At 72.3% G+C, this 55,369-nt stretch carries 51 protein-coding genes (2 of these 51 running past the window's edge); 25 read left to right on the forward strand and 26 right to left on the reverse strand.

Features of this window, described 5'->3' with window-relative positions; all coding sequences use genetic code 11:
* Positions 1-92, reverse strand: partial view of an MMPL family transporter gene (locus ACFYS8_RS32110; protein WP_387647818.1) — the start only. It extends 2,086 nt beyond the left edge of the window; 92 of the gene's 2,178 nt are visible here — the first part of the coding sequence; its start codon is at positions 90-92; its stop codon lies off the left edge, out of view.
* Positions 93-198: 106 nt separating this feature from the next.
* On the opposite strand from ACFYS8_RS32110, the gene ACFYS8_RS32115 reads away from it, so the two are divergent.
* From ACFYS8_RS32115 to ACFYS8_RS32125, 3 genes are all read left to right on the forward strand, one after another.
* Entirely contained in the window at positions 199-783 is a 585-nt protein-coding gene (locus ACFYS8_RS32115) for a TetR/AcrR family transcriptional regulator (protein ID WP_387647822.1), read from the forward strand.
* A gap of 72 nt (positions 784-855) precedes the next feature.
* Positions 856-1,269 carry a TetR family transcriptional regulator C-terminal domain-containing protein gene (locus tag ACFYS8_RS32120; RefSeq protein ID WP_387647824.1) on the forward strand — a complete coding sequence of 138 codons (414 nt, stop codon included), beginning with the start codon at positions 856-858 and terminating at the stop codon, positions 1,267-1,269.
* 250 nt (positions 1,270-1,519) lie between these two features.
* Positions 1,520-3,079, forward strand: a complete 1,560-nt coding sequence (locus ACFYS8_RS32125) for an RICIN domain-containing protein (RefSeq protein ID WP_387647826.1) — start codon at positions 1,520-1,522, stop codon at positions 3,077-3,079.
* A gap of 76 nt (positions 3,080-3,155) precedes the next feature.
* Here the strand turns inward: ACFYS8_RS32125 and efeU are convergent, their stop codons facing one another.
* The 4 genes from efeU to ACFYS8_RS32145 all read right to left on the reverse strand — a co-directional run bounded on the left by efeU (position 3,156) and on the right by ACFYS8_RS32145 (position 7,215).
* Positions 3,156-4,004, reverse strand: a complete 849-nt coding sequence (efeU, locus tag ACFYS8_RS32130; RefSeq protein ID WP_387647829.1) for an iron uptake transporter permease EfeU — start codon at positions 4,002-4,004, stop codon at positions 3,156-3,158.
* A gap of 44 nt (positions 4,005-4,048) precedes the next feature.
* On the reverse strand, positions 4,049-5,341 hold the full coding sequence (gene efeB / locus ACFYS8_RS32135; RefSeq protein ID WP_387647832.1) for an iron uptake transporter deferrochelatase/peroxidase subunit: 1,293 nt from the start codon (positions 5,339-5,341) through the stop codon (positions 4,049-4,051).
* A 130-nt stretch (positions 5,342-5,471) separates the two neighbouring features.
* A complete protein-coding gene (gene efeO / locus ACFYS8_RS32140; RefSeq protein ID WP_387648236.1) occupies positions 5,472-6,623 on the reverse strand; it encodes an iron uptake system protein EfeO in 1,152 nt (383 codons plus the stop codon).
* Positions 6,624-6,891: 268 nt separating this feature from the next.
* Entirely contained in the window at positions 6,892-7,215 is a 324-nt protein-coding gene (locus ACFYS8_RS32145; RefSeq protein WP_387647835.1) for an ArsR/SmtB family transcription factor, read from the reverse strand.
* A gap of 190 nt (positions 7,216-7,405) precedes the next feature.
* Between ACFYS8_RS32145 and ACFYS8_RS32150 the strand changes: the two genes are divergently transcribed.
* The gene (locus tag ACFYS8_RS32150; RefSeq protein WP_387647838.1) at positions 7,406-8,587 is read left to right on the forward strand and encodes an MFS transporter; all 1,182 of its coding nucleotides are present in this window, start codon (positions 7,406-7,408) and stop codon (positions 8,585-8,587) included.
* A 286-nt stretch (positions 8,588-8,873) separates the two neighbouring features.
* Here ACFYS8_RS32150 and ACFYS8_RS32155 read toward each other — a convergent pair whose 3' ends face one another.
* On the reverse strand, positions 8,874-15,206 hold the full coding sequence (locus ACFYS8_RS32155) for an LPXTG cell wall anchor domain-containing protein (protein ID WP_387647840.1): 6,333 nt from the start codon (positions 15,204-15,206) through the stop codon (positions 8,874-8,876).
* A 482-nt stretch (positions 15,207-15,688) separates the two neighbouring features.
* Positions 15,689-16,840, reverse strand: a complete 1,152-nt coding sequence (locus tag ACFYS8_RS32160) for an acyl-CoA dehydrogenase family protein (protein ID WP_387647843.1) — start codon at positions 16,838-16,840, stop codon at positions 15,689-15,691.
* A gap of 99 nt (positions 16,841-16,939) precedes the next feature.
* Here ACFYS8_RS32160 and ACFYS8_RS32165 point away from each other — a divergent pair, with 99 nt between their 5' ends.
* The 5 genes from ACFYS8_RS32165 (at position 16,940) to ACFYS8_RS32185 (ending at position 20,972) form a co-directional block, all read left to right on the forward strand.
* Positions 16,940-17,656, forward strand: a complete 717-nt coding sequence (locus tag ACFYS8_RS32165) for a TetR family transcriptional regulator (RefSeq protein ID WP_387647846.1) — start codon at positions 16,940-16,942, stop codon at positions 17,654-17,656.
* 196 nt (positions 17,657-17,852) lie between these two features.
* The gene (locus ACFYS8_RS32170) at positions 17,853-18,308 is read left to right on the forward strand and encodes a Zn-ribbon domain-containing OB-fold protein (RefSeq protein WP_387647849.1); all 456 of its coding nucleotides are present in this window, start codon (positions 17,853-17,855) and stop codon (positions 18,306-18,308) included.
* Between the two features lie 206 nt (positions 18,309-18,514).
* Complete coding sequence (locus ACFYS8_RS32175; protein ID WP_387647851.1) at positions 18,515-19,942, forward strand: hypothetical protein; 1,428 nt, start codon at positions 18,515-18,517, stop codon at positions 19,940-19,942.
* Positions 19,943-20,037: 95 nt separating this feature from the next.
* On the forward strand, positions 20,038-20,424 hold the full coding sequence (locus tag ACFYS8_RS32180; RefSeq protein WP_387647854.1) for a tetratricopeptide repeat protein: 387 nt from the start codon (positions 20,038-20,040) through the stop codon (positions 20,422-20,424).
* Between the two features lie 122 nt (positions 20,425-20,546).
* Positions 20,547-20,972, forward strand: coding sequence for an SRPBCC family protein (locus ACFYS8_RS32185; protein WP_387647857.1), 426 nt, complete (start codon positions 20,547-20,549; stop codon positions 20,970-20,972).
* Here the strand turns inward: ACFYS8_RS32185 and ACFYS8_RS32190 are convergent.
* The 3 genes from ACFYS8_RS32190 to ACFYS8_RS32200 all read right to left on the reverse strand — a co-directional run bounded on the left by ACFYS8_RS32190 (position 20,950) and on the right by ACFYS8_RS32200 (position 25,605).
* Complete coding sequence (locus ACFYS8_RS32190; protein ID WP_387647859.1) at positions 20,950-23,019, reverse strand: SpoIIE family protein phosphatase; 2,070 nt, start codon at positions 23,017-23,019, stop codon at positions 20,950-20,952. The two genes, ACFYS8_RS32185 and ACFYS8_RS32190, sit on opposite strands and share 23 nt — an antisense overlap.
* A gap of 232 nt (positions 23,020-23,251) precedes the next feature.
* On the reverse strand, positions 23,252-23,644 hold the full coding sequence (locus ACFYS8_RS32195; protein ID WP_387647861.1) for a (2Fe-2S) ferredoxin domain-containing protein: 393 nt from the start codon (positions 23,642-23,644) through the stop codon (positions 23,252-23,254).
* Complete coding sequence (locus tag ACFYS8_RS32200; RefSeq protein ID WP_387647863.1) at positions 23,641-25,605, reverse strand: heavy metal translocating P-type ATPase; 1,965 nt, start codon at positions 25,603-25,605, stop codon at positions 23,641-23,643. The genes ACFYS8_RS32195 and ACFYS8_RS32200 overlap by 4 nt, the downstream gene beginning before the upstream one ends.
* A gap of 91 nt (positions 25,606-25,696) precedes the next feature.
* Here ACFYS8_RS32200 and ACFYS8_RS32205 point away from each other — a divergent pair, with 91 nt between their 5' ends.
* Together ACFYS8_RS32205 and ACFYS8_RS32210 are read left to right on the forward strand one after the other, a co-directional pair.
* Entirely contained in the window at positions 25,697-26,065 is a 369-nt protein-coding gene (locus ACFYS8_RS32205; RefSeq protein WP_387647866.1) for an ArsR/SmtB family transcription factor, read from the forward strand.
* 119 nt (positions 26,066-26,184) lie between these two features.
* Positions 26,185-26,544 carry a 5-carboxymethyl-2-hydroxymuconate Delta-isomerase gene (locus tag ACFYS8_RS32210; RefSeq protein ID WP_387647868.1) on the forward strand — a complete coding sequence of 120 codons (360 nt, stop codon included), beginning with the start codon at positions 26,185-26,187 and terminating at the stop codon, positions 26,542-26,544.
* A 3-nt stretch (positions 26,545-26,547) separates the two neighbouring features.
* On the opposite strand, the gene ACFYS8_RS32215 is transcribed toward ACFYS8_RS32210, so the two are convergent.
* Positions 26,548-27,396, reverse strand: coding sequence for an alpha/beta fold hydrolase (locus tag ACFYS8_RS32215; RefSeq protein WP_387647871.1), 849 nt, complete (start codon positions 27,394-27,396; stop codon positions 26,548-26,550).
* 113 nt (positions 27,397-27,509) lie between these two features.
* Between ACFYS8_RS32215 and ACFYS8_RS32220 the strand changes: the two genes are divergently transcribed.
* Positions 27,510-27,959, forward strand: coding sequence for a MarR family winged helix-turn-helix transcriptional regulator (locus ACFYS8_RS32220; protein WP_387647873.1), 450 nt, complete (start codon positions 27,510-27,512; stop codon positions 27,957-27,959).
* A 56-nt stretch (positions 27,960-28,015) separates the two neighbouring features.
* Here ACFYS8_RS32220 and ACFYS8_RS32225 read toward each other — a convergent pair whose 3' ends face one another.
* Complete coding sequence (locus ACFYS8_RS32225) at positions 28,016-28,399, reverse strand: hypothetical protein (protein WP_387647874.1); 384 nt, start codon at positions 28,397-28,399, stop codon at positions 28,016-28,018.
* Between the two features lie 229 nt (positions 28,400-28,628).
* Positions 28,629-29,924, reverse strand: coding sequence for a metallophosphoesterase (locus tag ACFYS8_RS32230; RefSeq protein ID WP_387647877.1), 1,296 nt, complete (start codon positions 29,922-29,924; stop codon positions 28,629-28,631).
* 552 nt (positions 29,925-30,476) lie between these two features.
* Here ACFYS8_RS32230 and ACFYS8_RS32235 point away from each other — a divergent pair.
* The 3 genes from ACFYS8_RS32235 (at position 30,477) to ACFYS8_RS32245 (ending at position 33,633) form a co-directional block, all read left to right on the forward strand.
* Positions 30,477-31,247 (forward strand): transglycosylase SLT domain-containing protein, encoded by a 771-nt coding sequence (locus tag ACFYS8_RS32235; protein WP_387647880.1) that lies wholly within the window; start codon positions 30,477-30,479, stop codon positions 31,245-31,247.
* Positions 31,248-31,492: 245 nt separating this feature from the next.
* Positions 31,493-32,491 carry a glycosyltransferase family 2 protein gene (locus tag ACFYS8_RS32240; protein WP_387647883.1) on the forward strand — a complete coding sequence of 333 codons (999 nt, stop codon included), beginning with the start codon at positions 31,493-31,495 and terminating at the stop codon, positions 32,489-32,491.
* A 344-nt stretch (positions 32,492-32,835) separates the two neighbouring features.
* On the forward strand, positions 32,836-33,633 hold the full coding sequence (locus tag ACFYS8_RS32245; protein WP_387647885.1) for a hypothetical protein: 798 nt from the start codon (positions 32,836-32,838) through the stop codon (positions 33,631-33,633).
* Between the two features lie 63 nt (positions 33,634-33,696).
* Here ACFYS8_RS32245 and ACFYS8_RS32250 read toward each other — a convergent pair whose 3' ends face one another.
* Positions 33,697-34,035, reverse strand: a complete 339-nt coding sequence (locus tag ACFYS8_RS32250; protein ID WP_387647888.1) for a hypothetical protein — start codon at positions 34,033-34,035, stop codon at positions 33,697-33,699.
* A 120-nt stretch (positions 34,036-34,155) separates the two neighbouring features.
* Between ACFYS8_RS32250 and ACFYS8_RS32255 the strand changes: the two genes are divergently transcribed.
* A complete protein-coding gene (locus ACFYS8_RS32255; protein WP_387647891.1) occupies positions 34,156-37,014 on the forward strand; it encodes an FAD-binding and (Fe-S)-binding domain-containing protein in 2,859 nt (952 codons plus the stop codon).
* A 6-nt stretch (positions 37,015-37,020) separates the two neighbouring features.
* Here the strand turns inward: ACFYS8_RS32255 and ACFYS8_RS32260 are convergent, their stop codons facing one another.
* Positions 37,021-38,136 carry a PP2C family protein-serine/threonine phosphatase gene (locus ACFYS8_RS32260; RefSeq protein WP_387647894.1) on the reverse strand — a complete coding sequence of 372 codons (1,116 nt, stop codon included), beginning with the start codon at positions 38,134-38,136 and terminating at the stop codon, positions 37,021-37,023.
* A gap of 97 nt (positions 38,137-38,233) precedes the next feature.
* On the opposite strand from ACFYS8_RS32260, the gene ACFYS8_RS32265 reads away from it, so the two are divergent.
* Positions 38,234-38,686: a PaaI family thioesterase gene (locus ACFYS8_RS32265; RefSeq protein WP_387647897.1), complete on the forward strand. Its 453-nt coding sequence runs from the start codon at positions 38,234-38,236 to the stop codon at positions 38,684-38,686.
* A gap of 110 nt (positions 38,687-38,796) precedes the next feature.
* Positions 38,797-39,690: an SGNH/GDSL hydrolase family protein gene (locus ACFYS8_RS32270; RefSeq protein ID WP_387647900.1), complete on the forward strand. Its 894-nt coding sequence runs from the start codon at positions 38,797-38,799 to the stop codon at positions 39,688-39,690.
* Between the two features lie 55 nt (positions 39,691-39,745).
* On the opposite strand, the gene ACFYS8_RS32275 is transcribed toward ACFYS8_RS32270, so the two are convergent.
* Positions 39,746-40,177, reverse strand: coding sequence for a CBS domain-containing protein (locus ACFYS8_RS32275; RefSeq protein WP_387647901.1), 432 nt, complete (start codon positions 40,175-40,177; stop codon positions 39,746-39,748).
* 103 nt (positions 40,178-40,280) lie between these two features.
* Positions 40,281-41,216, reverse strand: a complete 936-nt coding sequence (locus ACFYS8_RS32280) for a slipin family protein (protein ID WP_387647904.1) — start codon at positions 41,214-41,216, stop codon at positions 40,281-40,283.
* 158 nt (positions 41,217-41,374) lie between these two features.
* On the opposite strand from ACFYS8_RS32280, the gene ACFYS8_RS32285 reads away from it, so the two are divergent.
* A complete protein-coding gene (locus tag ACFYS8_RS32285; RefSeq protein WP_387647906.1) occupies positions 41,375-42,145 on the forward strand; it encodes a uracil-DNA glycosylase in 771 nt (256 codons plus the stop codon).
* Positions 42,146-42,163: 18 nt separating this feature from the next.
* On the opposite strand, the gene ACFYS8_RS32290 is transcribed toward ACFYS8_RS32285, so the two are convergent.
* On the reverse strand, positions 42,164-42,571 hold the full coding sequence (locus ACFYS8_RS32290; RefSeq protein WP_387647909.1) for an ester cyclase: 408 nt from the start codon (positions 42,569-42,571) through the stop codon (positions 42,164-42,166).
* Between the two features lie 130 nt (positions 42,572-42,701).
* Positions 42,702-43,268, reverse strand: coding sequence for a hypothetical protein (locus ACFYS8_RS32295; RefSeq protein ID WP_387647912.1), 567 nt, complete (start codon positions 43,266-43,268; stop codon positions 42,702-42,704).
* Positions 43,269-43,412: 144 nt separating this feature from the next.
* Between ACFYS8_RS32295 and ACFYS8_RS32300 the strand changes: the two genes are divergently transcribed.
* Complete coding sequence (locus ACFYS8_RS32300; RefSeq protein ID WP_387647914.1) at positions 43,413-44,216, forward strand: NAD-dependent epimerase/dehydratase family protein; 804 nt, start codon at positions 43,413-43,415, stop codon at positions 44,214-44,216.
* Between the two features lie 210 nt (positions 44,217-44,426).
* Here the strand turns inward: ACFYS8_RS32300 and ACFYS8_RS32305 are convergent, their stop codons facing one another.
* The gene (locus tag ACFYS8_RS32305) at positions 44,427-45,284 is read right to left on the reverse strand and encodes a CHAD domain-containing protein (protein WP_387647917.1); all 858 of its coding nucleotides are present in this window, start codon (positions 45,282-45,284) and stop codon (positions 44,427-44,429) included.
* A gap of 129 nt (positions 45,285-45,413) precedes the next feature.
* Positions 45,414-46,034 (reverse strand): TetR/AcrR family transcriptional regulator, encoded by a 621-nt coding sequence (locus ACFYS8_RS32310; protein ID WP_387647920.1) that lies wholly within the window; start codon positions 46,032-46,034, stop codon positions 45,414-45,416.
* An 88-nt stretch (positions 46,035-46,122) separates the two neighbouring features.
* On the opposite strand from ACFYS8_RS32310, the gene ACFYS8_RS32315 reads away from it, so the two are divergent.
* Together ACFYS8_RS32315 and ACFYS8_RS32320 are read left to right on the forward strand one after the other, a co-directional pair.
* Positions 46,123-46,656 (forward strand): DUF1453 domain-containing protein, encoded by a 534-nt coding sequence (locus ACFYS8_RS32315; RefSeq protein WP_387647923.1) that lies wholly within the window; start codon positions 46,123-46,125, stop codon positions 46,654-46,656.
* 143 nt (positions 46,657-46,799) lie between these two features.
* Positions 46,800-48,227, forward strand: coding sequence for a cytochrome P450 (locus ACFYS8_RS32320; protein ID WP_387647926.1), 1,428 nt, complete (start codon positions 46,800-46,802; stop codon positions 48,225-48,227).
* 13 nt (positions 48,228-48,240) lie between these two features.
* Here the strand turns inward: ACFYS8_RS32320 and ACFYS8_RS32325 are convergent, their stop codons facing one another.
* The 3 genes from ACFYS8_RS32325 to ACFYS8_RS32335 form a co-directional block, all read right to left on the reverse strand.
* On the reverse strand, positions 48,241-48,552 hold the full coding sequence (locus tag ACFYS8_RS32325) for a DUF6191 domain-containing protein (protein WP_387647928.1): 312 nt from the start codon (positions 48,550-48,552) through the stop codon (positions 48,241-48,243).
* Between the two features lie 95 nt (positions 48,553-48,647).
* Complete coding sequence (locus ACFYS8_RS32330) at positions 48,648-49,766, reverse strand: hypothetical protein (protein ID WP_387647931.1); 1,119 nt, start codon at positions 49,764-49,766, stop codon at positions 48,648-48,650.
* A gap of 146 nt (positions 49,767-49,912) precedes the next feature.
* Entirely contained in the window at positions 49,913-51,394 is a 1,482-nt protein-coding gene (locus ACFYS8_RS32335) for a helix-turn-helix domain-containing protein (RefSeq protein ID WP_387647934.1), read from the reverse strand.
* A 193-nt stretch (positions 51,395-51,587) separates the two neighbouring features.
* Here ACFYS8_RS32335 and ACFYS8_RS32340 point away from each other — a divergent pair, with 193 nt between their 5' ends.
* Positions 51,588-52,112, forward strand: a complete 525-nt coding sequence (locus ACFYS8_RS32340; protein WP_387647936.1) for an RICIN domain-containing protein — start codon at positions 51,588-51,590, stop codon at positions 52,110-52,112.
* Here the strand turns inward: ACFYS8_RS32340 and ACFYS8_RS32345 are convergent.
* Entirely contained in the window at positions 52,063-52,398 is a 336-nt protein-coding gene (locus ACFYS8_RS32345; RefSeq protein ID WP_387647939.1) for a hypothetical protein, read from the reverse strand. The genes ACFYS8_RS32340 and ACFYS8_RS32345 overlap by 50 nt on opposite strands.
* A 180-nt stretch (positions 52,399-52,578) precedes the next feature.
* On the opposite strand from ACFYS8_RS32345, the gene ACFYS8_RS32350 reads away from it, so the two are divergent.
* Positions 52,579-54,105 (forward strand): MFS transporter, encoded by a 1,527-nt coding sequence (locus tag ACFYS8_RS32350; protein WP_387647942.1) that lies wholly within the window; start codon positions 52,579-52,581, stop codon positions 54,103-54,105.
* 96 nt (positions 54,106-54,201) lie between these two features.
* Positions 54,202-54,972 (forward strand): TetR/AcrR family transcriptional regulator, encoded by a 771-nt coding sequence (locus ACFYS8_RS32355; RefSeq protein ID WP_387647945.1) that lies wholly within the window; start codon positions 54,202-54,204, stop codon positions 54,970-54,972.
* Here the strand turns inward: ACFYS8_RS32355 and ACFYS8_RS32360 are convergent.
* Positions 54,965-55,369, reverse strand: partial view of a helix-turn-helix transcriptional regulator gene (locus tag ACFYS8_RS32360; RefSeq protein WP_387647948.1) — the 3' portion only. It continues 99 nt past the right edge of the window; the window shows 405 of its 504 coding nt (coding positions 100-504); its start codon lies beyond the right edge, outside the window — the gene reads right to left on this strand; the stop codon is at positions 54,965-54,967. The genes ACFYS8_RS32355 and ACFYS8_RS32360 overlap by 8 nt on opposite strands.

Here is a 55,369-nt window from a genome sequence, read left to right on the forward strand (position 1 = left end):
CCGATGGTCGCGAGCAGCAGCAGCCACAGGCCGATCACCCGGCCTCGGCGGCGTACCGCCCATCGTCCCCAGGTGTACAGGACCGACGCCATCGCGCCCCCTCGTGCTCAGAACCAGTGGATTTTTGCACCCTAAGGTAACTTTGCATCCGACTGCAAAATTACCGCCACTGGTAAAGACTGGGCTAGCATGGCCCGCATGACCGAGGGTGCGAGGGAACGCGGCAAGGCCCGCCGCCGGGAGGCGATCCTGCGAGCGGCCTACCAACTGTTCGCGGAACGCGGCTTCGAGGCGACCACCATCGCCGACATCGCCGACCGGGCCGAGGTGTCCGCACGGACCGTCACCCTCTACTTCCCGACCAAGCTCGACCTGGCGACCTCCCACATCGCCGAGTTCACCGACCGCCTCAGCCACACCCTCAACCACCGCGAACCCGGCACCACCACGCTGGAAGCACTCGAGCACTGGCTGCGCACCGACCTCGCCGAGAACCCCGCCGACAACGAACTCGACGCACTCTGGGAAGCGATGCTCGACCGCAACCCCCAACTGCGCGCCGTCGCCAACAGCCGCCTGACCGAGGCCATCCAGGAGGGCGCCCGGATCTTCGCCGCCGAACGCGGCGACGCCCCCGACGACTTCGCCCCCCGCATGGTCGCCGCCACCGCCGCCGCCGTCGTCTGCGAGCTCTACCTCCGCCCCACCGAGGCCCACCTCGACGCCGCCATGTCCTTCCTGACCGCCGGCATCAACACCCTCCCCCCGGGCCAACTCCCCTGACGCTCCAACCTCGTTGACGCCAAGGGCGGAACGCCCCGGGCCCTCTTCCCGCGCCACCCCGGAATCCGCCCGATGCCCGCCGCCGGGAGCCACCGCGGCCCGGCCCGGCACGTGCGGGAGGCCCTCGACGAGCCCACCGGCCAGGCCGTCGCCGAGCACCTGCTGCGCGGCACCGTCGCAGTGGTGACTCGCGAGGAGGGCCCGGGCTGCCTGTTGGTGCACGGCGCACTGGCCGCCGGCGAGGGCTCCGCCGCCGTCCGCGCCGATACCGTCGCCCGCCGCGCGGGGGCGCGCGTCGCGCTCTGCGCGCGCCTCGAACTGGCCGCCGAGGCCGACGAGTTCGCACCCGGCACCGATCCGGCCGTGCTCGCCGACTACCTGACCACCCTCACCCACGGCCTCGCGGTGCGCGCCGCCGACGGCACCCCGGCCGAACAGCTGGACCGCATCGTCGACTTCGCGCTGAGCACCTGGCCCTCGGCCTGACGGCGCGTCAACCCAAGCAGAGGGCGCATGCGATAACCACACTGCGCCCCGCGCACGCATCAGGTAAACAAACGGAATATATGATTCCGCGCGCCCCTGGTGGGCAGCGTGTCACGGACACGACGATGGCTCACGGCCTGCTGACGCCTCATCACGCTACGAGACGTCCCTCGCCGGGCCGGGTTCTCCCCCGGCCCCGCTGCACCCGGACCGCCCTCCCGCGCTCCGGGCATCGTCTGGAAGGACGTCCATGTCTCAGCGCACCACCACCGCGCTCCGCCTCCTGGTGCCGGCCCTGCTCGCGGCGGGCGGCATCGTCCCGCTCACCGCGACCGCCGCCTCCGCCGCGTCGCCGATCTGCATGAGCGGCAACCTCCAGTACGACTACCAGTCCGCCGAGGCGGGCACGTCCAAGCCGACCCTGACCAAGGCCGCCCGCAACGCCTCGGTCGAGCTGTGGGGCCGGGAGAAGTCGACCGACACCGACCACAAGCTGAACACCGACACCCAGCTGACCGGTGCCGCCGACGGCTCGTTCAACCTCTGCTACACCCCGGTCACCACGACCGCGATGGACCACCTGTACGTGCACTTCGCCACCCAGAACAACCACGTGTGGCGGACCGCCGACAACACCGGCACGGTCTACACCTTCAACACCCCGACCCAGTCGAACATATCGGCCGGCGTCGCCCTCGGCACCGTCAAGCCGACCACCGCGCAGCGCGCCTGGCACGCCTTCGACACCGTCAACATGCTCTGGTCGCGCCGGGTCAACTCCACCTCCCCGTGCTGGACCGCCGCCGAGACGAGCGCCGCCACCTGCACCATGCTGACGGAGCAGTGGTACACGGGCTCCACCGACGGCGCGTGGTACGACCTGTCGAACACCCTGCACCTGGCCGACGCCGACCCGGACTCCGAGCACACCGTGCTGCACGAGACGGGGCACTTCTTCCAGCAGCGCCTGTACAACGGCAACTTCCCGGCCGTCACCAACTGCAACCCGCACTACGTCAACACGGCGTCCTCCGCCACCTGCTCATGGACCGAGGCCTTCGCCGACTCGCTGGCCGCCTACCTGGAGGGCGACCAGCGCTACGTCTGGTCGAACGGCTCGTCCATGCAGTTCACCGCCGGAGCGGGCTGGCAGACCGGCGACCAGGTGCAGGGCAACGTGGACGCCGCGCTGCTCCAGCTGTGGAACACGGTGGACGGCAGCTGGGACCGCACCATCTCCACCCTGAGCTCGCACACCCCCGCGACGTTCTCCGACTACTTCAGGAACGTCCGCCCGACCGCCGCGCCGCCGCTCTCCACCACCGGCTCGGCGCTGACCGCCCTGGACGCCAGTTCCATCAACTACGGCCCCACCATCGTCGGTGACAACGGCTACCACCAGCTCACCAACGGCGGCGGCGTCGCCCTCCAGCGCAACGGCACCTGCACCAACATCCTCCCGACGGTGGCCGTGTTCGCCGCACCGAACAACAGCATGGCCTCGCAGCGCTGGAAGTTCGTCTCCAACGGCGACGGCACCGTGCAGGTCTTCGACAGCTGCCCGGTCCCGCTGTACCTGACCGCGCCGACCACCGCCGGCGGCCAGATCTCCCTGACGGCCCTCAACCTCGGTGGCGCCAGCCAGCGTTGGACGGTCACCCAGAACTCCTCCGGCACCTACACCCTGATCAACCCGGCCACCGGCTTCTCCCTGGATGGCAACGCCACCGCCGGCCAGGCGGTCACCGCCAACACCGCCAACGCGAGCTCGACCAGCCAGAACTGGGCGTCGATCTTCTCCAGCTACTAACACCCCCTGCAACGCCGAACCGCCCGGCTGCCGCATCAACTGCGGCACCCGGGCGGTTCGTTGCTGAGCTCCTCCGTCAGGCGGTCTTCGCCCCCACCGGCGCGGCGGGCTTCGGCGCGGAAGCGCTCGCCTTCGGCTTGCGGAAGAAGAAGTACAGCGTCGGCGCCAGGTACATCAGCCAGATCACGACCTGGATCACCGTCGGGTTCGGCTGGAAGTTGAACACACCCTTCAGCAGGGTGCCGTACCAGCTGTCGGCCGGAATCGTCGAAGAGATGTCGAACGCCAGCTCGTGCAAGCCGGGGATCCAGCCGGCCTCCTGCAGGTCGTGCACGCCGTAGGCGAGGACGCCCGCCGCGACCACGACCAGCATGCCGCCGGTCCAGGTGAAGAACTTCGCCAGGTTGATCTTGAGCGCGCCGCGGTAGAAGAACCAGCCCAGCAAGGCCGAGGTGAGCAGGCCGAGGATCGCGCCGGCCAGCGGGCTCCAGCCGTCGCCGGTGGACTGGACGGCGGTCCAGATGAACAGCGCGGTCTCCAGGCCCTCCCGGCCGACGGCCAGGAAGGAGGTGACGACCAGGGCGACGGTGCCCATCGCGAGCGCGGCGTCCAGCTTGCCGTGCAGCTCGCTCTTCAAGTGCCGGGCGGTGCGCTTCATCCAGAACACCATCCAGGTGACCAGACCGACGGCGAGGATCGACAGGCTGCCGCCGAGCGCCTCCTGCGCCTTGAAGGACAGCTGGTTGGAGCCGAACTGCAGCACCGCACCGAAGGCCATGGACAGCGCGACGGCACTGCCGACGCCCATCCAGACCGGGCCGAGCCGGTCCTTGCGGCCGGTCTTGACCAGGTAGGCGATCAGGATGCAGACCACCAGGCTGGCTTCGAGGCCTTCTCGAAGGCCGATCAGGTAGTTGGCGAACACGGCGGTTCTCCTCGGGTGGGGAGTGAGGGTGAGGGGGGCGGGGGTCAGCCGAACAGGGTCTGGCCCCACCACTCGCCGGGCTTGCGGACCCCGGGCGGGCAGGCGAAGTGGGCGGATCCGACGTGCGTGATGTACTCGTTCAGCTTGTCGCTGGCCGCCAGCTTGGTCTGCAGCGGCACGAACGCCTTGCGGGTGTCGCGCTGGTACGCCAGGAAGAACAGGCCGGCGTCGAGGCGGCCGAGACCGTCGGTGCCGTCCGTGAACGAGTAGCCCCGGCGCAGGATCATCAGCCCGTCGTTGCTGTCCGGGTGGGCGAGCCGCACGTGCGAGGTGGCGGGCATCGCGGACAGGTCGGGCGCGTCGCGTTCCTTCTGCTTGCCGTACGGGGCGCCTTCGATCTTGGTGCGGCCGAAGGTGTCCTCCTGGTCCTGCAACGAGGCGCGGTCCCAGGTCTCGATGGTCATCCGGATCCGCCGGGCCACCAGGTACGAACCGCCGGTCATCCAGTCCTGGCCGTCGCCAGGCGCCACCCACACGTACTTGGCGAGCGAGTCCGCGTCCGTCCCGGCGACGTTGTGGGTGCCGTCCTTGAAGCCCATCAGGTTGCGCGGGGTCTGGCTGTCGGGCGTGGTCGACGAGGTCTTGCCGAAGCCGAGCTGCGACCACCGGACGTTCACCACGCCCATGCCTATCCGGGCCAGGTTGCGGATCGCGTGCACCGCGACCTGCGGGTCGTCCGCGCACGCCTGGATGCAGATGTCACCGCCGCTGCGGTTCGCCTCCAGCCGGTCGCCCTTGAACTTCGGCAGGTCCACCAGCGCCTCGGGCCGCTTCGCCTTCAGGCCGAACCGGTCCTGGCCGTCCTTCTCGAACAGCGTCGACCCGAAACCGATGGTCAGCGTCAGCCGGGACGCCGGCAGGCCGAGCGCCTCACCGGTGTCGTCCGGCGGCGACTGCGGCACCACGCCGACCGCACCGCCGCCGACCTCGCGGCCGCCGGTGATCGAGGCGGCCGCCTTCGTCCACTCCTTGAGCATCTTGACCAGCGCGTCACGGTCCTCGGTGATCACGTCGAACGCGGCGAAGTGCAGCCGGTCCTGCACGGGGGTCGAGATCCCCGACTGGTGCTCGCCCCAGAACGGCACGTCCTGGTTCTGCGGCGCGGCGGCCGGGCTGTCGGCACTCCGCGTGGCGGCGGCCACCGTGCCCACCCCCGCCGCGCCGATCGCGACACCCGCACCGGCCCAGCCGATGACGGCCCGTCGGCTGAGCCCGGCACCCTGCTGTGCCCCACCGGCCTCGGCGGGAGCCGCCTGCTGCTCGTTCTCGGCGTCCATCTCTGACGTTCCCTCTCGCACGTGTGACCTGCTCGAAAGCCCTGCCGACCTGCTGGTCCACCGACCCGCCGATCCCCAGACAGGGACTTAGCTTACGCTGCCCTTACTTCGCCGACGCCGGCCGCGTCGGCTACTTGACCACGACGGCGGCGGCCAGCTTCGACAGCGGCTCGCTCAGCGCGTTCACCGCGTCGGTGAAGGTCTTGCGCTCGCCCTCCGTCACCTTGTCGTACGAGGTGTAAGTGCCGTCGGCCTGGCGGTACTTGGCCAGCAGGTCGGCGATCTTCTCGAACTCGGTGTCCAGGGTCTTCGACAGGCTCGGGTCGTTCTCGGCGGCGACCGGCTTCAGCAGCTCGTAGGCCTGGCGGGCGCCCTCGACGTTGGCGACGAAGTCCGACAGGTCGGTGTGGCTGTAGCGCTCCTCCTCGCCGGTGATCTTGTTCTTGGACACCTCGTCCAGCAGCTCCTTGGCTCCGTTCGCCATGCCGGTCGGGGTGATCTCCGCGCTCGGGACGCGCTTCTGCCAGTCCTTCAGGTCGGTGACCAGCTGGGTGGCGAGGGTCTTCTCCTCGTCGCCGATCTTGCCGTCCACCCACAGCGCCTTCTCCAGGCGGTGCCAACCGGTCCACTGCGCGCCGTCCTCCAGCGCGTCCTCCCGGACGTCGGTCTTCGGGTCGATGTCACCGAAGCTCTCCGCCACCGGCTCGGTCCGTTCCCAGCCCACCCGCGACGGCGCGTACAGCGACTTCGCCTTCTCCACATCGCCCGCGGTGACCGCCGCCGCGAACTGCTCCACCACCGGGATGGTCGCGTCCGCCTGCTCCTGCGCGTACTTCCGGTAGTCCGCGACCGCCTGCGTCAGCCGGTCGTCCGTCTTCACCGGAGCCCCGCCGGCCGCCGTCACGGTGATCTTCTGCCGAATACCGTCACCGGCCATACCCGGCTTGCACGCCACCTCGTAGGTACCGGCCTTGATCTCGGCGTTGATGTTCACCTTGGTGCCCGGGCCGATGTTCTCCCGCTCGGTGACGATCTTGTCCCCCTCTGCGTACACGTACACCTCGGTGGTCTTGCTCCCCTTGTTCGCCACCGCCAGCTCGACGTGCCCCGCCGGAAACGTCGTCTTCGACAGCTCGCACTTGCTGTCCGTCGCCGTCACCTGCACCGGCCCGCTGCCGTCCGCCGAAACCTTCCCGTCGTCCTTCTTCGAACACCCCACCAACGCGGCACCCGCCACAGCGAGAACGAGGAAAGTCGCGGCAGTCGTACGGCGGGCGGGCATGCTCACTCCAAGGACGAGGGTACGGCGGACTCTGCGGCTCCCGAGGCCTGAACCCCGGCGCCGCTCAGTAAGCTAAGGCATACCTTATGTCGCCCATCACCCGGGGTCGAGATCCCCCTCACCCCACCCCACCCCACCACCCTGCACCTTTCGGCCAACCTCCCCACCCGCCACGCCAGTTCACCCCCAGCAAGCCTGCCCCACCCCCCTCGGATGTGACTGGGGCCACGCTCAGACCCTCCGTCAACTCCGGCAAAACGGACAGACCCTAGGCGGCCGCAGCCGCAAGGAGCGCGTCGAGCAGGCCAGGAAAACGGAAGTCGAGGTCGGCGCGGCGCAGGCTGACGAACCGGTTGCGGCCGGCCACCCGGGTGGTGGTGACGCCGGCTTCGCGCAGGACGCGCATGTGATGGGAGACGGTCGACTTGTGCAGGTGCTCCAGGCCGAGACCGCGCGGGTCGCAGGAGTGTTCGGCGCCGTCTGCGTAGCTGAGCAGCAGGGTCATGCGGACGGGGTCGCCGAGGGCGTGCAGCAGGGTGACGAGGTCGATGTCGGCGAGGGCGGGCTGGGGAAGCCGCTCGGTGTCGCTCATGGTGGCACGTGCTCCTCGAGGCCGAGGCCGGGGCGGGATCGGGACAGTTTGACAATCATCCACCCATCCTCGAATGTTTGGCGAGCGTCAAACTGTTGCATCCTCATCCAACAGAGCTGCGACAGCCCTGCCGCCCGTACGACGAACCGTTTTACGACGAACCGTTTCCTGCGCCCCGGGAGGCTTCCCTGTGCCCATACGTCTGCTCCTGCTCGCCCTCGGCACCTTCGCCGTGGGCACCGACTCGATGGTGGTGGCCGGCATCCTCGGCCCGGTCTCCGCCGACCTGAAGGTCTCGGTGCCGGCCGCCGGCCAACTGGTCACCGTCTTCGCGCTCGGCTACGCGCTGCTGGCTCCGGTGCTGGCCACCCTCACCGCCCGCTGGCCGCGCCGGCGCCTGCTGCTGACTGCGCTCGCGATCTTCAGCGCGGCCAATGCACTCAGCGCGCTCGCACCCACGTACGGGCTGCTGCTGGCCACCCGGGTGCTGGCGGCGGCCGGCGCCGCCCTCTACACGCCGACCGCCAACGCGGTGGCCACCACCCTGGTCGCCCCCGAGCGGCGCGGACGGGCGCTGGCCACCGTGCTCGGCGGAATGACAGTGGCCACCGCGCTGGGCGTGCCGCTCGGCACCTGGGTCGGACGCGCCGACTGGCGGCTGACGATGTGGCTGGTCACCGCCCTGGGCCTGGCCGCGCTCGCGGGCCTGGCCCTCCTGCTGCGCGACCTGCCCTCCCCCCTCGCCGCCCCCACCCTGCGGGCACGCCTCGCGCCGCTGGGCCGACCCCGGGTGCTCGGCGCGGCGGCCACCACGCTGGTGTTCTTCCTCGCCTTCCAGAGCGTCTACATCTACCTCGCCACCGCCGTCTCGGGCGCCACTGGCGGCGACGGCGCCCGGCTGAGCGTGATCCTGCTGACCTGCGGCGTCATGTCGGTGGCCGGCAGCTGGCTGGGCGGCCGCCTGGTGGACCGCGTCGGAGTGCGCCGGGTGCTGCTGACCGGCTCGGCGGCAGCGGCGGCAGCGTTCGCGGCGCTCCCGTGGCTGGGGCGCTCGATGCCGGGGGCGCTCGGGTACGCCCTGGTGGTGCCGCTCGCGGGATGGGCGGTCTCGGTGGCTCTGCCGCACCGTCTGGCCTCGATCGACCCGAACAGCGCGCCGCTGCTGATCTCGCTCAACAGCAGCGCCCTGTACCTGGGCACGGCAGCCGGCGGCGTGGCCGGCTCGGCAGCCATCGGCCTGCTGGGCGGACGCTGGTTCCCGCTCGCGGCGGCGGCACTCGCCCTGGTGGCCTGCGCGGTGGCCGCAGCAACCACCCGCGACGAACGGACACCCCGCACCCACGACCGGACGCCGGAGCCCGTCCCCGCCTGAGCACCCGCACTCCCGGTCCGGCCGACAACTGCCCAGGCCGGGAACCCAGTTGTTCAGCGGGTGCCGGCGGCGAACCGTCCACGACGCGACGCGGGCCGTTCGGCCACTGACCGCCGCAATCCGGTCAACCCGCCGGCGCTCCCGGCCGGTTGGGCCTGAACCCGGCCCCGGGAAGCCACCGCCCCCTCACGGTCCGCCGGTAACAGCAGGGGACCGCCCCCGAAGCCCGCAGGCCCCGGAGGCGGTCCCTTTCACCTTCACCGGACGAGCGGCGAAGGCGCGGGTACTACCCCACGAACCGGTCCGCACCAGCCCGACGCCGTGCCCGGTACAGCAGCACACCGCCCAGCGTCAGCAGACCGCCACCGGCCAGACCCGCCGCCGCGAGACCCGCGGGCGAACCCGTGTCCGGCAGATGACCCCCGCCGGCGTGCGGCGGCTTCGAAGGACCACCCGGACGCGGCACCTTCACACAGCCCTCGCCCTTCTCCTTCTCCGGGCACTCCGACACCGTGACACACAGCGACACCGGCCGGCTCTGCACCAGCTGCCCCTGCGGATCCCGCGCCGAAGCCGTCGCGATGTTCGTGACATGACCGGCCTTCGCGTCCTCCTCGGTCACCACGTAGGTGCCGCGGCACGTCGTGCTCTGACCCGGCTCCAGCGTGGTCGACTCGCACACCACCGGGGACACCCGGTCGTCGCTGACGGAGACGTCCGTCAGCACCGTCGACCCGGTGTTCGTCACCGTGTACGTGTAGGTGATGGTGTCACCCACCTTCGCGGACCCCGACACGTCGGACTGCTTGGTGACCGACAACGACGACGCGCCCGAGACGGTCTGCACCGTCGCCTCACCCGGCGGGCTCACCACCGGGTGACCCTCCGGGTCCGTGCCGTTCGCTGTCGCTTTGTTGGTCACATGTCCCGCCTCGACGTCCTCCTCGGTAATCGTGTACGAGCCATGGCACACCGTGCTCTGACCCGGGTTCAGCGTGGTCGCATCGCAGGTCACCGACGCGACATGGTCGTCCGACACCGCGACATCATGCACAGCCACGGCACCCGTGTTCGTCACCGTGTACGTGTACTGCACCACGTCGCCGGCACGGAACGGACCAGCACCATCGGCCTTCTTCACGATGGACAACCGGGCCTCGCCCACCACCGGAACATCCACCTCACCCGGCGGAGACTCCACCGAGTCACCACTGGGGTCGATGCCACTCGCATGCGCCACATTCATCACATGACCCGCCGCCGCATCCGCCGCAGTGATCACATACGTGCCGTGGCACAGCGTGCTCGCACCAGGGTTCAACGTCGTCGCGTCACACGCCACCGACGCGACATGGTCGTCCGAGACGGTCACGTTGTGCAGGACGACCGTGCCCGTGTTGGTGACGGTGTAGGTGTAGTGCACCGTGTCACCCACATGGAACGGGCCAGCGCTGTCGGACTTCTTCTCGATCGACAGCTGTGCCTCGCCCACCACCGTGACCGTAGCCTCCCCGGGCGGGCTCACCACCGGCCGGCCCTCGGGGTCGGTACCGTTCGCGTGAGCCGTGTTCGTCACATGACCAGCCGCAGCATCCGCGGCGGTGATCACGTAACTGCCGTGGCACAGCGTGCTCTGACCAGGGTTCAACGTCGTCGCATCACACGTCACCGAGGCGACGTGGTCGTCCGCGACCGTGACATTGTGAACAACCGCCGTACCCGTGTTGGTGACGGTGTACGTGTACTGCACCGTGTCACCCACATGGAACGGGCCGGCGCTGTCCGCCGTCTTCTCGATCGACAGCCGGGCCTCGCCCACCACCGTCACCGTTGCCTCACCAGGGGGACTCACCACCGGCTCACCCTCGGGATCGGTACCGTGCGCGTGAGCCGTGTTCGTCACATGACCAGCCGCAACATCCGCAGCAGTGATCACGTAACTGCCGTGGCAGAGCGTGCTCGCGCCCGGGTTCAGCGTGGTCGTGCCACACGTCACCGAGGCAACGTGGTCGTCCGCGACGGTCAGATTGTGCACCGCCGCCGTACCGGTGTTGGTCACCGTGTACGTGTAGTTGACGGTCTCACCCACATGGAACGGGCCGGCGCTGTCCGCCGTCTTCTCAATGGTCAGCTGGGCCTCGCCCACCACCGGAACAGTCGCCTCGGCAGGCGGGCTCAGCACCGTCTGACCCTCGGGGTCGGTGCCTTCCGCGTGAGCGGTGTTCGTCACATGACCAGCCGCAACATCCGCCGCCGTAACGATGTACGAACCGTGGCAGAGCGTGCTCGCACCCGGGTTCAGCGTCGTCGCGTCACACGTCACCACAGCGACGTGGTTGTCCGCGACAGTCAGGTTGTGCACCGCCGCCGTACCGGTGTTGGTCACCGTATACGTGTAGTTGACCGTGTCACCGACATGGAACGGACCAGCCGAATCAGCCACCTTCTCAATGGCCAACGCAGCCTCGCCCACCACCGGAACAGTCGCCTCGGCAGGCGGGCTCACCACCGGCTCGTTCTCCGGGTCGAGGCCGCTCGCGACCGCCGTGTTGGTCACGTGCCCGGCCTGCACGTCCGCCGCCGTGACGACGTAACTACCGTGGCAGAGGGTGCTGTCACCGGCGGGCAGCGTGTTCCTGTCGCACGTCACCGGCGAGATGCGATCGTCACTCACGTCCAGGTCGTGCACGGGAGCGGTGCCCGCGTTGGTGACGGTGTACGTGTAGTTGACGGTGTCACCGACGTGGAACGGGCCGGCGCTGTCCGCCACCTTCTGGATCGTCAGCACCGCGTCACCCGCGATGTTGATCGTGGCCTCGCCGGGAGGACTCTGCACCGGCTGGCCCTCGGGGTCCGTGCCGTGCGCGACAGCCGTGTTGGTCACATGCCCGGCCAGAACATCAGCCGCCGTGATCACGTACGAACCGTGGCAGAGCGTGCTCTCACCGGGGTTCAGCGTCGCCGTGTCACAGTCCACGTCCGCGATGTGGTCGTCCGTCACAGTCAGGTTGTGCACCGTCGCCGTACCGGTGTTGGTCACCGTGTACGTGTACTCGACGGTGTCGCCCACGTGGAACGGGCCGGCACTGTCCGCAGCCTTCTGAATCGTCAGCAGCGCCTCACCCAGCACGGGGACAGTCACCTCGGCGGGCGGGCTCAGCACCGTCCCGCCCTCGGGGTCCGTACCCTCGGCGTGAGCCGTGTTCGTCACATGCCCGGCCGACACATCCGCCGCCGTCACAACATACGAACCGTGGCAGAGCGTGCTCTGACCGGGGTTCAGCGTCGTCGTGCCACAGGTCACCACAGCGACGTGATCGTCCGACACCGTCAGGTTGTGCACCGTCGCCGTACCGGTGTTGGTCACCGTGTACGTGTAGGAGACCGTCTCACCCACATGGAACGGACCAGCAGAGTCCGCCACCTTCTCAATGGCCAGCTCCGCGATACCCACCACCGGAACAGTCGCCTCACCAGGAGGACTCACCACCGGCTGACCCTCAGGATCCCTACCCTCGGCGTGAGCCGTGTTCGTCACATGACCGACCGACACATCCGCCGCCGTGACGACATACGAACCGTGGCAGAGCGTGCTCTCACCGGGACTCAGCACCGTCGTGTTACAGGTCACCGAGGCGACGTGGTCGTCCGTGACAGCCAGGTTGTGCACCGTCGCAGTGCCCAGGTTGGTGATGGTGTACGTGTAGGTGACGGTGTCGCCCACGTGGAACGGACCGGCGGAGTCCGGCGTCTTCTGGATGGCCAGTTCCGCGGTGCCCACCACCGGAACGGTCACATCGACCGGCGGGCTGTGCACGTCCACGCCATTCGCATCCGTGCCGTTCGCCTGAGCGGTGTTCGTCACGTGCCCGGCCTGCACGTCCGCCGCCGTGACGACGTACGAACCGTGGCAGAGCGTGCTCTGGCCCGGGTTCAGTGTCGTCAGGTCACAGATCACCGGCGCGATCAGGTTGTCCGTCACCGTGATGTCGTGGACGAGCTCCGTACCCGTGTTCGTCACGGTGTACGTGTAAGGGATCTTGTCGTCCAGGCGGAACGGGCCCGTAGCGTCGGGCGTCTTCTGGATCTCCAGCGCCCCGACACCCGCCACATCGGCGGTCGCCTCCGAGGGCGGTGTGATGAACGTGCTGCCGTCGGGGCCGGTGAAGCTGGCGGTGACGGTGTTGGTGGTGGGTTGGGTGATGCCGGGGAGGTTGCAGAAGATCTGATGGCTGGTGCCGACGGGTAGGTCGAAGGTGCCGGCGTTCGCGGCACAGGAGGGGGTCACGGGGTCATCGAGGGTGATGCCGGTGATGTCGGTGGGGCCCACGTTGGTGGCGGTGATGCGCCAGTAGGCGGTGCCTCCGGGGGGAAGGGTGGTGGTACTGGCCCACGGGCCTGGGCCGCCCGGACCGCAGTCGCCGGCGTTGGGGGAAGCGCAGACCTCCTTGAGGACGGTCAGGTCCGCGGTGCACTCGGGACCGGCGGGCACCTGGAGGGTGACGGTGTTGGAGAAGTTGGGCGGCTGGCCGTTGGTGACGGCGCTGGCCTGGTTGGAGACGGAGGTGACGGTGCAGTCCTTCGCCACGGTGGTCTCGAAGCAGATCTGGGGCGCGTCGCCGACGAAGGTGACCTCCATCCGCACGTTGGCGGGGAAGGTCTCGCCGCCGTTCAGGGTGAGGTTGGCGATGACCTGGATCGGTGAGTCGGCGACCGGGACGGAGGAAATGTCCGCTGTTTCGGTCGCGGGGTTGAACGGGAAGGTGCCGACGGTGCTGCCGTCCGCCGCCAGTACGGTCACCGAGGACTGGGTGAAGTCGATGACGCTCGGATCGATGCCGAAGAGCTTGACCGTCCCGTAGGACTGGACATGCCCGGAGGCCCCGTCGCAGTAGAAGTCGGCGGGGTTGATGGTGCTCTGCGTCCTGGTCTTCTGGCAGGGCGAGGCGCCGGTGACGGGGTCGATCGAGAACAGGTAGCCGGTGTCACCGAGTCCGTACTTGCACTGGCCGTCGTAGGCGTAGCCGTACGGGCTGGTGTTGCCGCCGTTGACGTTGGGCGGGCCGTCGAGGACGCCGTCGGCACCGTACTGGGCGCAGGGGCCCTGGATGTTCCAGTCGTAGCAGTACGAGGTGCTGTTGAGGGTCGGCGTGATGCCACGGTAGATCCAGAACGGGAACTCGGTCTCCAGGTGCCCGTTGGGGGCGGTGATGGTGAGCGGCACTTGGAAGTTGGCCTCGCCCAGTGCGAGGTTGGTACTGACCAGGGCGCTGAGGCCGGGGGGCGCGGCGATGGGGTTGCCGGTCAGGTCGAAGCACTCGACGGTGCCGACGGCCGGGTTGACTGCCTGGTAGAAGCCGCCGACGATCGTGCAGACGCCGGTGACGGTGCCCGCCGCGTCGTACATCTCGAAGACGTTGTCGGCCCGGGCGGGTTCGTCGGTGGTCGGGGTGGCCACGATCTTGGGGGTGGGCCAGCCGGCGCACGCGGCGTTCGTGGACGGGTCGAAGCAGGACATCACCGTTGGCAGCGGGGCCAGTTGGTTGTCGGTGACGTAGATCTTTCCTTCGATGGTCCGCATGATGCCGGCGTAGTCGCCGCTGAAGGAGACCTGGCCCTCGTTGGGAGGCAGGCCGATGTCGAAGGTTCCGCAGGGGACGTTGGCGGCGGCGTCGTAGCAGAGGATCTCGCCGGTGCCGGAGACCGCGTAGAGGTGCTGGTTCGGTGCCTGGACGACACCGCCGACCACCAGCCCTTCGCCGGTCTGCAGCGGGGTGAAGCCGCAGCTGGCCTGCGCCTGGAGGTCGATGCAGCCGACGCCGATCAGTGCGGACGTGTCCCGGCTGATCGCTGCGTAGTACAGCTTGGAGCCGATTTGCACGTAGGTCGGGGTGCGGGTGCTGCCGAGGTCACCGGTGGTCGTTCCGGGAACGGAGGAATTCAGCGCCTGGGGCCAGCTGGCGGGGGATCCGTCCGGGGCCGGACAGGGGCCGTTGGTGAGCAGGTCGGTACAGACCACGCTTTCCGGGCTGGAGAAGCCGTGGTGGTAGATGTTCCAGACCTCGGGTGTGGAGACACCGTTGATCGTGGCGGTGTACAGGATGGGCGTGAAGCCGTCGCCGCCGGTGGCCGTGTTGACCGGGGTGAACGGCGGCGGGATCTGCACCACCACGCCGGTCGCGGGCGACGCGAGATCGGGGTTGTGGGCCTGGACGACGTTGGTCGCGGTGCCCTGGTCGGTGTCGGCGAAGCTCGCGCCGCCGTCGGTGGACCACTGCCTGCTGTAGCCGGGCGGCACCTGGAGCGAGCCGGGTACGTAGGTCTGACGCTGCGGGACGCTGCCCGGTCCGCCCTGGATCACGTCGGTGATCGTGGCGTCGACCGGGACGCCAGCCGGATTGGTCTTGGAGACCACCCAGCGGACGGTGCCGCCGTGCGAGGTCTGGGTCGTGCTCCCGGTGGCGACGTCGGTTCCGGTCTTGCTCAGCGTCACCGGCACCGGGGCCTCGACCGCCCGGTCGTCACTGGCGACGGTGTGCCCGGCCGCCGGCGAATGCGCCGCGGCGGGCCAGGCGAAGGAGGCCGACGCCGTGGCGAGCGCGACGACGAGGGGCAGCAAGGCCTTCACGGCGCGGCCGCGGATCGCCGCCGGCCCATAGCGTCCGGGCGGGCGTTCGCAGGGAGGTCGACGGCGTCTCATGACGAATCCTTCCGATCGGGCGGTCCGGTGTCACACGGGGTGACGGTGAGGGTGGCGACCTGGGCGGCAAGCCCGCGATTCACGCACGCAACACACACGAGTGGCTACTCACCGCGACCATACAATCGGGCATCTCGTCTGAAAATCTGTCAAATACCTTTACTGACCCACTAGCCGGACGCGTTCACCCTGCCGGCCGCGAAACCCTCACCCGAGAGAGCCCCGCCCACCCCCACCACACCCCATGACCCGACGTCAGACCCGAGCCCGTCAACGCCGACGAACCACCCCGGCCTGGAGCGCAAAACGGAAGGCGCCCGCCGGCCGGGTCGCGCCACGGGCAGTGAGCTGCACGTGGGAGCGACCCGGTGGACGGGCGCCTGAGGGGGCCGGGGCTGCCGTTACGGCAGGTTGCGGGCCATGACGATGCGCTGGATCTGGTTGGTGCCCTCGTAGATCTGAGTGATCTTCGCGTCACGCATCATCCGCTCCACCGGGTAGTCCCGCGTGTACCCGTACCCGCCCAGCAACTGCACCGCGTCCGTCGTGACCTCCATCGCCACGTCCGACGCGAAGCACTTCGCCGACGCCCCGAAGAACGTCAGATCGCCGTCACCGCGCTGCGACTTCGCCGCCGCCGCGTACGTCAGCTGCCGCGCCGCCTCCAGCTTCATCGCCATGTCCGCCAGCATGAACTGGACGCCCTGGAACTCCGCGATCGCCTTCCCGAACTGCTTGCGCTCCTTCACATAGCCCTTCGCGTAGTCCAGCGCGCCCTGCGCGATGCCCAGCGCCTGCGCGGCGATCGTCACCCGGGTGTGGTCCAGCGTCCGCATCGCCGTCGCGAAACCCGTGCCCTCCGCGCCGATCATCCGGTCCGCCGGGATCCGCACGTTGTCGAAGTACACCTCACGCGTCGGCGAACCCTTGATGCCGAGCTTCTTCTCCGGCGCGCCGAACGACACACCCTCGTCGCCCTTCTCCACCACGAACGCCGAGATGCCCTTCGACCGCAACGAGGGGTCGGTCACGGCCATCACCGTGTAGAACTCCGACACACCCGCGTTGGTGATCCACCGCTTCACACCGTTGAGCACCCAGAAGTCGCCGTCCCGCACCGCCCGGGTCTTCATGCCGGCCGCGTCCGAACCCGCCTCCGGCTCCGACAGGCAGTACGAGAACATGCCCTCACCGCGGGCCAGCGCCCCCAGGTACTTGGCCTTCAGCTCCTCCGAACCGGACAGCTGCACCGGCAGCGAACCCAGCTTGTTCACCGCCGGAATCAGCGACGAGGAGGCGCACACCCGCGCCACCTCCTCGATCACGATCACCGTCGCCAGCGCGTCCGCACCCGCGCCGCCGTACTCCTCCGGCACGTGCACCGCGTGCAGGTCGTTCGCCTGCAGCGCCTCGAGGGCCTCCGAAGGGAACCGCCCCTCCTCGTCCACCGCCGCCGCGAACGGGGCGATCTTCGCCTCCGCCAGCGAACGCACCGCCTCGCGGAGCATGTCGTGCTCCTCGCTCAGCCGGTAGAGGTCGAAGTCCTGGGTCATGGCAGTCTCCTCGGTGATGGCACTCAGTACCCCCGATTATGCACACTGAGTATCGCCTCGCCCAGCCTTCTCCTCCGGGTCGGTGCTACCGTCCGGGGTATGAGCGAGGTGCATGAGCAGGGCGGAACCACGGCGACCCGGCCGACGATGCGGGACGCCCTGGTGGAGGCGGCGTTCGAGCTGTTCTCGGAGCGGGGCTTCGAGCAGACCACGGTCGACGACATCGTCTCGCTCGCGGGGGTCGGCCGGCGGTCGTTCTTCCGGTACTTCCCGTCGAAGGAGGCGGTGGTCTTCCCGGACCACGACGGCTGCCTGGCGGACATGACGGCGTTCCTCGATCAGGCGGATCCTTCGGGCGACCCGGTGGAGCAGGTCTGCGACGCGGCCCGGCTGGTGCTGCGGATGTACGCGGGGAACCCGGCGTTCTCCGTGGGGCGCTACCAACTGACCAAGAAGGTCCCGAACTTGCGCACCCACGAGCTCTCCGTGGTGTGGCGCTACGAGCGCACCCTGGCGGGCCATCTGCGCACCCGGTACGCGGCCCGCGCGGACGGCGCGCTGCGCGCGGACGTGATCGCGGCGGCGGTGGTGGCGGCGCACAACTACGCGCTGCGGGCCTGGCTGCGTTCGGGCGGCGAGGGCGATGTGGGCGCGGCGGTGGACGAGGCGCTGCAGTTGGTGATCGACACCTGGGGCGACGGCGCGGCCGAGGGGCGGGCGGAGTCGCAGGACGAGGAGGTGGTCGTCATGGTGGCCCGCCGGGGTACCCCGATGTGGCGGGTGGTGCAGGGCGTCGAGGCGGCCCTGGAGCCGTGACCGGGCCCGGCGGCCACTCCCCCGGCCGTCCTCACAGGCCCCATTCGCCACGCGGATGATCCGATTACCCGCCTGGCACTCGGTACCTTTACACGGGGCACTGAGTGCCATACCTTCCTTCTGGCAGACCGCCCCGACCGCACGCCCGCCCGGGTGGCGGTACGGCGGCGCACACCGGCTCAGCAAGGAGACGGCCATGATGACCCTCACTCTCGCCCCGGCCGCGCCGACGACGGCCCCGACCGCGACGACCACCCCCACCACCGACCTGTTCGACCCGGACTTCGCCCCGTCCGCCTTCCGGCCACAGCCCGAACTCCCGGTCGCCGAGACCGAGTTGCGCTACCGCCGCTGCCGCTGGTGCCACTCGGCCAGTGCGGTGACCTGCCTGCTGTGCCCGGTGTGCGGGTCGGCGGACCTGGAGCCGGCGGTGGCGTCCGGGCAGGGGACGGTGCAGCGCCTGCTGCGTCCGATCCGCCGCGGCCCGCACCTGGGGCGCCCGTACCTGATCGTGCTGGACGAGGGCTTCACCGTGCAGGCCTCGGTGCTCGGCGGGCTGCCGGGCGCGGTGCCGATCGGGGCCCGGGTGCAGCTGGTGACCAGCGAGGAGGGCGGCCGGGTGCTCACCTTCCGCCTGGTCCCCCGTACCTGACGAACCGCCAGCTCCCCCCCTCCTGGCACCGAGTGCCACCGAACCCGGCCGCACAGGGCCACCCCCCCCACCCCAACGGCCCGCAGGGCGCACACACTTCCCACACCCCGCGATCCGAGGGTGTGGGCGTGGCCCGATCCCGTGCACGGAGCGCCACCACGCGGGTAGGGTCGGTGACGTTTGCCGTTCCGGGGGAGGTACTACACGTGCTCGATCTGAGCGCCCATCAGCCGGCCGCCGTCTGGCGACCGTTGTCCGGCCCACCGCCGGGAAGGAAGTGGCGCGCCGGTCTGGCGGCCAATCCGGCGGCCCCGGCCGAGGTGCTGGTCCGGCTGCTGGACGACATCGCCGACGGCGGCGACTCGACCTGGCCGGCCCGCCGGCCGGAGTTGCCCGACCGCGTGGTGGAGGCGGCGCTGCGGCACCCGCACTGGCGGGTCCGGGCGGCGCTGGCGGAGCGTCCGGGGCTGTCGCCGGTGGTGCTGGCGGCGCTGGCCGGGGACGGCGAGCGCCGGGTGCGCCGGGCCGCGACGTCGGCGGCGCACTCGGTGCCACTGCCGGAACCGACGCTGGTGGCGCTGGCGGCCGACCGCGATCCGGACACCCGCCGCCTGGTGCCGGGCTGCGCGGGCCTGCCGGAGGATCTGCTGGTGCGCCTCGCGCAGGACGGTTCGCCGCTGGTGCGGGCCGCGGCGGTGGCGGCGGACAGCTGGGCCCAACTCCCGGCCCGGGTACGGACGTCGCTGCGCGCGGACCGCGATCCGGCGGTGCGGGCGGCGGTGCAGCGCGCGCTGCGGGTGGACCGGCCGCTGCCGGTGACGCTGGCGGGGTACATCGCGGAGAGCGACCCGGTGCGCCGGGAGCGGACGGCGGCGGGGGCCGCCCTGGAACGCGCGCTCGGCGAGTGGCTGGTGCTGGACGACAACCCGCGGATCCGCCGGGCGGCGGCGGGCAATCCGCAGCTGCCGACGGACCTGGCGCTGGCCCTGGCGGCCGACCCGGACACGGCGGTGCGCCTCACGGTGTCGCTGCGTTCGGACCTGACGGAGCAGCAGCGCTCCGCGGTGGACTACCAGGTGCCGGACGCGGCGCCGCCCGAGCTGCCCTGGGTGGCCGAAAGGGCCGACGATCCGGCGGAGTTGCTGCGGCTGGCCCGCTCGGGGCATCCGCTGGTGCGGCGCGCGGTGGCGGCGCTGGAGCGTCTGCCGGGCGAGGTGGTCGCGCTGCTGGCACAGGACCCGGAGCCGGCGGTGCGGCTCGCGCTGGCGGAGCACTGCGCGGACGCGCCGGGCGAGTTGCTGCGGTCGGTGTACGCGGAGCTGCTGGGCCCGTCCTCGCTGCCGGCCCTGGAGCGGTTCGCGGCGCCGGGGCTCGCGCGGTGGGCGGAGCGGCCGGAGCCGGCCCTGCGGCTGGCGGCGCTGCGCGATCCGGAGCTGGCGCCGGAGGTGCTGGCGCGGCTGGCGGAGGATCCGGACCGGACGGTGGCGCGGGCGGCGGCGGGCGATCCGCGGCTGCCGCTGGACGCGCTGCTGGCGCTGCTGGAGGCGGATGCGCACCCGGCTGCGGCTGCGGCGAATCGGGCGCTGCCGGTGCCGTTCATGCTGCGGCTGCTGGACCTGGCGGAAAACTCCTGAATCGCTCCTGGAATAGGGGCCGATAGGTGAACGTTCAACCACCCGTCGGGCCACGGAGGCCCGGCAGAGGAACCGGAACGGCAAGGAGCACGGCAATGACCACCGACTTCCGCCAGCAGACCACGGGCCTGTCCACCGAGCAGGCGGCGCTCCACGAGGGGACGGTCGCCGAGCGCTGGGTGCGCGCCCAGCTGTTCTTCGACTCCAAGGCGTACGCGGACGCCGCGCGGATCCTCGCCGAGCTGGTCGAGGAGGCCCCGGAGCAGGTCGGCCCGCGCCTGCTGCTGGCCCGGTCGTACTACCACTCGGCCCAGCTGCGCCGCGCGGAGGAGCAGCTGCGCAAGGTGATCGAGCTGGACCCGGTGGAGCACTACGCGCACCTCGTCCTCGGCCGCGTCCTGGAGCGCCAGGGCCGCCACGCCGAAGCGGTGCCGTACCTGCGCCTGGCCGCCGCGTTCGAGGGCACCTTCCCGCAGGACTGACGACAGCGCACCGCCCCCGACGGGTTCCCGCCCGCCGGGGGCGGTGTGCTGTCCGCACTCGGCAGGCGTCCCTGTCCCCTGTCAGTCTGGAGGGGGGCGTCGAGAATGCGGAGGTGCGCGCGATGCGGACGTTGGAGGAGCAGATCGAGGTGACCGCCCCGGTGGGGACGGCGTGGTCGCAGTTGCACCGGGTGGCGGAGTATCCGGAGTTCGTCGGCGGGGTGGTGCACGCCAGCGCGCGGGGGCGGCGGCACGCGGATCTGGAGGTGGAGATCGGCGGCGAGCGGCACCATGTGGACGCGGAGCTGACCGATCACGGCCGGGGCCGGGTGATGAGCTGGGAGACCGTGGACGGCCCGCCGCTGCGCGGCACCTTCGCGCTGCGCCCGCTGGACGCCGCGCACACCCAGGTGCAGGTGCGCCTTGAGTACGACCCGGAGGAGCTGAAGGACGCCGTCGGCGGTCCGCGCGGGTTCGCGCAGAGCAAGGCGGTGGAGGAGGCGGTGCGGACGGATCTGGAGCTGTTCAAGCAGCTGTGCGAGGAGTGAACGACGGCTCCACTCCGCCGAACGTGCCGTCCGGTGCCCCGCCGGGCGGCGTGCCGATCGGCAGTTCGGCCCAGATGACCTTGCCGCTGGCGGGGTAGCGGGTGCCCCAGCGCTCGGCGAGCTGGGCGACCAGGAACAGGCCGCGCCCGCCCTCGTCGGTGTCGGTGGCGTGCCGCAGGTGCGGGGAGGTCGCGGAGCCGTCCCAGACCTCGCAGATCAGGGCGCGGTCGCGCAGCAGCCGGACCCGGATCGGCCCGCTGGCGTGCCGGATCGCGTTGGTGATCAGTTCGCTGAGCACGAGTTCGGCGGCGAACGCCTGCTCGGTCAGGCCCCAGTCGTCGAGCCGTCGGGTGACGGCGGCCCGGACCCGGGCGACGGCGGCCGGGTCGGCGGGGACGTCCCAGTCGGCGACGTGGTCGGCGGGGAGCGCCCGGGTGCGGGCCACCAGCAGGGCGATGTCGTCGGCCGGGTTGGCGGGCAGCAGCGCGTCGAGCAGGTCGTCGCAGGTCTCCCGGGGGCTGCGGCCGGGGTGGGCGAGCGCAGCGCGGAGCAGTTTCATGCCGTGGTCGAGGTCGTGCGCGCGGGATTCCACCAGGCCGTCGGTGTACAGCACCAGCCGGCTGCCTTCGGGGAGTTCCAACTCGGCGGTCTCGTAGGGCAGTCCGCCGATGCCGAGCGGGGGCCCGCCGGGCAGGTCGGGGATGTCCACGTGTCCGTCGGGGAGCACCACCGCGGGCGGCAGGTGTCCGGCGCGGGCGAAGGTGCAGCGTCGGGTGACGGGGTCGTAGACGGCGTACAGGCAGGTCGCGCCGGTGATCGGGCGTTCGCCGCCGTCGGGGCGGGGGTTCTCCTGGTCGAGGCGGTTGACCAGGGCGTCGAGGTGGCCGAGCAGTTCCTCGGGGGCCAGGTCGAGCGAGGAGAAGGTGTGCACGGCGGTGCGCAGCCGTCCCATGGTGGCGGCGGCGTGCACGCCGTGGCCGACCACGTCGCCGACCACCAGGGCGACCCGGGCGCCGGACAGCGGGATCACGTCGAACCAGTCGCCGCCGACGCCGGCCTGTGCGGGCAGGTAGCGGGAGGCGACTTCCAGGGCCTGTTGTTCGGGCAGTTCGGCGGGGAGCAGGCTGTGCTGGAGTGCGACGGCCATGGTGTGTTCGCGGGTGTAGCGGCGGGCGTTGTCGACCAGGACGGCGGCGCGGGCGGTGAGTTCCTCGGCGAGGGTGCCGTCCTCCTCGTCGAAGGCGGGGCGGGGGCGGGCGCGCCAGAAGGTGGCGACGCCGAGCATGGTGTCGCCGACGTTGAGCGGCGCCGCGATCAGGGTGTGCACCTGCTCGTCGCGCATGGCGTCGACGGCGCCGGGGCGGACTTCGTCCCAGACGTCGAGCGCCGCGGACAGGTCGGGTTCGACCACCGAGCGGGCGGTGGCGACGGCGCGGGCGCGCGGGGTGTCGGGGACGACGGGCACGGACGAGCCCGGGGGGAGCAGCGGGGGCCGGGCGGTGATTCCGGTGAGTGCGACCCGGTGCATCGCCCCGCGCCGGCCGGGGCGGGGTTCGCCGCCGTCGAGGACGCCTTCGCAGAGGTCGACGCAGGCGTAGTCGGCGAAGGCGGGGACGAGTGCGGCGGCGAGTTCCTGGCAGGTGCGGGTGATGTCGAGTGTGGTGCCGATGGAGCCGCCGGCCCGGTAGAGCAGTTCGAGGCGGCGGCGGGCGGTGTCGGGGTTGGCGACGGTGGTGTCGCGCAGGGTGGCGAGCAGGCAGGCCGGGCCGCCGGCCCGGTCGGTGTGGCGCAGGTCGAGGGCGAGGGTGCGGCCGTGCGCGGTGATCGGCGTGTCGGTGAGGTCGGCTCCGCCGTCCAGCAGGGCGATCAGTTCGTCCTGTAGGCCGAGGGTGCGCAGGGGGCGGCTCTCGCAGTCGGTGGGCAGGTCGAGCAGCCGGCGGGCCTCGTCGTTGGCGTACAGCAGGTGCCGGTCGGCGTCGATCAGCAGCAGGCCTTCGCGGACGACGGCCGGTTCGGGGTCCGCGTGCCGGGGCGTGTCGTCGGTCATCCGTGCCGTCCGGTCTGCGCGGTGGTCACCGGGGCCGGCGGGCCGGAGCGGGGGCTCGTGGACGTCCGGCGCGCGGAGGTCCGGCCCGCCGCGCGCTGTCCGCCGGGTGCTGCCCGAAACCGGGTCATACGCCCATTCCTACACTCCCCGCTCCGACCGGGCCAATGGCAGCACCCGGATTTCGCGCGCTGATGTGCTGCGCCTTTGACTGGCCCTTGTCGCGGCCGTAGGACTACTTGCCTTCCAGTTCGGCGCGCACTCGGCGGGAGGGCTGGAAGGCGTACAGGTCAAGGATGTCCGGCGGTTCGGCCAGGCCGGGGCCTCCGGCGGCGACCCAGGCGGTGATGTCGGCGGCGGCGTCGCGGTCGTTGACCTGGCCGAGCCAGACCGGGCGTCCGCCCGCCCGGCGGCCCTCGGCGGAGGGCTGGACGACGATGACGTTGGCCCGCTCGCAGGCGTCGAGGCAGTCGGTGCGCCGGATCATGGCGATGCCGGCCAGCGAGGTGCGCAGGTCGACGAGCTGGGCCTCGTGGTCCAGGCGGGGGACTTTCGCGGTGGTGCCGCAGCAGCAGCCGCGGCAGACCGTGACGGTGCAGCGGGATTCGGTCTCGGTGCGGCGGCTCATGCGGTGCTCCCTGCCCGTCGGGCCTTGGTCCAGGCGGATTCGCGCAGCAGGCGCAGGCCGTTGAGGCCGACCAGGACGGTGGAGCCTTCGTGGCCGAGGACGCCGAGCGGCAGCGGGAGGGTGGCGACCAGGTCCCACACCACCAGGACGGTGATGAACGTCGCCGCGATGGCGAGGTTCTGCACCACCAGCGCGCGGGCCCGGCGGGAGAGCGCCACCACGGCCGGGACGGTGGCGAGTTCGTCGCGGACGATCACCGCGTCGGCGGTCTCCAGGGCGAGGTCGGATCCGGCCCGGCCCATCGCGATGCCGGTGTGCGCGGCGGCCAGTGCGGGCGCGTCGTTCACGCCGTCGCCGACCACGAGCACCTTCCGCCCGGCCGTCTCCCACTCCTTGACGGTGGCGGCCTTGTCCTGCGGCAGCAGGCGGGCCCGGACTTCGCCGACGCCGGCCTCCGCGGCCAACTGCCGGGCGGCGCGCGGGTTGTCGCCGGTGAGCAGCGCGGGGGTGGTGCCGGTCAGCGCCGTCAGGGCGCGGACGGTGGCGGCGGCGTCGGGGCGCAGCCGGTCGGCGATGCCGAGGACGCCGACGGGGGTGCCGTCGGTGGCGACCACGACGGCGGTGCGCCCGGCGTCCTCGAGTTCGGCGACGGCTGCGCCGGTGGCCGGGCAGTCGTGGTCGGGGGCGTGGACGGTGACGGTGTGTCCGTCGACGGTGGCGGTGACGCCGACGCCGGGCGTGGAGCTGAAGTCCGCGGCGGTGGCCAGGGTGAGCCGGCGGCTGCGGGCGGCGTCGACGACGGCGCGGGCGAGCGGGTGTTCGCTGGGGTGTTCGGCGGCGGCGGCGAGGGCGAGCAGTTGGTTCTCGGTCAGGCCGGAGTCGGCCTGCGGGCGGATGTCGGTGACGCGGGGGGTGCCTTCGGTGAGGGTGCCGGTCTTGTCGAGGGCGACGGTGTCGATCTGGCCGAGGCGCTCCATCACGACGGCGGACTTGACCAGGACGCCGTGGCGGCCGGAGTTGGCGATCGCGGACAGCAGGGGCGGCATGGTGGCGAGGACCACCGCGCACGGCGAGGCGACGATCATGAAGGTCATGGCGCGCAGCAGTGCGTCGGTGAACGCGGAGCCGAGGGCGAGCGGGACGGCGAACACGGCCAGGGTGGCGGCCACCATGCCGAGCGAGTACCGCTGTTCGACCTTCTCGATGAACAGTTGGGTGGGGGCCTTGGTCTCGGAGGCTTCCTCGACCATGGCGACGATCCGGGCGATCACGGTGTCGGCGGCGTCGCGTTCGACGCGTACCCGCAGTGCGCCGGTGCCGTTCAGGGTGCCGGCGAACACCTCGTCGCCGCTGCGCTTGGCGACCGGCAGTGGCTCGCCGGTGATGGTGGCCTGGTCGACCTCGCTGGTGCCGTCCAGGACCCTGCCGTCCGCGCCGATCCGCTCGCCGGGCCGGATCAACACGGTGTCGCCGACGGCCAGTTGCTCGACCCGGACGGTCTCCTCTCCGGCGCCGGTGAGGCGGGTGGCGGTGGCGGGGGCCAGGTCGAGCAGGCCGCGCACCGAGTCGGCGGTGCGGGCGGTGGCGATCGCCTCGAGCGCGCCGGAGGTGGCGAAGATGACGATCAGCAGCGCGCCGTCCAGCACCTGTCCGACCGCTGCCGCGCCGAGCGCCGCGACGATCATCAGCAGGTCGACGTCGAGTGTCTTCTCCTTCAGCGCCTGAAGCCCTGCCCAGCCGGGCTCCCAGCCGCCGGTGGCGTACGCGAGGGCGTACAGCGGGCCCCACGTCCAGGCGGGGGCGCCGGCCAGGTCCAGCGGGAGAGCGACCAGGAACAGCAGCAGTGCGGCGAGCGCCCACCGGGCCTCGGGCAGCGCGAGGACGCGGGTGCGCCGTTTCGGCGGGGCCGGGCGGGGTTCGGCGGTGGGCGGCGCGGGCCGCCGGTCCAGGACGGAAGACATGGCGGGGCAACCCTTCGCGGGGCGGGGAGGACTCCTCCACCATACCGGAACATCTGAACAGGTCTTCAGGTGTTACCGGTATGATGACGTCATGGGCCACGGAATCGACACCGCCAGCAGCGCCACCACCCGCGAACGCCTGGACGCCGTCGGAACGGCCGATGTCGCGGCCACCCTCCAGGCCCTGGCCACCCCCTCCCGCCTGCACATCCTGGCCCGCCTCCAGGAAGGCCCCTGCTCGGTGGGCGACCTCGCCGAAGCCGTCGGCCTGGAGGCCTCCGCCTGCTCGCACCAACTGCGACTGCTGCGCAACCTCGGGCTGGTCACCGGCGAGCGCCACGGCCGCTCGATCGTCTACGCGCTGTACGACAACCACGTCGCCGAACTGCTCGACCAGGCGCTCTACCACGTGGAACACCTGCGCCTCGGCATCCGCGACACGCCTCCCGCCACCGACTGATCTTTTTCGACGCCGCCCTGTCCAGCATGTGGGACCCCGGACGCAGGACCCGAGCGGGGCGGGGCTTAGATGGCAGATGTAGAAGCCAAGCACCAGCATCTGCGCGAAGAAGGTCCGCCATGCCTCACATCACCGTCGACTACTCACCACAGCTGGCCGACTCCTTCGACCGCCCCGGATTCGTCCGCGAGCTGCACCCCCTGGTCCGCGACCGGGTGTCCTCCCGGGGCGTGTGCAAGACCTTCTTCCGCCAGGCCGCCGAGACCTGGGTGGGCGACGCGGACGGCCAGTTGACCGCCTTCGTGCACATCGCCATCGGCCTGCTGCCGGGACGGCCGGAGGGGCTGAAGGCGCGGCTGTCCGAGGAGGTGCTGCGCCTGCTCGACAAGCACCTGCGGCCCGTCCTCGGCCGCGAGGTGGTCCGCTCCGCCGAGGTCCGCGACCTCACCCCGTCCTACCGCCTGCGCACCGGCTGGTGACTCTCACCGTCGCAGAAAACGCGTCAGCTCGGCGTTCACCCGCTCCGCCCGGGTGTACGGCAGGGCGTGGTGGGAGACGCCGTCGAGGGTGCGGGTCTCGGCCTGCGGGAGCAGCCGTCCGGCCCGGGCGGTGAGGGTGCGCGGGTCGTGGCAGCGGCTGTTCGCGGCGACCAGCAGCAGGCAGCGGGCGCGGAGGGTCTTGAGCGTTTCCGGGGTGGGGCGGCGGCCGGTGACGGGGCGGGCGGCGGGGAAGGTCGCGGCGAGGCCGTAGAGGCGGGCCCAGTCCGGGTCGAGCGGGACGCCGCCGGTCTCCCAAGCCAGAAACGTCCGGGCTCGGGCTTCGCCGGGCCGGGCCAGCATGGGCGCCGCGTGCAGGAGATAGCGGAGCGAGTAGCCGGTGAAGCAGCCGGTGGGGTCGAGCAGCGCGAGGCGGTCGACCCGTTCGGGGCGGCGCAGCGCGTGGCTCAGCGCGATCCACCCGCCGTAGGAGTGCCCGCACAGGTCGACGCGGTCCAGCCCGAGCCCGTCCAGCACCGCGTCCAGCCAGCCGTGCAGGTCCTCGACGCGGCGCACCGGCTGCCGCCCGCTGCTCGCGGAGCGGCCCGCGTCGCCGATCCGGTCCACCGCGAACACCCGTGCCGTGCGGGCGAGTTCGCCGACATTGGCCCACCAGCTCGCCGCCGTGGCACCACCCCCGTGAAGCAGCACCAGCGGCGGACCGCCGGCCGGTCCGGCGGCGTTGACCCGGGTGATTCCGTACGGCGTCTCGACGTCGATCGTCTCGACCGGGACGGGCCAGCGGCCCAGCAGGGTGTCGTACGCGGACAGGAAGGCGGAACGGTCGAACGCCATGGCGGCAGCCTCCACGGGCAGAGTTGTCTCGCTGAGCAAGTGTCTCGCTCGGCGAGATACTATGCACCCGCATCTCCACCCAGGAACCCACCCCCGCCGAAAGGCCGCACCCCATGACCGACCAGCACGGACTCCAGACGGTGCATCAACTCCGCGCCCTCACCGTCGAACTGGACCTGCTCGCCGCCACCTTCGCCCAGCGCAACAACCTCCACCCCACCGACCTGCGCGCCCTGATCGCCCTCCTCGACGCCGCCCGCGCCGGCACCCCCGCGACGCCCGGCCTGCTCGGCCGCGAACTCCGCCTCAACTCGGCCGGCACCACCGCCGTCCTCGACCGCCTCGAACGCCACGGCCACCTCCGGCGCACCCGCGACCCCCACGACCGCCGCCGCGTCCTGCTCGAAGTCACCGAGCAGGCCATCGCCCTCGGCGAGACCTTCTTCGGCCCGTTGATCGCCGACACCGTCGCCCTGGTCGACGGCCTCTCCCCCGCCGAACTCGCCGCTGTAGAAGGCTTCCTGACCTCCATGCGGTCACTCGTCGCCCGCCACGCCCACTGACGGCCGGCCGAGCGCCCTGGAGCAGCGCCCGGCCGGCCGGCCTGCCGGAATGTGCGTCAGCAGACGCGCACGGAGTAGGCGGCGGAGAAGTTGGCGTCCCGGTAGCCGGGCGGGCGGCCGGAGTAGTCCTGGGAGACGCTACGGATGGGATCGACGCCGTCGCGCTTGTAGTAGAACGTGGTCCACACCCCACCGGTCTGGTTGTTGTTGATCCAGGTGGGCATCTCGGAGCTGCCGAAGTTGTGGACCTCGCAGGCGTACCACGGGCCATACCAGTACCACGTGTCGTTGGACGTGTTGTGGATGTGCACGCACATGCTGCCCACCGGCGGCAGGTCGCAGGTTTCCGCCTGCGCGGGAGACGCGGTTCCGAAGCCGATCGCGGCGGCGAGCAGCAGGCTGCTGGCCGCGAAGGTGACCAGGCGCTTTCCGATACGCATGTTCAAGTACCCCCCTGTGCGAAGGAATTGACCTTGCGGTTCGGCTCTGAACGAACCATCGCCACGTTCCCACAAACCTTCGCCAAAGGAAGCAAAACGAGCAGCAAAGCCGCCGGTGGGGGCGCAATTCGGCCACCCCCTTCCGCCGGCGGCCGGGTGCGGCATCGGCTTGCCTGCACCCGGCCGCCTCGCGCCATGTCCCAGCGGGGTCGGGTCAGTTGGAGCGGCCTCAGGCGTGGAGCGAGGCGAGTGTGACCACCGTGATGTCGGACGGTGCGCCGACCCGGACCGGCGGGCCCCAGGCGCCCGCGCCGCGGGTGACGTAGAGCTGGGTGTCGCCGTACCGTTCCAGGCCGGCCACGGTCGGATTGGCCAGTTCGGCAAGGTAGTTGCCGGGCCAGAGCTGGCCGCCGTGGGTGTGGCCGGAGAGCTGGAGGTCGACGCCGTGGCGGACGCTGTCGTGGACGGTCACCGGCTGGTGGGCCATCAGGACGGCCGCCCGGCCGCGGTCGCGGTCGCCCAACGCCCGCGCGTAGTCCGGGCCTTGGCCCTGCGAGGTGCCGGCGATGTCGTTGACCCCGGCGAGGTCGAACCAGGGCAGCTCGACGCGGGCGTTCTCCAGCGGATGGACGCCGAGTTCGCGGACGAAGTCGACCCAGGGCGCGGCGCCCGAGAAGTACTCGTGGTTGCCGGTGACGAAGTACGCGCCGTCCTTGGCCCGCAGGTCGGCCAACGGGCGGGCGGCGGGGCCGAGTTCGGGGACGGTGCCGTCGACCAGGTCGCCGACCACGGCGATCAGGTCGGGCTGGGTGGCGTTGATGGTGTCGACGATCCGCCGGGTGTGTGCGCGGCCGAGGATCGGGCCGAGGTGGATGTCGCTGACCACGGCGATCCGGTAGCCGTGCGCGGCGCGCGGCAGTTTCGCCAGCGGCACCGTCACACGCTTCACCTGCGGCCCGCGCAGCACCCCGTACGCACCGTTGCCCACCACGCCGACGGCGACTCCGGCGGCCGCCCCGGCCACCACCCGGGACACGAACAGCCGCCGCGAGGGCTCCACCGCCTTCCCCGCCCCAGCAGACCCCGCCGCGGACTCTTCGGGCTCCGCCGGCCCAGCAGCAGGCCCTGCAGGCCCCGCCGCCTCGACAGAAACCGCCACCACTTCGGCAGGGACCGCCACGGGCTCGACAGCCACCGCCGGCTCACTCTCGCGGCGACGCGGAAGCCGGAGCAGCAGGGGGCGCAGCAGTTCGCCGGCCAGCAGGGCGAGCAGGAGGTAGAGGAGAACGGCCATCCAGAGGTAGCCGGGCCAGGCGAACCAGCGTTCCACGGCGAGCGGGAAGGCCCGGCCGCCGACCAGGGCCAGCAGGGAGAGCACGGGCAGCAGGACGGCGAGCACGGTGCCTGCGCGCCGGTAGCGGCTGCCGGGGCGGGAGACGTCGCGGACCAGTCGTCGCCACACGTACCAGTGCGCCGCCCCGAACAGGCCGAGCACTGCCACCAGCCCCACCACCACGATCACCATGCGGGCAAGTATCGGGGCCCGGTGATCGCGGGCTGTGACCGGGGTGCCGTTCCGTTCGACCGGGCGTGTTCGTCCGGGTGCGGGGCGTGCCGGTGCGCGTTCGGTTCCTGTGAGCCCTCCCACATCGTGGCGGGCTTCTACGACTCTCAATAGTCGGTGCGCGAACCAGCCTCGCGGGCGGCCACGTCGCCTTCCTGTCTGCCCGCCGAAGCTTACCGCAACTTCGCAGGTCAGAGGCATTCCGGTGGCCACCGGCCGATGGTACGGACCAAGCCCGGCCCGGGGTCGCCGAAGCCCGCCCGACCACCCACCCTCCGACCGACCCGCTACTACGAGGCATAGTTGCCGGGGCTTTTGAGCCACTCTGCGTGATCTGCCAAGAATGTCCCCCGTCCGCCGGGCAGTCCGGCCGCTCCGGCCACCATCCCGCTGCCACGTTCGTCCGATTGCCGCGCTGCGCCGTGTTCCACGGTGCGGGGCCGGTGCCGTGCGTGCCGGTCGGCGGGCCGCCGTGTCCCACCGGCCGTCCGGCCCGTACAAGAAGAGATCGCCATGCCGCAGCGCCGCCCGCACCGCCGCCCGTCCCGCCTTTCGCGGACGCTCCGTCGCAACCGCCACTCGATGGTGGCGGGTGTGGCGACCGTCGCGGTCGCGGGTGCCGCCGCCCTGGCGATCGTCCTGCCGCAGCACTCGGCCCCGGCCGACGCGGCGGCCCGGCCGGCGAGCGTCGAGCAGTTGGCGACAGACGCTCTCCCCTCGCCGGACGCCGCGTCCGCGCAGGCGCGGGCCGAGGCGGAGGCGAGCGCGAGCGCGAGCGCCAGTGCGTCCGCGCAGGCCGAGGCGGAAGCGGAGGCCAGTGCGAGCGCCAGTGCGAGCGCCGAGGCGAAGACCAGGGCGGACGCCGAGGCGGCGTCCCGGTCGCAGCAGCGCCAGGCGCTGGCGAGCAGCAAGCCGTCCGCCACCCCGTCGGCGTCCGCGTCGGCGTCCGCGTCGGCGTCCACGTCGGTGTCCGCGTCGGCCGTCGCCAAGGCGCTGAGCGGGACGCCGCAGCAGATCGCGGCGCAGCTCGTGCCGGCGGGGCAGTTGCAGTGCTTCAACAACATCGTGGAGCGCGAGAGCGGCTGGAACGTGCACGCGACCAACCCGTCCTCGGGTGCGTACGGGCTGATGCAGGCGCTGCCGGGTTCGAAGATGGCGTCGGCGGGCGCGGACTGGCGGGACAACCCGGCGACCCAGATCAAGTGGGGCCTGCAGTACATGAACCAGACCTATGGCAGCCCGTGTGCGGCGTGGGCGTTCTGGCAGGCTCACAACTGGTACTGAGGGCCGTTGGTCCTTGCCCCGGAGGGACATTCGGCACGGTGTGTGCGCAGCTCCACCACCATGCGTACATCTGACGATACGTCAGCAAGTCGCGGCGTTCCGCCCTCTATCCGGACATTTCATCGCATGCTCGTGTTCGTTTGGTGAAGATTCAGCGAACTTCCCATGACTGCTGTCCGGAATAGCCGCTTTAGAGCGGCTTCCGACCTTTGCCTGAGGCTGTCCCCGCCCCTAGCCTCCCGCCCATGGCCCCACCACTGATCACCGTCGTGCTCCCCGCTTACGACGAGCAGGAACAACTGAAGGAGTGCCTCGACTCCCTGCTCGCACAGTCCTTCCGCGAGTTCGAGATCATCGTGGTCCAGACGCCCTCCCCGCACTGCCCGGAGGAGCGGCTACTGGAGGCGTACGAGCTGCGCGACGCCCGGGTTCGGGTGCTGCGGCTGGACACGGAGCCCGGCATCGGACGGGCCCGGATGGCGGGCGCGGCACACGCGCGCGGCGACTACCTGCTGTTCCTGGACGCCGACCACCTGCTGCCGGCGGACGCGTTCGAGGCGATGGACGCCCGGCTCACCGAGACCGGTGAGGTCGATCTGCTGCTGTTCGGCCACAACCGCGAGTACCGGGGCAAGGTGTGGCCGGGCAACGCGGCCGAACTGCTGGACGCCGCCGGCCCCGACGTGTTCACCCCGGCCGAGCACCCCGAATTCTTCGGCGCCCCACCGCTGATCTGGGACCGGCTGGTGCGCACCGCCACCGCCCCGGCCTTCCCCGACGGGTTCTACGAGGAGGTCCCGGCAGTGCACCGCACGCTGCTGGCCGCCTCCCGGATCGCGGTGCTCAACCGCGAGTGCATCACCATCCGCCGCCGCCACACCCTGCACCCGGCGGGCGGCGAAGGAGCAAGCCACTTCGACCTGTTCGACCGCTACGAGGGCACCTTTGAGCTGCTGGACGCGCAGCCCGAGGAGGCCCCGCCGGTCAACCCCGAGGTGCGCACCCACCTGTTCACCCGGATGATCCGCCACTACCTGTTCGTCTTCGACCTGCCGGGGGCCCTGACCCGCACCGAGCGCCCGCAGTTCTTCCAGCGCGCCGCCGAGCACTACAAGCGCTTCCTCCCGGACGGCTACAAGCGCCCGGACGGCCGCGAGGGCATCAAGTTCTCGCTGCTGGCGTCGAATTCGTACGCCACCTTCGAGGTCGCCAAGTTCTCCCGCCTGGCGGGCGTGCGCCGCTGAGCGCGCCCTCGCAGGCCCGAGGCGCGGGCGCCGCTGAGCGCGCCCTCGCAGGTCCCAGGGGCGGGCGCCGCTGAGCGCGCCCTCGCGCGAACACGCGCCGGGAGTGGGGACGGCGTACGTCGGCTCGCGGCAGGGATTTCGGAAATCTTCCGCCCGGGCCGCGTGCCTTGACGATCCGTCGGGCAACCTCCTGACGAGCATGCGGTTGGCCTGGACCAAGGGGTCCTGACGAACCGTCGGCCCCGGGCGGACGGTAGAGTCCCTCCCCGCGCCAACCTCTGCCGCGCCACCTCCGTGCACCCCGTGCACCTCCGTGCATCACCGGACCGGAAGGCGAACTCTCGATGACCTCCCCTGTCTCCCCGTCGGCCGATCCCACTGCGGACCCGTTCTCCGCCGCCGACGGCGGCCCCACTCCGGGGCCGGTCGGCCAACTCCCGCCCCAGCAGCAGATGGCCGGCTGGGCTGTGCTGCTGCTCGGCGTACTGCTGCTGGCCGAGGCGTTCGTCTGCGTGGCCGCCCTGATCAGCGTCTGGACGCCGCTCACCACCCTGACCGCCGAACGCGCCCCGTCCGAGGTCCCCGCGACCTGGGAGGTGCTCGGCCTCGGCCCCTGGCACCTGACGTCCAACACCGCGATGCTGATCGCCGTCCTGGCCGCCAGCGGGCTCGGCAGCTTCGTGCACGCCGCGACGTCCTTCGCCACCTACGCGGGCAACCGCCAACTCCTGCCCAGCTGGCTGCCCTGGTACCTGCTGCGCACCGCGATCGGCGGCGCACTCGCCCTGCTGGTCTACTTCCTGCTGCGCGGCGGCCTGTTCGCCAACGGCACCGACGGCACCGCCACCAACCCGTACGGCTTCGCCGGCATCGCCGGCCTGTGCGGCCTGTTCTCCAAGCAGGCCACCGACAAGCTCCGCGAGATCTTCGACACCGTCCTCACCACCCGCGACGGCGCCGGCGACGACGAACGCGACGACAAGATCCAGCCCACCGCCCCGACTTCGCCCACGGCCTCGACTCCACCGACCACACCCGCCGCATCCGCCGCATCCGGGCCGCAGCCCACCGAACCGGTCGTGGCCACCATCCCCAAGCAGGCAAGCCCGGTCTCCGAATCGGCGCAAACCACCGGGAGTTGACCGTTCACCGGCTCAACCGAGAGGGCGGCCGGGTCCGGTTCGCGACTCGTGATGATCCGATCTTCATGCTCGCGTGGCGTGGTGCGTGCGCGCGTCCCGCAGCGGGGGGTGGTCGATCAGCTCGACGTACATGATCCGGTCGTCCACCACGTCCAGGACGGCCATGCCCTCCTCGGCGGGCAGTTCGAGGCAGCGGTGGCCCGGGCCGTACGGCTGTCCGACCGGGTGCGGGGCGGTGCGGAAGCTCTGGCAGGAGGTGTCCTCGCACTCGCACGGTGCGACCAGGCGCAGTTCCCGTGCGCCGGCGGCCAGTTCGGGTTCGCCGTCATGCTCCAGCAGCGCCGCGAGTTCGTCCACGAGTTCGGGGAAGACGTCACGGACCAAGGGATGTTCGGTTTCCATGCCCGCCAAGGTAGCCGTCGGCCGGACACAGCGCGGAACCGCGACTGCCCGTCGAGCTCCGACCCGCCGTTCACAGGCCCGCGACCGGGGCCGGACGCCCCCGGCTGGGATGATCGGCGGATGGCTTCCGATCTCGCCCGTACTCTCGCCGCCGCCGTCCGTGGTGAGGTCCGCTTCGACACCGCGGAGCGGGCCGTGTACGGGCAGGACGCGTCCAACTACCGGCAGGTGCCGCGTGGGGTGGTGAAGCCGGCCGATGCGGACGATGTGCGGGCGGCGCTCGCGGTGTGCCGGGAGTACGGGGTGCCGGTGGTGGCGCGCGGGTCGGGGACGAGCATCGGGGGGCAGGCGATCGGGCCTGGCGCCGTGGTGCTGGACTTTCGGCGGCATCTCGGCAAGGTGCTGGCGGTCGATCCGGAGTCCCGCACCGCGCGGGTCGAACCGGGCACGGTACTGGACGAACTCCAGCGCGCGGCAAGGCCGTTCGGGCTGCGGTTCGGGCCGGATCCGTCCACCCACAGCCGGTGCACGCTGGGCGGGATGATCGGCAACGACGCCTGTGGCTCGCACTCGCTGGCCTGGGGCCGCACCTCCGACAATCTGCACAGCCTGGACCTGCTGCTCGCCGACGGCACCGAACTGACCGTCACCGGCCCGCTGCCACCGGCCGCACGGGCCGCCCTGGCCTCCGCGCCGGGCCGACTCGGCCGTCTGCACCGGGAGTTGCAGGCCCTGGCCGCCGACAATCTGGCGCTGCTGCGCCGCGCCATGCCGGTGCTGCCGCGTCGCGGTTCGGGCTATCCGCTGGACGCGCTGCTCCCGGAGCGCGGCTTCGACCTGGTGCGGGCCGTCACCGGCACCGAGGGGACGTGCGCCCTGCTGCTCGGCGCCACCGTCCGGCTGGTGCCCGAACCGCCGTACCGCGCACTGGTGGTGGCGGGTTACCGGGACGAGACGGCCGCCGCCGACGCGGTGCCCGCGCTGCTGCCGCTCGAACCGTTGACCTGCGAGGGCATGGCCGCCGACCTGGTCGCCGCGCTGCTCGCGGCGGGGCCGCGCCCGCCGGTGCTGGACCGGCTGCCCGACGGTGCGTGCTGGCTGTTCCTGGAGACGGGCGGCGCCACGGCCGCCGAGGCCGCCGACCGGGCGCGTCAACTCGCCGACGCCGTACGGCGGGAGCGCACCGCGACGGTCGCGCTGGTCACCGACCCGGCCGAGCAGCGTGCGCTGTGGTCGATCCGGGAGGCCGGCGCCGGCATCGTCACCCGCCTGCCTCCGGGGCCGGACGGCCGACCGGGTGGCGCGGCGTGGCCGGGCTGGGAGGATTCGGCCGTCCCGGTCGAGCAACTCGGCTCCTACCTCCGGCAGTTGCGGGCCCTGCTGAAGCGTCACGGGCTGCGCGGGGTGCCGTACGGGCATTTCGGCGAGGGCTGCGTGCACCTGCGCCTGGACTTCCCCGTGCGTGAACGGCCGCAGGTGATGCGGGAGTTCCTCACCGAGGCGGCGGATCTGGTGGTGGCGCACGGTGGTTCACTCTCCGGCGAGCACGGCGACGGGCAGGCCCGGGCCGAGCTGCTGCCGCGGATGTTCCCGCCGCAGGTGATCGACCTGTTCGCCCGGTTCAAGCAGATCTGGGACCCGGACGGCCTGCTCAACCCCGGCCTGCTGGTCGACCCGCGCCCGCTGGACGCCGATCTGCGCTTCCCCGGACGGGAATTGCCGCTGACCCTGGCGTATCCGCTGGACGCCGGCAGTCTGCTGAACGCCGTCCACCGCTGCGTCGGCGTCGGAAAGTGCGTGGACACCAACAGCGGGGTGATGTGCCCGAGTTACATGGTGACGGGAGAGGAACGGCACTCCACCCGGGGCCGGGCCCGGCTGCTCGGCGAGATGCTGCGCGGCGAACTGGTCACCGACGGCTGGCGCTCGCCGGAGGTCCGGGAGGCGCTCGATCTCTGCCTGGGCTGCAAGGGCTGCGCGAGCGACTGCCCGGTGCAGGTGGACATGGCCACCTACCGGTCCGAATTCCTGTACCACCACTACCGGTTCAGGCCCCGCCCGGCCGCCCACTACTCGTTCGGCCTGCTGCCGCTGTGGCTCCGCCTGGCCCATCTCGCGCCGCGCGCCGCGAACGCCGCCCTGCGCGGCCGGTTCAGCGGCGCCCTGCTCAAGCGCCTCGGCGGCATCGACCCCCGGCGCTCGCTCCCCGCCCTCCCGGAGCGCCGTTTCTCCTCCTGGTTCCGCAGCTACCGCGCCGCCCACCCGGCCGACCCGGCGGCGTCGGCGGTGCTGCTGTGGCCCGACTCGATGTCCGAACTCCTGGACCCCGCACCGGCGATGGCCGCCGTCCAGGTGCTGGAGCGGCTCGGCTTCCGGGTGCAGCTTCCGACCGGGCCGGTGTGCTGCGGGCTCACGCTGATCGCCAGCGGCCAACTCGGCGCGGCGCGCCGGGTGATCCGCCGCTCCCAGCGCCAACTGCCGCCCGGCCTCCCAGTGGTGGGCCTGGAGCCGTCCTGCACCGCCACCCTGCGCGGCGACTGGCCGAAACTCCTCGACGGCCCCGAACTCCCGTCCCGGGTCCGCACCTTGGCCGAGTTCCTGGACGAAAACGAGGTGGCCCTGCCGCGGCTGGGCGGTACGGCGATGACCCAGGTGCACTGCCACCAGCACGCCGTCCTGGGCACCGACGCCGACCGGCGCATCACGGCCGAGCTCGGCCTGACGAACCGTCAACTCGACGCCGGCTGCTGCGGATTGGCCGGGGCTTTCGGTTTCGAGCGCGGCCACTACGAGGTGTCGGTGGCCGCCGCCGAACGCGCCCTGCTGCCCGCCGTCCGCGCCGCCGAGCCCGGCACGCTGCTGCTCGCGGACGGCCTCAGCTGCCGCACCCAGCTCACCCAACTGGAGCCGTCCGCCCGGCCGTTGCACCTCGCCGAAGTCCTGCTCCGCGCGCTCGAGCAGACCCGGCGGAACGAGTAGCCCCCGTCAGCCCTCCCGCCCGACCGCCACCATCGCCGCGTCGTCCATCAGCCGTCCCCCGACGTAGGCCAGCAGGTCACGGCGGAGGCGGTCGAGGAAGTCCGTGGGTGTGATGGGCTCCGGGGCGAGGTGGGCGGCGCGGGCGGGCAGGGGGTAGAAGACGGCCTCGTGGTTGCGGGCCTCGGTGACGCCGTCGGTGTAGAGCAGCAGGGTGCTGCCGGGCGGGAAGGCGAACTCCTCGGTGCGGCGGTCGGCGGGGGCGAGGTCGCCCATGCCCAGCGGGGGGCCGCTCCGGTGCAGCGGGAGCAGGTGGGCGTGGCCGGGGGTGAGCAGCAGGGGCGGCGGGTGTCCGCAGTCGGCGAGCCGGATCACGGGGCGGTCGTCGGGCAGGTCGAGCACGAGCGCGGTGGCGAAGTTCTCCCGGACGTCGTGGCCGGCGTCGGCGACCTCGGCGAGATGGCGCTGGTAGGAGGTCTCCAGCGCGTCGGCCAGCTGTGCCGGGTCCTGGTGCAGGTGAGCGAGCTCGCGGAAGGCGCCGAGCAGTGCGGCGGCGTCGCCGACGGCGTCGAGTCCTTTGCCGCGGACGTCGCCGATCAGCAGGCGGGTGGCGTGCGGGGTGCGGACGGCCGCGTACAGGTCGCCGCCGACGTTCGCTTCGTCGTCGGCGGCGAGGTACCGGGTGGCGATCCGCAGCGGTCCGGCCTGTTCGGGCAGCGGGCGCATCAGGACGCGCTGGACGGCGTCGGAGACGGTACGGACCCGGGTGAGTTCGCGTCCGTGGCGTTCGCGGGCCCGGCGGAAGGCGACGACGACGACGGTGACCAGGGCGAGCGCGCCGATCTGGGCCTGGTGGTTGGCGGTGAACAGGCCGCCGTGAAAGGCGGCGATGAGGATCAGGGCGATCAGTGCGAGCGCGCCGATCAGGGCGGTCATCCGGGTGCCAGCGAACGAGGCGGTGATGGCGGGGGCGACCACCAGCAGCGGGCCGAGGTGGATGTTCGGGGAGATCGAGATGTCGATGACGGAGATCAGCACGATCAGGCTGATCGGCAGCAGCACCAGCAGGTGTTCGGCGCGCCACTCGCTCCGCAGTTCCGCCAGACTCCGCCGCCGCACTCCCACCCCACCACCATGCCTCGCCGCGGGGTTGCCCACGACCGGTGGACACTCCGCGTCCGGGGTATGGCGCCGCGTCACCGGCAGCTCCTACGATCACGCCATGACGACCCCGCCGAAGGCTGCCGAAGCCGGTAAGAACCCCTTGGAGCCCGCCGAGGGCGACCTGATCCTCGCCGAGCGATTCGCACCGTGGGTGCGGGCCCTGGGGCTCTCCGTGGTGGAGACGGGGACGCGGCACGCGGTGCTGCGGCTGCCGTGGTCCGACCAGTTGGCCCGGGACGGCGGCGGGCTGTCGGGGCAGGCGATGATGGCGGCGGCCGACACGGCGACGGTCGTCGCGGTGTCCTCGGCGCTGGGCGGGTTCGCTCCGATGACCACCGTCCAGCAGTCGATCACCTTCCAGCGTGCGGCGCGTGACACCGATCTGCTGGTCACGGCGCGGCTGACCAAGCTGGGCCGCCGGATCGCGTTCGCCGAGATCACCCTCACCACGCCGGACGCCCCGGACGACCCGGTCGCGCACGCCACCACGGTCTACGCGTTCCCGGGCTGAACCACCTCGCCCCGGAAGATCAAGTACGTGCACACCCCTGTTCCTGCGGGTGTACCGAGCAGTAGCCTCCTCGGATCCGTCTGATCGCGATCATTCGCCCTGGAGGCTCCATGCGCCCGATCCCCCGCCGCCGCGCGCTCGTTGCGGCCGCGCTCGCCGCTCTGACCCTCACCGGCGCGGCGGCCGTTCCCGCTTCGGCGGCGCCGGGCGGGCAGCACGCCACGGCGTACTACCTGGCGATCGGCGACTCGCTGGCGGCCGGCTACCAGTCCACGCCGACCGGCGGCCACATCGTGGGCCGCGGCTACGCCCAGGACCTGGCGCGGACGCTGGGTGAGCGGGCGGCGGACGACCACCGCCCGTTCGAGTTCACCGACCTGGGCTGCCCGGGCGAGACCACCGGCACCATGGCAAACGGCGGCTGCCCGTACCCGCACTCCTTCGGCGGCTCCCAACTGGAGGCTGCGGTCGCCTACTTGAAGGCGCACTGGAAGGACGAGGTGCTGGTGACGATCGACATCGGCGCCAACGACGTGCAGCGCTGCGCGGCCGGTGGCTCGCTCGACCTGCCCTGCGCGATGAACGGCATCGAGCAGGTCCGAACCGGCCTGGACCAAATCCTTGGCGAGCTCCAGCAGGCGGCCGGCCCGCACACCCGGATCGTCGGCATGAACCTGTACGACCCGTTCCTGGCCGCCTGGATGACGGGCGACAAGGGCAAGGAGATGGCCACCGCCTCGGTGCCGCTCGCCAACGCGCTCAACTCGGTGATCGAGACGGTGGACGCGCGCCACCGCGTCCCGACCGCCGACGTGGCGGGGGCGTTCTCCACCACCTCGTTCGCGCCGCTGGTGCCGCTGGGCAACCAGCAGGTGCCGCTGAACGTGGCCCGGGTCATGCAGTGGACCAACATGGCGCGCGGCGACATCCACGCCAACGACGCGGGCTACCAGGTGATCGCGGACGCCTTCGTCGCCAAGTTGCCGAAGCAGTACATGCACTGACACCCCGCCACCCCGCCGCACCACCCGGTGTGGCGGGGTTTCGCCCTACCGGTTCTCAGTGGGAGGTGACGGCGGTGACGGCCGTGACGAACTCCGCCACCCGCTCCTGCGGCAGGTGCCGGGCGATGTCGGCTTCGCTGATCATGCCGACGAGTTTGTGGTCGGGGTGGTTGATCACCGGCAGCCGGCGCACCCGGTGGTCCTCCATCACCGACAGCACCAACTCCGCGTCCTCGTCCTCCTCGATCACCATCGGGCGGCCGAGGGCGAGTTCGAGGCACTTGACGGTGCCGGGGTCGCGTCCGTCGGCGACGCACCTGAGCACGATGTCCCGGTCGGTGACGATGCCCAGCAGTTTCTGGTTCTCGTCGCAGATCGGCAGCGCGCCGACGCCGCGTTCGCGCATCATCCGGGCGGCGTCGCCGAGGGTCTGCTCACCGGTGACGCACGCCGCTCCCGGGTGCATGATCTCTTTCGCGGTGGTCATGGCCGGACCTCCCGAGCTGGTTGTGTCCACTGGCCGTCTTCCATGCTGGCCCCGCCACCGGACCGCCCGCCACCGCTGAGGCCCCGACCGTCCGTCCGGCGGGTCACGCCGCGTGCCGCGGGGCGACGTCCAACGGGCGCTCCGGACGGCCCACTTCGGCGGCCGCCGCGACCTGCGGCAGCTCCAGCTGCTCGACGTCCGGATCCGGCTCCAGCGTCCCCTCGGCCTCGTTCTCGGCGAGTTGCGCCGCGACCTCGGTGGCCTCGACGGCCTGCGCGGTGTTGCGTTCGGTGGAGCTCTCCAGGAAGCGCAGCAGCTCCACCGGGAACGGCAGCACCAGCGTGGAGTTCTTCTCCGCGGCGACCTCCACCACGGTCTGCAGCAGCCGCAGTTGCAGCGCGGCCGGGGTCGCGGACATCACCTTCGCGGCCTCCGACAGGCGCGCGGACGCCTGGTACTCGCCGTCGGCGGTGATGATCCGGGCCCGCCGCTCCCGGTCCGCCTCGGCCTGCCGGGCCATCGAGCGCTTCATCGACTCGGGCAGGGCGACGTCCTTGATCTCCACCCGGTCGATCTGGATGCCCCAGCCCAGCGCCGGGCTGTCCAGCATCAGCTCCAGGCCCTGGTTGATCGGCTCGCGGTTGGCCAGCAGGTCGTCGAGCTCGCTCTTGCCGATGATCGACCGCAGCGAGGTCTGTGCGACCTGCGACATCGCGAAGTTGTAGTCCTGCACGTTGACGATCGCCTTCACCGGGTCGACCACCTTGAAATACACCACCGCATCCACCCGGACGGTCACGTTGTCCCGGGTGATGCCCTCCTGCGCCGGGATGGGCATGGTGATGATCTGCACGTTCACCCGGCGCAGCCGGTCCGCGATCGGCATGATCCGCACCAGCCCCGGCGTCCTGATCTCGTCCCGCACCCGCCCGAACCGGAACACCACGCCGAGCTGGTACTGCTGCACCATGCGCACACTCAGCCCGGCCAGCACCGCCAACAGCACCAGCACCGCAATCAACGCGTCAACCACGATCATCGCCGTCACCTCGACCCGTACGGCACGCAGACTCGTATCTCTACGCTACTCCGCCCCCGCCCCCACCGGCCGGGCCGCGCGAGACCCAACGGGAAAACGCTTTCCCGTTGCCTCGCCGTCCCGCCTGTCACGGTCTGCGCGCCCCTAGGATCGGCGCCATGGAACTGCCCTCCGAACCGTCCTCCGCCCTGCCCTCCGAACTGGTCGGACGTGTCCACGGGCTGGCCGAACTGGACGAGTTGGTGGTCGGCTGCCGGGCCTGCCCGCGCCTGGTCGAGTGGCGGGAGGAGGCGGCCCGGGTGAAGCGCCGCGCGTTCCAGGACCAGGACTACTGGGCGCGACCGATCCCGGGCTTCGGACCGACCGACGCCCGCCTGATCCTGGTCGGCCTCGCCCCCGCCGCGCACGGCGGCAACCGAACGGGCCGGATCTTCACCGGCGACCCTTCGGGCGACCTGCTGTACGCCTCCCTGCACCGACTCGGCCTGGCCTCCCAGCCGCACTCCACCTGGCGGGACGACGGCCTCGAACTGTTCGGCGTCCGCATCACCGACCCGGTCCGCTGCGCCCCTCCCGAGAACAAGCCCACCAACACCGAACGCGACACCTGCCGCCCCTGGATCGTCCGCGAGTTCGAGTACCTCCGCCCCACCGTCCGCGCCGTGGTCGCCCTCGGCGGCTTCGCCTGGCAGGCCGTCCTCCCCGCCCTCGCCGCCGCCGGCTGGCAAGTCCCCCGCCCCCGCCCGCAGTTCACCCACGGCGCCCACGCGATCCTCCCCGCCACCGACGACGGCCCGCCCCTCCACCTCTACGGCTGCTTCCACGTCAGCCCCCGCAACACCTACACCGGCCGCCTCACCCCCACCATGGTCGACGACCTCCTCCGCACCGCCGCGACCACCGCGGGCCTGAACCCGACCGCGCCGTAGGTCCGTTGTGCGATCCGGTCAGAGGGGCGGAATCCGCTCGGGGACGAGTCCGGCCTGGCGGAGGAGTCCGTAGAGGTCGGTCTCGCCCCAGAACTCCACGATCCGCCCGTCCCGGAGCCGGTAGGACTTGACGCCCGTCATGGTGAGGTCCCGGCCGCTGCGGTCGTGGGTGTAGGTGAGTGTGAAGGCCACGGTGACGCGGTCGCCGGCCGCGAAGAGATCGTCCACCTGGACGCGGCAGTTGGACAGGCCCGGGGTCAGCACCGATCCCTCGGGGTAGTGCCGCCCCTGACCGTGCAGCCCCGCGCCGTGAACGAGCACGTCCTCGGCGACGAGCTCCTCGAACTCGGCGACCTGCTTCGTCTCGAAGACCCGGAGGTAGCGGCGGACGACCTCGACGTTGCGCTTGCTGACAGCTTCGGACATGGCACCGACCGTACCCAGCAGCCGACCCGGCCCGCCAGTGCCCCCAACTCGCCGCCCTGTGCGGCCGATCCGCGCACCACCCGGCCGATCGCCGTACGACACGCGTCGGGCCGGGTCGCGAATACCACGCTCAGCCACCGAGCGTCTCCACCCGGGTGGTGACGGTCCGCGGGCCGGCCGCGTACGGCAGCTCCAGATCGACGGTCGTGCGGCACACCTGGTGGCGGTTCACCCGCCCCAGCACCGTCGGTTCGGAGCGCACCGCGACGATCGGCAGCCTCCGCTCCGCCCCGCCCGCCTGCGCGATCCGCCGCACCTGCCGCCCGTCGGCCTCGTCCGGCCCGTTCGCCTGGGCGAGCGCGGCAACGGAGGCGAGCACCAGGCCGACGCCGAGCAGCCCTGCCAGCAGCCGCGACGGCGTCGACTTGCTCAGGTCGGCCCGCCGCCGGTCGAGCACGGCGGCCACCAGCCAGGCCAGCGCGCACAGCACCGCGACCAGGGTGGGCAGCACCCGCTCCGCCGTCGGCGAACCCGCGACCTTCAGCAGCGCGTCCTTCAGCTCGGCGCCGTTCGCCGCTCCGCCGTCCCGGCCCGCTGCCCGGACGGCAGCAGCGCCACCGCCACCCCCGTGCCCGGCCGCGAACACGCTGCCCAGCACCGCCGCCCACCCGGCCACCCGGGTCCGTCCGCGCGCCATCGCCCCTCCCCCGCCCACGCGTTGCGTGCGCTGAACCACGGCCGGACACCGTGATCGAGCGACCGCGATCGCCCGCCGCATATCGCTTGATCGGGGGGAGAGCGGCCCCCAGAATGCAACGGACGGATCGCCTGAGGAGGCAGAGTGCGGCTGGGTACGGTGGCGTTGACCGGCGCGGCGGGGAACATCGGAACCGTTGCGCGCAAGGCACTTCGGGACGAGGCCGAGCGGCTGATCCTGCTCGACCGGGTGCCGCTACGGCCGGAGGCTCCCAACGAGGAGGCGCGCACCGTCGATCTGCGCGACGCGGCCGCCGTGGAGGCGGCACTCGCCGGCGCCGATCAGGTGCTCCACCTGGGCGGCGTGCCGGACGAAGCGCCGCTGCCGGAACTGCTCGACGTGAACGTGCTCGGCACCCACAACGTCCTGGAGGCGGCGCGCCGTACCGGCATCGACCGGGTGGTACTGGCCAGCAGCAACCGCGTCACCGGCTTCCACCCGGTCGGCCACCACACCGACCCGGAGGATCCCGTCCGGCCCGACGGCCTGTACGGCGTGAGCAAGGCGGCCATCGAGGCCCTCGGGCGGCTCTACGCCGACAAGTTCGGCCTGTCGGTGATCTGCCTGCGCATCGGCAGCTTCGAACCGGCCCCCACCGAGCCCCGCCACCTGGCGACCTGGCTCAGCCCCCGCGACGCGATCGGTTTTGTGCGGGCCGCGCTGACCGCCCCTCCCACCGTCCGCTTCGCCACCGCGTACGCCGTCTCCGCCAACACCCGCCGCTTCTGGCAGCTCCCCGACCCGGCGGTACTCGACTACGCCCCCGTCGACGACGCCGAACTCCACGCCCCAGCCATCCCCGGCGCCGACCACCCCGCCGACCCCACCGCTCCCCAGGCCGGCCCGTACGCCCTCCCCGAGTTCACCCTCCGCCACCTCGCGCCCTGACCGCCAAACACCCCCGTCACCGCATCCGCTTCGGCCGCCGCCCCGCCCGCTCCCACACCCCCGGCAACAACTCCCGCGCGAACACCGCCTCCCCCACCTGCCGCCCGAACAACACCCCATACCCAAAACCCCCGTCCGACAGCCCCCGCACCGCCCCACAGGCAACGAACCGCCGCCCCTCCACCCCCTCCACCTCACCAAACACCCCCATCACCGAATCCGCTTCGGCCGCCGCCCCGCCCTCTCCCACACCCCCGGCAACAACTCCCGCGCGAACACCGCCTCCCCCACCTGCCGCCCGAACAACACCCCGTACCCAAAACCCCCGTCCGACAGCCCCCGCACCGCCCCGCGGGCGACGATCGCGTCCTGGTGGCGGCCCAGCACGTCCTGCAGGGCCTTCATCCGGCGGGTGAAGCTGCGGGCCGGGCGGCCGGCGGTCTCGCCGGCGTAGCGGGCGCGCTTCGCAGCCTTGCGGGCGTCGTGCAGGGCGTGTTCGCGGGCCGGGCCGTCGGGGGTGTGTTCGGCGGTGGCGAGGCGTTCGGCGGTGCGGCGGTGTTCGCGGCGCAGGATGCGGGTGAGTTCCGGCCCGGCGGGCCGTGTCGCGCGGGCGTTGAGCGGGGGGTCGTCGGCGAGTGCGGTGAGGGCGTCGAGCAGTTCGCGGAAGGCTTGGCTGTCGAGTGCGGCGAGGACGGCGGCGCGGCCTTCGCGGGCCTCCCGGCTGCTCCAGGTGGTGAGTTCGGCGAGGACGCGTTCGCGGTCGCCGCCGTCGGGGAGTTCGCGGGCCTGGGTGAGGAGGCGTTCGCCGAGCACTTCGGCATCGCGGGCCCGGCCGAGGTTCCGACCGAGCTCGCGCAGTTCGCTCTCCAGGCCGGTGTGGTCGCCGGCCAGGTGGCGGCGGTGGGTACGCAGGGCGCTGCGCAGGCGGCGGGCGGCGACGCGCATCTGGTGGACGGCGTCGGGCCGGTCGGCGCGGACGTCGGGCTCGAGGGCGACCAGTTTCGCGGTCTGCTCGCGCAGGCGTGCAGTGAGAACGTCCCCCGCGCTGCCGTCGATCCGGTGTGCCACGTTCGCCACGTCCTTCCGTGCCGCCAGGGCACGTCCTTCCGTGCCTGCCAAGGGTAGGCCGGTGGCGGCGGGTTCGCGCGGGCACCGCGCTGCGACGGTGCCGCGGGCCGGGGCGGCGGGCTCAGCGCCTCAAGGCCGTGCACCGGCCAGTGAGTCGAGGTGGCTGCGGAGAACGGCGCAGAGCTCGTCCGGGCCGACCAGGAGGGGGTGCTGGACGGCTTGGAGGGTGAGGCCGTCGAGGAGGGCGGAGAGGCGGCGGGTCTCCACGGCGAGGTCGAGGCCGGGGGCGAGGGCGCCGGTGCGGCGGGTCTCGAGCAGGACGCGGTGGATGAGTTCGTCCAGGCCGGACTGCATCGTGGCGAGGCGGCCGCGCAGTTCGGGGCGGGTGCGGGCGGCGGTGACGAAGGACAGCCAGACGGCGGACTCTTCGCGGCGCACGGTGTCCAACGGGAGTGTCTCGGCGAGGAGTTGCAGTGTCAGCTCGCGCCGGTCGCCGGTCGCGGCGGGGTCGAGCAGGGCGGCCGCGTGGGTGCGGATGCGGGCTTCGATGCGACGGGCCAACTCCCCCATCGCGAAGATCATCAGCTCCGAACTGCCGGCGAAGTAGTGCCGGACCGAGCCGATCGCGAGTCCGGCCTCGTCGGCGACGTTGCGCAGCGAGGCGTGTTCAAGGCCTTCCCGGGCGGCGACGCGCAGTACGGCATCGGCGACGGCCTGGCGGCGCTCCTCGGGGTCCACGATCTTCGGCATGTTGCCGTTATAGCACGGGCGAGCTAAATTGCGTTTTGGCACAGTCGAGCTAAAAAGATTTCGGGGGAGCGGAACGATGCACGGATGGATGAGCGCGGTCCTGATCGCGGCGGTGGTCGTCGCGGTGGCGGTCCGGCGGCTGCGCGGCGAACCGCTCAACGCGCGGGACCTGTTCGGACCGCCGGTGGTCCTCACAGCGCTCGGCGCGTGGTCGCTCTGGCAGCACCACGACCTGCACCACGACCTGCGCCACGGCCTCGGCGCGGTCGACTGGGCCTGGATCGCGGCGGGCCTCGTGCTCAGCCTCGCGACGGGCGCGCTGCGCGGCGCGACCGTCCGGGTCGAGGCGCGCCAGGGCGTGCTCTGGCAGCGCTGGACCGGCTGGACGTTCCTGGTCGCCGCGGGCTCGCTGGCGGTGATGGCCGGGTTCTCGTTCCTCGCCGAGCACAGCGGGCTGCCCGCCGACGCCCGCCCGACCCAACTGTCCATCGGCATCGGCTTCCTGGGCGAGGCCCTGACCGTCGGCCTGCGCGGCCTCACCTCCGGCATCCCGTTCGCACCGGAACGCCGCGGCCCGTCCGCACTGCTCGGCCTCGACCGCACCCGCCAGCAGCGCCCCTGACGCCCCGTCAACCTGACGCACAACACCCCACCCCACGAACCCACGTTCGTCATGCCCCGCCACGCCCGCCGCCCGACCGGTCCGGCAGGCGACGGGCCGCCGGGCGCGGTCCGCCGCCGACCGGGGCTGCCTACCGTGGAGGGATGCCGCACTCGCCGCAGCGCTCATCGCAGCACCCGTCGCAGCCCCCGACCTACTCCGCCGCCGTCGCGCCGGGCGCCCTGCCGCTGCTCGGCCACGGGCACCGGCTGCTGCGCGGGTCGGCGGGGTACCTGTCCTCGCTGCACCGGCACGGCGACCTGGTGGCGATGCGGCTGGGGCCGACGACCGTTCAAGTCCCGTGCCACCCTGAGCTGTTGAACCAGGTGCTGGCCGACCACCGGCTGTTCGACAAGGGCGGTGCGTTCTACGACCGGGCCCGCGACGTGGCGGGCAACGGCCTGGTCACCTGCCCGTACCGCGACCACCAGCACCAGCGCCGACTGGTCCAATCCGCCTTCCGGCGCCCGCAGTTGACCAGGTACGCGCAGGTCATGCAGGCCGAGATCGAGTTCGCCACCGGCGGGTGGCAGCCGGGCAAGGTGATCGACGCCTTCCCCACCTTCCACGGGATCGCGCTGCGCACCCTGGGCCGCACACTCTGCGCGACGGCGATCGACGCGGAGCTGGCGCGCAGCGTGGAGCGGGCGTTCGACACCGTGCTGAACGGGGTGTTCCGGCAGATGCTACTGCCCACGCCGGTGCGCGAGCTGCCACTGCCCGGCAACCTGCGCTACCGCCGGGCGCTGAACCAACTGCACGACGCCACCCGGCAGTTGATCGCCACCTACCGCGCGCCCCTCCCCCAGCCCGACCTCACCGCGCCCGACCCCACCGGCACCGGCACCGGCACCGGCACCGAGCCCGACCTGCTGGCCTCGCTGCTCGCCGCCCGCGGCGAGGACGGGGCGCGGCTCTCCGACGCCGAGGTGCACGACCAGGTGATCACCCTGCTCGCGGCCGGCACCGAGACCGTCGCGGCCACCCTCACCTGGGCGCTGTGGCGGCTGTCCCAGCACCCGGCGGCGGCCGAGCAGGTGCGGGCGGAGCTGGCGGAGGTGCTGCCGGACGGCCGCGCCCCGGGGTGGGCGGACCTGCCGCGGCTGGGCGCCGTCGACCGGGTGGTGTCGGAGACGCTGCGCCTGCACCCGCCGGGCTGGCTGTTCACCCGGGTGACCACCGCGCCCACCGAGTTGGCGGGCCGCACGCTCCGGACGGGGACGACGCTGGTGTTCTCCCCCGCGGCGGTGGCCCGGCACCCGGCCGCGTACCGCGCGCCGGCCCAGTTCGACCCGGACCGCTGGCGGCCCGAACGGGTCACCCCAGCCGCCAGGCGGGCCTTCCTGCCGTTCGGGTCGGGCGCCCGCAAGTGCGTGGGCGACCTGTTCGCCCGCACCGAGTGCGTCCTCGTGCTGGCCACCCTGCTCTCCCGCCGGCGCCTCGTCCCGGAGCCGGACGCCGACCTGCGTCCCGTCCCGCTGGCCACCGTGCTGCGCCCGCGCCGCCTGCACCTGCGGATCGCGGCGCACTGACGAGTAGGACCCGTCAACTCCCGCTGCCCGGCGGCCGGATCCGCGCCGTGCCCGCCGCCAGGTCGATCCCGGTGCGCGGGGGCGCGCCGTCGTGCTCGTCGTCGCGCAGCACCAGTTCGATCCGCCGCTGCTCCAACTGCACCCGCTTGCCCGCATACAGCAGCGCGTGCAGCTCCTCCCCCGCCTGCGCCCCGACCCCGCGACCGCTCTCCGCGGGGCCGGTCCACCGCACGGCCGCGCGTCGCGCCGCCGAGGCCGCGAACCCCAGCAGCACCAGCGCCGCGGGGAACACCAGGCTGCCCATCACCGCCACCAGTGCCACCATGCCGGTCTCAACGCCCCACCGCACCAACGGAGTTCCCCACCGCACGTGCGGCGCGCGGCAGCGGGAGGGCCCGCCGCCGCGCGCCGAAAGCGGTCTCAGTGCAGCAGGTCCAGCGTGTTGTCGGCGTCGTTGACGAACCAGACGGCGTCGCAGTCGATGTCCAGGGTGAGGCCGAAGAGCGCGCCCGCGCCCGCCGGGTCGCCCTCGTTGTTGATCTGCTTCACCGCCACCTGTTCCCCGCGGGGGGTGGTCTCGACGATGTTGCCGTCCTGGCTGTTGACGGTCAGCAGATCACCCTTGGGGGTGAGGGTCATGCCCAGCGGGCCGTTGAGGTCCCCGCCGGAGGTGATGACCCGGCCGATGCCGGCGCTGTCGTCGCGGGTGAGCGCGCGCGGGATGGCGGTGATCCGGTTCGGCACCGTGTCGGCGACGTACAGCGTGCCGTCGCGTCCGAGGCTGACGCCGGTCGGGCCGATCACCAGCGCGGCGGGGTCGGTCCGTTGGGGGAAGCCGGAGCCGATCACGGTGGTGTCGCCGCGCTGCGGCGGCTGGTCGTCGTTCGTGGTCAGGGAGATCCGCAGCACGGTGCCCGCGTCGACCTCCGCGCCGCCCCCGGCGACGGTGCCGTTGAGCACGTTGGTGACGAACAGGTCGCTGTGCCTGCCGTGGCTGACGGCGGTCATGTCCCAGGGGCCGTTGATGCCGCCGCCGACGAAGGTCTCACGGACGGTGCCGTGGCGGTCGAGCACCAGCAGGCAGCCGGCCTGCGCGGTGGCGGCCGTGCCGTCGGCGGTGGGCAGGCTGCCGACCACGACCCAGCCGCCGGGCAGCACGGTGAGCGCGGTGGTGAGGCCGACGCCGCCGGGGCAGGGGCCGGGCAGATGGGCGGGGTCGATGGTGGCGAACGTCGTCACGGCGCCGTCCGGGGCGACCTGCACCAGGGTGGTGCCGGTGCCCTGCAGGTTGGCCGCGTTGTTGAAGTTGCTGACCAGGACGCTGCCCCGGTGCAGGTCCCCGACGTTCTCCTTGATCGTGAACGTGCCGTACGGGTTCTGGTCACCGTTCCCCGGCACGGTGGACGGGCCGGGGGTGACGGTGTTCAGCCGGTCCAGGAACGGCCGTGGGCCCATCACGTGGCCCGCGGGCGCGGCGGCGGTCAGGCCGAAGGTCAGCGCGGCGATCGCCAGCGCGCTCGAACATGCCCGAAGTCTCATGTACTGCCTCCTGAGGAGCGGGCCGGACCTGCGCAATCGGCGGTCCCGACCCGTGAACGTGCTCTGAACTGCCCCCCGGCAGGCCACGTTAGGCACGCCGCCCGGCGCGCCGCTTGCCGGTTCCGCCAATTGACCCCGGCCGGACCCTAAGGTCGGCCGGCCAGCTCCAGGGCACGGTGGGCGAGCCACAGGTCGTGGACGGCGGTCGGTGGGCGCAGCAATGCGCAGTTGAGCAGCGTCTCGATCCGGCCGAGGCGTTTGCGGACGGCCGAGGGCGAGAGCGCCAACTCCTGGGCGGTGGGGCCGATTCGGGCGTCGTGGCGCAGCCAGCGCGCGAGGGTGTCGGCCAGCGCGGGCGGGGCGTCGGGGGCGTGCAGCGGGTGGAGCCGGCTCGAAGCCCAGTCGATCACCTGCGGCTGGGCCAGAAGTTCATCAAGTCTGGCTCTACCAACGCACATTGACTGTTCGTCAGTCCGCACTCGCAGGGCCAGGGAGAGCGCGGCCCGGTCGGCGAGGCGGTGCGGGTCGGTGCCGAGGCGGTGGTGGAGGTGGGTGAGGCGGGCGGCCAGGGTGTTGCGGTGGATGCCGAGGCGGGCGGCGGCGTCGGTGGGGTGGTGCAGCCACGCGGTGGCGGTGGCGAGCAGCGCGGGGCCGTCGGGGTCCTGGGGGCGGGCGGGCCGGTGGGTGCGCAGGGGGGCGAGGGTGGCGGCGGCCCAGGCGGCGCCGGCGGGGCCGAGCGCGGGTGCGAGGTCGCCGAGTTGGGCGTGGGCGGCGCGGCGTTCGGGGTGCCGGCGGGCGGCGGTGAGGGCCCGGAGGGCCTGGTGGTGAGCGAGGGCGGTGTCGCGCAGCGGGACGGCGTCGCTGATGCCGACGTGGCAGGTGTCGGCGACGGCGGGGTGGTGCAGCCAGGCGGCGAGCGGGCGGGTGCCGGTGGCGGGTTCGAGGACGAGGGTGCGGCGGGCTCCGCCGGGTTCGCGGCCGACCCAGGCGGCGGTGGTGGCGGCCCAGTCGGCGGCGTCCCGGCGGGCGGCGGCGGGTCCTTCGACGGCGTACATCCGTACGGTGTCGGGCAGTGCGCTGCGCAGGGTTCGGGCGAGTCGGCGGGCAACGGCGACCTGGCCGGCCATCAGCAGCTGGAGGACGGCTTCGCGGGTTCCGGTGTCGGCGAGTTGCGCCCGGTGGGCCTGTTGGCGGCCGCGTTCGGCGTCCCAGGTGAGGCTGAGGACGGTGGCGGCGTCGGCGAGCAGGACGGGCAGGTCGGGCGGGGCGGGTCGGGGTGCGACGGCGGCGAGGACGGGCAGCCGGGTGCCGGGGCGGCCGGGCAGGGTGACGACCAGGCAGGTCAGGGCGGTCTGTCCGACGGCGGCGGAGCCGGTGCCGCGGGTGACGGCTTCGCGGACGGCGCTGCGGGCCAGGGCGCGTTCGGCGGCGTTGACGGGTGCGGGTGGCGGGCAGGCGTCGGTACCGGAGGGGTGCAGCAGCAGGACGCCGGCCCGGGTGCGGGCAGCGAGCAGGCGCAGGACGGCGGGGGTTCCGCCGCGGCGTCCGGCGGCCTGGAGGTCGAGGACGTCGTCGGCCCGGCGCAGGCGCTGGACGGTCCGACCCCCCGGCGGGGGCGTCTCGCGCATGTCGCTTCCCCCGAGTGACATCCGAAGTCGATTCGTCCCCAGGCTATCCGCGCCACGAGCGGAAGATCAACGCGCTCGGTGTGCAGTTCGACACCGTCCGGCGGGGCTCACCGGGCACCGTCGCACCTGGCTGGCCGGGGCGTCGCCCTAGGTTTGCGGGGCACCGCACCAGCAGCACCGATCTGGAGGACCCATGACCCGCAGGACCGGCCTCGGCCGTCTGCTCACCACCGCCGGCGCCGTCACCGCGCTGACCGTGACGCTCTCGCTGACCTCGGCGGGCTCCGCGTCGGCGGCCAGCGACTTCCAGGGGAACCTGAAGAGCAACGCCACCAACAAGTGCCTGGCGCTGGACGGCGGCGGCGACGGCAACGGCCTCCCGGCGTTCCAGTGGGACTGCAACGGCAACAACGACCAGCTGTGGACGTTCGAGAACACGGGCGGCGGCGCCTACGAGATCGTGAACCGCTGGGGCCTGTGCCTGGAGGCGCCGGGCTGGACCACCCAGCCGGGTGCCCAGCTCGGCCAGTGGGAGTGCCACGGCGGGGCGAACCAGACCTTCTACATCGACAACTACATGATCGACAGCTCGAACATGCGCTTCAAGAACAAGAACTCGGGCCTGTGCGTCAGCGTGCAGGGCGGCAGCTCCGCGCTCCGCACGCCGATCATCCAGTGGTACTGCAACGACGCGGCCGACCAGCGCTGGCACGTCTGACCGCGACGGCGGTGAGCAGGCCGAGGGCGGCGGTGAAGATCCACGGCTGGTCCAGCGGCGAGAGGCTGTAGGCGACCAGCACGACGACCGGCGGCAGCGCGCGGTGCGCGGCCCGGTGGACCAGCAGCGGGCCGGTGAGCAGGACGGCACCGGCCAGGCCCGTCCACCAGCCGTGCACCGCGGCCTCGAAGACCGCGAAGGCGGCCGAGAACAGCGCCAGGACCGCCCACCCCAGCCGACTCGCCGGGCCGGGTCCGTCCGGCCGTCGATCCGTCAACTTCCCCATGGAGAGCATCCCTTCTGCCGTCACGCCACCAAAAGCTAAGGCTAATAGCGTTAGCCGTCAACCCACCGACCCTTGGCGCGAATATTCGTTGTACACCGTAGAAGGATTCCTCTACGGTGTACAACACATGCCCGGCCATCACCGGGCGCCTTCGTCCGCGTCCGTTCCGGGGGAGCCCTCTTGTCACCAACGTCCGTCCCATCCACCGCCCCGCACCCGCGCCGCTGGGTGATCCTGGCGGTGGTGTGTCTCGCCACCCTGGTGGTCCTGCTCGACAACACCGTGCTGAACGTCGCGATCCCGTCGCTGACCGAGGAGTTGGGCGCGGGCACGGCCGACATCCAGTGGATGATCAACGCCTATTCGCTGGTGCAGTCCGGCCTGCTGCTGACGGCCGGCAGCCTCGCCGACCGGTACGGCCGCAAGCGCGCCCTGCTGGCCGGGCTGGCACTGTTCGGCATCGGCTCCGCCACCGCCGCCTTCGCCCAGTCCACCGGCCAACTGATCGCCGCCCGGGCCGGCATGGGCATCGGCGGCGCGCTGCTGCTGACCACCACGCTCGCCGTGGTGATGCAGGTCTTCCAGGGCGACGAGGTGCCCAAGGCGATCGGCATCTGGGGCGCCGTCAGCTCGCTCGGCTTCGCGGGCGGCCCGCTGCTCGGTGGCGTGCTGCTGGCGCACTTCTGGTGGGGCTCGATCTTCCTGATCAACCTTCCGGTGGCGCTGATCGGCCTGTTCGCGGTGGCCCGCCTGCTGCCGGAGAGCCGCGACCCGGCCGGCCGCCGGCCCGACATCCCGGGCGCGGTGCTGTCCACCGTCGGCATGGTCGGCGTGGTGTTCGCGATCATCTCCGGCCCGCTGCACGGCTGGGGCTCGGGCCGGGTGCTGCTGTCCGCGGCGATCGGCGCGGCCGCCCTGTCCGCCTTCGTGGCCTGGGAGTTCCGCACCCCGACGCCGATGCTCGACATGGACTTCTTCCGCAACCGCCGGTTCAACGGCGCGGCGGCGGGCGGCGTCCTGGTCGCCTTCGGCATGGCGGGCTCACTGTTCCTGCTCACCCAGTACCTGCAACTGGTGCTCGGCTACCGCCCGTTGGAGGCCGGCCTGCGGATGACCCCGCTGGCGCTGGCGATCGTGGTGCTCAACCTGACGGGCGTCGGCGCCCGGCTGCTGCCGAAGCTCGGCTTCCCGGGGGCGGTCGCGCTCGGCATGGCGCTGCTGTCCGGCGGCCTCGCGGTGATCGCCTTGACGGGCTCGGCGCACGGGTACACCGGCCTGCTCGCCGGCCTGCTGCTGATGGGCGCCGGCATCGCGGTGGCCCAGCCGGCCATGGCCACGGCCCTGATGGGCGCGATCCCGCCGGAGCGGGCGGGCGCGGGCGCGGGCGTGCAGGGCACCGCCACCGAGTTCGGCGGCGGCCTCGGCGTGGCCGTCCTCGGCGCGGTGCTCGGCTCGCGCTTCGCGGCGGGCCTGCCCGCCCAGGTGCCCGACTCGGCCGCGAAGTCGCTGCCGGACGCGCTGGCCGCCGCACCCGACGACAGCCTCCGCGAGGTGGTGCGGACGGCGTTCTCCGACGGACTGACCTCCAGCCAGCTGATCGGCGCGGCCGCGATCCTGCTCGGCGGCCTGGTCTCGGCGGCCCTGCTGCGGGGCACCGAGCAGCCGACCGCTCCCGCTGCCGTACCGGAGCCCTCACCTGCGGCTTAGCAGCGCCGAGCACCCCGGGCCCGCGCACCGCGCGCGGGCCCGAACGCGTACGGTGGGGGCCGTCGAAGCCCGTCCCACCGAAGGCGAAGGAGCAACGTGGCCGCCAAGCGCGCCTCACAGATCAAGAAGAGCGTCTGGCTCACCCCGCAGCCCGCCCGGGGCCGCCGCGGCGGCCGCGCGGCGGGTGCCGCCGCGGGCGGCGCGGGAGGGCTCGACCGCGAGGTGATCGTGGCGGCGGCGGTGCGGCTGCTGGACGAGCAGGGCGAGGCGAGGTTCTCGATGCGCGCGCTGGCGGCCCGGCTCGACGTCACGCCGATGTCGCTGTACTGGTACGTCGCCGACAAGGACGACCTGCTGGAGCTGGCGCTGGACGTGGTGGCGGGCGAGATGGAGCTGCCCCGGCCCGGCGACGGCCTGAGCTGGCAGGACGGCCTGCGGGCGCTGGCCGCGACCTGGCGGGCGACGATGCTGGCGCACCCGTGGGCGGTGCGGATCTACAACGACTACCTGAACGTCGGGCCGAACTCGGTCCGCTACTCCGCTCGCGCCGTGGAGGTGGCGCGCAGCTCGCCGCTGCCGGAGCCCGACGCGATGGCCGCCCTGTCGGCGATCTTCCAGTACACGTACGGCTTCACCGCCACCGAGGTCAACTGGCAGGAGAAGGCGGCCGCGGCCGGCGCCACCGTCGACGGGCTGATCGAGGAGATCACCGAGGCGGTGCGGGAGGTTCCGGAGATCGCCGAGTCGGGCGCACTGGTGGAGCGGCCGGATGAACCCGAAAATCTGCTGCGCGAACAGCACTTCCACCGCGCCCTGGACTGGATGCTGGCCGGCATGGCGGCCGGCCTCGCGAACCCCGCTACGTGAACTCCTGCTGACAGCGCTCCAACCAGTCCAGCTCGGCCTTCAGTTGCAGCACCGCGCCCTCGATCAGCAGCCGGGAGGCGCCGAGTTCGCGGGACCGGTCGGCACTGGCGTCCAGTCCGCGCAGGGTGGCCAGGCAGTGCGAGCGCTGAAGGTCGATCAGGGTGCGGCGGTCGGCGAGCCGGGTCTGCGGGGCGAGCACGAGTTTCAGGAAGAACTCCTCGCGGACCTTGGCGCCCTCGGACGGCCGGGCGAACCAGTCGGCGAGCTCGCGCCGTCCCGGGTCGGTCAGCGCGAAGACCCGCTTGGCGGGACGGCCGTCCTGGGCGACGTCCTGTCCCTCGATCAGGCCGGACTTCTCCAGCCGACCCAGGGTGATGTACACCTGCCCGTCGTTGGT

It is taken from the genome of Kitasatospora sp. NPDC004615, assembly GCF_042873545.1.
Classification (GTDB): domain Bacteria; phylum Actinomycetota; class Actinomycetes; order Streptomycetales; family Streptomycetaceae; genus Kitasatospora.

What these genes read in the sequence shown, in the direction of transcription:
- ACFYS8_RS32115 (WP_387647822.1), top strand. Translation starts at nt 199, where the DNA reads ATGACCGAGGGTGCGAGGGAACGCGGCAAGGCCCGCCGCCGGGAGGCG.
- ACFYS8_RS32120 (WP_387647824.1), top strand. Translation starts at nt 856, where the DNA reads ATGCCCGCCGCCGGGAGCCACCGCGGCCCGGCCCGGCACGTGCGGGAG.
- ACFYS8_RS32125 (WP_387647826.1), top strand. Translation starts at nt 1,520, where the DNA reads ATGTCTCAGCGCACCACCACCGCGCTCCGCCTCCTGGTGCCGGCCCTG.
- efeB (WP_387647832.1), bottom strand. Translation starts at nt 5,341, where the DNA reads ATGGACGCCGAGAACGAGCAGCAGGCGGCTCCCGCCGAGGCCGGTGGG.
- efeO (WP_387648236.1), bottom strand. Translation starts at nt 6,623, where the DNA reads ATGCCCGCCCGCCGTACGACTGCCGCGACTTTCCTCGTTCTCGCTGTG.
- ACFYS8_RS32145 (WP_387647835.1), bottom strand. Translation starts at nt 7,215, where the DNA reads ATGAGCGACACCGAGCGGCTTCCCCAGCCCGCCCTCGCCGACATCGAC.
- ACFYS8_RS32160 (WP_387647843.1), bottom strand. Translation starts at nt 16,840, where the DNA reads ATGACCCAGGACTTCGACCTCTACCGGCTGAGCGAGGAGCACGACATG.
- ACFYS8_RS32165 (WP_387647846.1), top strand. Translation starts at nt 16,940, where the DNA reads ATGAGCGAGGTGCATGAGCAGGGCGGAACCACGGCGACCCGGCCGACG.
- ACFYS8_RS32170 (WP_387647849.1), top strand. Translation starts at nt 17,853, where the DNA reads ATGATGACCCTCACTCTCGCCCCGGCCGCGCCGACGACGGCCCCGACC.
- ACFYS8_RS32180 (WP_387647854.1), top strand. Translation starts at nt 20,038, where the DNA reads ATGACCACCGACTTCCGCCAGCAGACCACGGGCCTGTCCACCGAGCAG.
- ACFYS8_RS32185 (WP_387647857.1), top strand. Translation starts at nt 20,547, where the DNA reads ATGCGGACGTTGGAGGAGCAGATCGAGGTGACCGCCCCGGTGGGGACG.
- ACFYS8_RS32190 (WP_387647859.1), bottom strand. Translation starts at nt 23,019, where the DNA reads ATGACCGACGACACGCCCCGGCACGCGGACCCCGAACCGGCCGTCGTC.
- ACFYS8_RS32195 (WP_387647861.1), bottom strand. Translation starts at nt 23,644, where the DNA reads ATGAGCCGCCGCACCGAGACCGAATCCCGCTGCACCGTCACGGTCTGC.
- ACFYS8_RS32200 (WP_387647863.1), bottom strand. Translation starts at nt 25,605, where the DNA reads ATGTCTTCCGTCCTGGACCGGCGGCCCGCGCCGCCCACCGCCGAACCC.
- ACFYS8_RS32205 (WP_387647866.1), top strand. Translation starts at nt 25,697, where the DNA reads ATGGGCCACGGAATCGACACCGCCAGCAGCGCCACCACCCGCGAACGC.
- ACFYS8_RS32210 (WP_387647868.1), top strand. Translation starts at nt 26,185, where the DNA reads ATGCCTCACATCACCGTCGACTACTCACCACAGCTGGCCGACTCCTTC.
- ACFYS8_RS32215 (WP_387647871.1), bottom strand. Translation starts at nt 27,396, where the DNA reads ATGGCGTTCGACCGTTCCGCCTTCCTGTCCGCGTACGACACCCTGCTG.
- ACFYS8_RS32220 (WP_387647873.1), top strand. Translation starts at nt 27,510, where the DNA reads ATGACCGACCAGCACGGACTCCAGACGGTGCATCAACTCCGCGCCCTC.
- ACFYS8_RS32225 (WP_387647874.1), bottom strand. Translation starts at nt 28,399, where the DNA reads ATGCGTATCGGAAAGCGCCTGGTCACCTTCGCGGCCAGCAGCCTGCTG.
- ACFYS8_RS32230 (WP_387647877.1), bottom strand. Translation starts at nt 29,924, where the DNA reads ATGGTGATCGTGGTGGTGGGGCTGGTGGCAGTGCTCGGCCTGTTCGGG.
- ACFYS8_RS32235 (WP_387647880.1), top strand. Translation starts at nt 30,477, where the DNA reads ATGCCGCAGCGCCGCCCGCACCGCCGCCCGTCCCGCCTTTCGCGGACG.
- ACFYS8_RS32240 (WP_387647883.1), top strand. Translation starts at nt 31,493, where the DNA reads ATGGCCCCACCACTGATCACCGTCGTGCTCCCCGCTTACGACGAGCAG.
- ACFYS8_RS32245 (WP_387647885.1), top strand. Translation starts at nt 32,836, where the DNA reads ATGACCTCCCCTGTCTCCCCGTCGGCCGATCCCACTGCGGACCCGTTC.
- ACFYS8_RS32250 (WP_387647888.1), bottom strand. Translation starts at nt 34,035, where the DNA reads ATGGAAACCGAACATCCCTTGGTCCGTGACGTCTTCCCCGAACTCGTG.
- ACFYS8_RS32255 (WP_387647891.1), top strand. Translation starts at nt 34,156, where the DNA reads ATGGCTTCCGATCTCGCCCGTACTCTCGCCGCCGCCGTCCGTGGTGAG.
- ACFYS8_RS32265 (WP_387647897.1), top strand. Translation starts at nt 38,234, where the DNA reads ATGACGACCCCGCCGAAGGCTGCCGAAGCCGGTAAGAACCCCTTGGAG.
- ACFYS8_RS32270 (WP_387647900.1), top strand. Translation starts at nt 38,797, where the DNA reads ATGCGCCCGATCCCCCGCCGCCGCGCGCTCGTTGCGGCCGCGCTCGCC.
- ACFYS8_RS32275 (WP_387647901.1), bottom strand. Translation starts at nt 40,177, where the DNA reads ATGACCACCGCGAAAGAGATCATGCACCCGGGAGCGGCGTGCGTCACC.
- ACFYS8_RS32280 (WP_387647904.1), bottom strand. Translation starts at nt 41,216, where the DNA reads ATGATCGTGGTTGACGCGTTGATTGCGGTGCTGGTGCTGTTGGCGGTG.
- ACFYS8_RS32285 (WP_387647906.1), top strand. Translation starts at nt 41,375, where the DNA reads ATGGAACTGCCCTCCGAACCGTCCTCCGCCCTGCCCTCCGAACTGGTC.
- ACFYS8_RS32290 (WP_387647909.1), bottom strand. Translation starts at nt 42,571, where the DNA reads ATGTCCGAAGCTGTCAGCAAGCGCAACGTCGAGGTCGTCCGCCGCTAC.
- ACFYS8_RS32295 (WP_387647912.1), bottom strand. Translation starts at nt 43,268, where the DNA reads ATGGCGCGCGGACGGACCCGGGTGGCCGGGTGGGCGGCGGTGCTGGGC.
- ACFYS8_RS32310 (WP_387647920.1), bottom strand. Translation starts at nt 46,034, where the DNA reads ATGCCGAAGATCGTGGACCCCGAGGAGCGCCGCCAGGCCGTCGCCGAT.
- ACFYS8_RS32315 (WP_387647923.1), top strand. Translation starts at nt 46,123, where the DNA reads ATGAGCGCGGTCCTGATCGCGGCGGTGGTCGTCGCGGTGGCGGTCCGG.
- ACFYS8_RS32320 (WP_387647926.1), top strand. Translation starts at nt 46,800, where the DNA reads ATGCCGCACTCGCCGCAGCGCTCATCGCAGCACCCGTCGCAGCCCCCG.
- ACFYS8_RS32325 (WP_387647928.1), bottom strand. Translation starts at nt 48,552, where the DNA reads ATGGTGGCACTGGTGGCGGTGATGGGCAGCCTGGTGTTCCCCGCGGCG.
- ACFYS8_RS32330 (WP_387647931.1), bottom strand. Translation starts at nt 49,766, where the DNA reads ATGAGACTTCGGGCATGTTCGAGCGCGCTGGCGATCGCCGCGCTGACC.
- ACFYS8_RS32335 (WP_387647934.1), bottom strand. Translation starts at nt 51,394, where the DNA reads ATGCGCGAGACGCCCCCGCCGGGGGGTCGGACCGTCCAGCGCCTGCGC.
- ACFYS8_RS32340 (WP_387647936.1), top strand. Translation starts at nt 51,588, where the DNA reads ATGACCCGCAGGACCGGCCTCGGCCGTCTGCTCACCACCGCCGGCGCC.
- ACFYS8_RS32345 (WP_387647939.1), bottom strand. Translation starts at nt 52,398, where the DNA reads ATGGGGAAGTTGACGGATCGACGGCCGGACGGACCCGGCCCGGCGAGT.